This window comes from Pseudofrankia sp. EUN1h, from assembly GCF_001854645.1.
Lineage (GTDB): Bacteria > Actinomycetota > Actinomycetes > Frankiales > Frankiaceae > Pseudofrankia > Pseudofrankia saprophytica.
The window spans coordinates 115,344-172,664 of sequence record NZ_MBLN01000002.1; the positions used below are offsets into that span (position 1 = coordinate 115,344).

Sequence of the window (57,321 nt, forward strand, 5' to 3'; positions counted from 1 at the left end):
GACGGGAGCCGGACCGATCGAGGTGGCCTGTGTCCACTGCGGCGGTGTCGCCTCGGTCGAAGCCGCGATCGGCGACGTCGTCGGCTGCCCGGGCTGCGGGCGTGGCCTGGTCATCTACCACCACGTTTCCCGCCGATTGGGCCGCTTCCTGGGATTCCAGGCGGATGCCGGGGCGAGCGCCGAATGACCAGCGCGGGTTCTGGATGAACATCGCGGGCCATGGATGAGCAGCGCAGGCGCCGAATGACCGGCGGCCTGGATCTCGAACTGGTCGTCGTCGCCGTCGACGAGCCGGTGCCGGGAGTCCGGAGCATCCGGCTGGCCGCGCCCGACGGGCGCGAGCTGCCGGGCTTCGTCCCCGGCAGCCACCTCCTGCTGGACTGCGGCGGCCGGGTCAACGCCTACAGCCTCACCTCCGCCGGCCTCGGCCCCAGCGAGTACGCCGTCTCGGTGCTGCTGGTGGCGAACGGCCTCGGCGGATCGCGCTGGATACACGAGCGTCTCGCCCCGGGCGACCGGTTGGCCGCCCGCCTGCCGCGCAGCGCGTTTCCGCCGGTCGCGCGCGCCCGTCGGCACCTGCTGGTCGCGGGTGGCATCGGGGTGACGCCGATCGTCGCGCATCTGCGGGCCGCCCGGCGGCGCGGTCACGACGCGCAGGTCCTCTACGTCCACCGCCCCGGGCGCGGCGCCCACGTCGACGACGTCATCGGGCTCTCCGACGGCCGCGCCGAGCTCTTCACCGACCGCCGGGCGTTCTCCACCCGGGTCGAGGAGGCACTCGCCGACCAGCCGCTGGGAACGCATCTGTACGTCTGCGGCCCCGCCGCGTTGACCGACCAGGTCGTCGCCACCGCGGCTGGACTCGGCTGGCCGGCGTCGCGGATCCATACCGAGCGGTTCGGCGCGGCCGTGCTGGAGCCCGGCGCCTCCTTCGACGTCGTCCTCGCGAGGACCGGCGGGACGCTGACGGTCCCCGGCGGCACCAGCCTGCTCGAGGCGCTCGAGTCCGCCGGCCTCGACGTCGCGAGCCGTTGCCGCCACGGCGTGTGCGGTGAGTGCCGGATCCCGGTCACGGCCGGGCGTCCACTGCACCGCGACCTGTTCCTGTCCGAGGAGGAGAGATCCTCCGGCGCCTGGGTCATGCCCTGCGTCTCCCGGGCAGACGGCTCCCACCTGGAGGTCCCGCTCTGATGGCCGTCCCGGAACCGTCGCCGTCGCCGTCGTCGCCGCCGAGCGTCGCGGAATCGTCGCCGCTGCGCCACGGCTTCCCGTTCCCCTTCACCGACGAGCGTTTCCGGTACAGCACCAACGTCGAGCCCGCCCGCATACCGGTCCACACCGCGGCCGGCCGATGGGGCGCGGCGGTCGTCGACATCGACGGCGAATATCACCGTGAGCTGACCGAGCGCGCCCGGATTCTCGCTCAGGACCCGACACGGCACGCGGTCCCCACGCACATGCGAACGGCGGCGTGGGACGCCACGCTGATCCTGCTGCGCGAGCTGGGCGCGAGCTACCCGGCCGACATGTTCCTCACCCGGACAGGCACCGACCGCTGGCACTGGGAGAACCGCCGGCTCGGCGTCGAGGCCGATCTCGTCTACGGAGAGGACGCGACACTGCCCGGCGGGCCGCTGCGCTGGGTCGCGAACCAGGTTCAGGAGGACGTCGTTCTGCTCGACGAGCGGGCGGGCCAGCTCTGGGTCGACGCCGGCGTCGTGACCTTCGCGGCCGCCTGGAGCTTCGGGTTCGACCTGGGCATGAGTTTTCTGGAGATCCACGGCCCGGTTCCGCGTATCCACGCAGAGGGCGTCATCAGTCGGGCCCAGGAGTTCATCAGGCGACTCCAGCCGCATCAGCCATACCGCCGGACCAACTGGGGGATGACCGTCGGCCGGCGCCTAGACGTCTCCCTCGAGCGCTACCCCGACTGGGCGCCGGACCGGGCGCGGCTACAGCGGGCCGACGACGAGGCATTCGGGCGGCTGCTCCACCTGCGGGTCGAGGTTCAGCACCTAATGCGGCTGCCGGACTCCGGCGCGGTCATGTTCCTCATCCGCACCTACCTGCTCTCGTTCGAGCAGCTCGCGGCCGTCGAGCCCTGGCGTCGCCGTACCGCCGACGTTCTGGCGCACCTGCCGGGCGACGTCGCCGACTACAAGGGCCTCGCCGACTTTCGCGACCGGGCCGTCGCCTGGCTGCGCGCCGCAGGCCCGCCGCCCGCCGCCCTGGCACCGAACTGACCCGGGGCCGAACCGGCCGGGCAGGGACCGTCGGCACGGCCCGGCCAGGGGCCGTCAGCACGGCACGGCCAGGGCGACCGGGGCGCGCAAGATCAGGGCTTTCGGGCCACCCCAGCCAACAGCCAGTCGGTCTGGGGGCTGTCGCCGGCGGGGTGCCACTGCCAGGGCCGGACGACGCCCGGCTCGAGGAGCTCCAGCCCGGCGAAGTAGCTCTGGATCGTGGCGCGCGAGCGGAAGATCATGGGTGAGGTGGCCGCCCTCATGACCGCCGCCGTCCTGGCGACGGCGTCGGCCGGCGGGCCGTCCGACGTCATGTGCGAGAGCAGGAGATACGAGCCTGACGGGACGGCTCCCATGATTTTCGCGACGATGCCCGCCGGGTCCTCGTCGTCCTCGACGAAGTGGAGAACGGCGGCCATGAGAACGCCGACGGGCCGCGAGAAGTCCAGGAGGGCGGCGGTGTCCGGGTGAGTGATGATCGACTCGGGGTCTCGCGTGTCGGCGGTGATGATTGCCGTCGACTTGTCGTCCGCGAGCAAGGCTCGACCATATGCAAGCACGATCGGGTCGTAGTCCACGTAGACCACCCGTGCCCTCGGGTTGACCTCCTGGGCCACCTCGTGCACGTTTCCGGCGGTCGGCAGGCCGGTGCCGATGTCGAGGAACTGGTCGATCCCGGTGTTCGCCAGCCAGCGGGTTCCGCGTTGCAGGAACCGCCGGTTCTCCCTGGGGACATCCACCGCCGCTGTCTCGCCGATCGCGGCGGTGATGGTGGCGACCGCCTGACGGTCGACCTCGAAGTTGTCCTTGCCGCCGAGCAGATAGTCGTATATCCGCGCGGGGGTGGGCCTGTCCGTCTGGATGGCGGAGGCTCCGGGGGGTGGCTGCGGTTCGGGAACCGCCGACCTGAAGTTCCAGCCTGACATCCGCGCCGCCAGTTCGGATCGGCGCCGGTGATTCCGGCGGTTTCGCTGGGTAGGTGCTCGTCGCACCTTAGCGGCGCAAGCGTGTGGAATAAAGGCGGTGGTCGACTGGATTCGCTTCTCCCATCACTATGGGTGAAGATTTCACTAACTGATTTCACTATCTGTATGTCTGTGCTGGTGGCCGTGTTATGGCGGACCGGTCGCCGGCTGGGGCCACGCGGTGGTCTCAACTCAACGCAACTCGCCCCCGCCCCGCGGCGCCCCGCCCCGCGGCGCCCCGCCCCGCGGCGCCTCGCGTCGAGCCGAGGGCGGCGGTCGGTGGGCGCGGTGGTCAGGGGCTKGCGAGGAGCTTCTTCTGGACCTTGCCCATGGCGTTGCGCGGGAGGCCTTCGACGACGCGGACCTCGCGGGGGCGCTTGTGGACCGACAACTGCTCGGCGACGAACGCGGACACGGCGTCCGGGTCGACCGGCGCGGTGCCGTCCCCGACGACGTAGGCGACGATGCGCTGGCCCAGGTCGGCGTCCGCGACGCCGACGACTGCGGCCTCGGTGATCGCGGGATGGGCGAGCAGCGCCGCCTCGACCTCGCCAGCGCCGATCCGGTAGCCGCCGCTCTTGATGAGGTCGACGGAGGTCCGGCCGACGATCCGGTGCCAGCCGTCGGGGCCGATGACTGCCGCGTCGCCGGTCCGGAACCAGCCGTCGGACGTCCAGCTGGCCGCGGTCGCCTCCGCGAGGCCMAGGTAGCCGTCGAACAGGGTCGAGCCACGGACCTGCAGCTCACCGACGGACTCGCCGTCGCGCGGCACGTCCGCCACGCGGCCACCGCCGTCCAGGCCGCGCGGCGCGTCGGCGCCGTCGGTGGTGTTGATGGTGTTGGTGGTGTCGGCGTCATGGGTGGCGTCGGGGATCGGCGCGAGCCGGGTGGTCACCGTGGGCAGCGACAGGCCGACCCAGCCGGGCCTGCGCTCGCCGTCGGCGCGAACCGCCACGGTGATCAGGCTTTCGGTCATCCCGTAGCGCTCGACGGGCACGAGCCCGGTCAGCTCGTGCAGCCGCTGGGCCACTGGGACCGGCAGCGGGGCGCTGCCGGAGACCAGCAGTCGGGCCCGGCCGAGCRCCGCCGCGGCCGCCGGGTCGTCGCAGACCCGTGACCAGACCGTCGGCACGCCGAAGTAGAGGCTTCCGCCGTCCCGCTCCGCGGCCGCGGCGTAGTCCGCGGGGCGCGGCCGGCGGGTGTGAACCAGCGGGCTGCCGACTCGCAGCGCGCCCAGCATCCCGAGAACCAGCCCGTGCACGTGGAACAGCGGCAGTCCGTGGACGAGCACGTCGTCGGGCGTCCACGCCCAGGCGTCGGTGAGCGCGTCCAGGCAGGCGGCGATCGCCCGCCTGGACGTCACGACACCCTTGGGTGCTCCGGTCGTCCCGGATGTGTAGAGGACCATCGCGGTCGAGTCCGGGGCCGGCTCCGGAAAGGCGGTGCCGGACCGGCGGGCGGGGTCGACCGGCACCACCGGCAGCCCGGGGCCGCTGTCGCCCGCGCCCGCCGCGCCGTGCTCGGCGGGCGGTTCGCCGAGCCACAGCTCGGCCTGGGAGTCCGTGAGGATGTGCGCCCGTTCCCGCGGGCCCGCGTCGGCTGGCACCGGCACCACGGCCACCCCGGCGAGCAGGCAGCCGACGATCCCGACGACCGTCGGCAGGCTCGCCGATCCGGGTATCGCCACGACCCGCGCTCCGGCGACCTCGTCGGCGACGGCGGCCGCGGCGGCCCAGAGCTCTTCGCGCCGCAGCGCCTCACCCGCGACGCGCACCGCCGTTCGGTCGGCCAGCCCCCCGGTCGCCGCGACGCTGTCCGCGGTGCCGAGCAGCCGGTGCACGTTCACGCGGATACCTCTTCCCATTCCAGACCCAGTCCGGTTCCATTTCTAGCTCAGCTCAGCTAGCGCCGGTCGCGGTGGCGGTAGCCGGGCAGGAGGGCCTTGACGAGGGCGTTCGTCTCGGGCTCGGTCGGACGGTTCTGGGCACGGCGCCCACGCGGCAGGCCGCCTCCGGGCCGGGACGCCGTCGCGGCTGGCAGCGCCCGGTACATCTCGGCGGCGACGGCCTCGAGGGTGTGACGGTCGCCGCGGGCGGCGACCGTGCGCAGCAGGTCGCGCCAGAGGGACTCGGCGGCCGGGACGGCGCGAAGCCCGGTCCGGCACGCGGCCATCGCGGTCGCGGTGTCGCCCGCCTGCAGGCTGCGTTCGGCCAGGCGGTGGGCGACGTCGACGACCGCCGCGCGCAGGCCGGCCTCGAGCCCGGTCGAGCGCAGCCAGCCATACCTGCCGGCCGGGAGGTCCGCCAGGAGCGGGCCGGTGACCAGGCCCAGTGCCGCCGCGAGCTCCGCGTCGGCCTCGTTGCCGACCGTCGCGATGGCGGTGCCACTGGAGGCTGCCCTCGGTGGCTGGCTCGCCCGATGGGCGTGGGCGGCGAACGCCCACCAGTCGCAGTGGACGTCCTGGCCGAGCCGTAGCCGCCCGTCGGCGCCGGCGACCAGCCGGGGATGGCCGGATGGGCCGGTCCCGAGCCAGTCTCTGGCGCGACCGAGGGAGGCCGCCGTGACGTCGTCGGGAGTGGCCCCGCCCGAGCTCGCGCTCCTGGCGCCCTCCTGCCGGAGCGCGGCCGAGAGCGCCCGCGGGTGTGCGCCGTCCGGATGCAGGGCCAGATAGACGATTAGCTCCGTCAACGGCTCGACCTGGTCGCGTGCCACCGGTCCCGGTGCGTGGACGGCGGGCCGGCCGAGCACCTGGATCTCCGCGTCGCCCGGGCCGGCGAACTCGGCGGGTGGCGTGGCGGCCGCGTAGGGAAGGTGGAGCGGCGACACCGGGCCCGCCGGGGCGGGCCGCGGGCCGGAGTTGGGGAGCCCGGCCACCCGGTGCCGCTGCCCGAGGCCGGGTGGGGCCGTGTCGTCCGGGTCCGGCGGAGCGCGGTGACGGGTCGTGGGAACCAGCACCGACAGCGGCCGCCTGGCTGGCGGCCGGCCGGGGAAGTCCGTCGGCGGGGGAGCGGCGGGGCCGCCCCCGCTGGGTAGCGTGCCCGGTGCGCCGGGCGGCGTCGGGCGGGCCTCGGAGTCGGTATCGGTCGGGCCAACGGTCGTGCCCGGATCGGTCGGCGCCGGCGCCGGCGCCGGCGGGCCGGGCGGTGGCGCGGCGGGGCTGGGACGCGTCGGCGGAGCCAGACCGGCGGGTGGCGCGGCGGGAACTCCCAGGTCTGGGGAGGAAGCGTCGGGTCGGGTGGGGTCGACAGGCGCCTGCTGGGTGGGTGGGCTCTCGTCGGGCACCGTCGGCAGGAACGGTTCCGCGGGCAGGAACGTGGCGGCCGCGGTCCGCGGTCCGCCCCCGGGGGCGACGGGCCTGGGAGGCGCGGCGGGGGCGGCGGGCCTGGTCGGGGCGACAGGCTTGGCCGGTGCGCCGGGCCCGGGAGGTGCGACGGGCTCGGCGGGGGCGGCGAGCCTGGCCGGGGCGATGGGCCTCGCCGGGGCGATGGGCCTGGCAGCGACGGCCGGTCTGGCCGGAGGCGTCCGGTCGCCCGATCGGGTAGGGCCGACGCCGTCTTCGGCGACGCGCTCCCGGCCCCCGATCGGTGGGGGAATCGGCCCGGCCTCGTCGGTCGCGGCCGGCGGGCCGCCCGACGGGTCACCCGGTGGGTCACCGCCCACGGAACGGAACAGGTCGACGAGTACCGCGTGCTGCGCGACAGGCAGAAGCTGCGCCGTGACCTCGATGCCGAGCACTCCCAGCGAGAGCCGGCCGTCCCGGGTGGCGGTGAACACCCAGCGGGCCGCCGCCAGCTCGCCGACGACGATCACGCCGACGGCCTGGCCCCGCCCGCGCGCGAACCGCGCCAGCGCAGCCGCGTCGGCCTCGTCCGGTGTACTGGCCAGCACCAGCAGGTCAGGCGTCCAGAGCGCCTGGGTCCTGGCCTCCTGCCGGCCTCGCAGCACGCCCGCCGCGTCGGAGCCATCCCAGGGCGAACCCGTCGCGCGGGCTCGCACCTCCTCGTGCGCCGCGAGCTCGGCCAGCGCGTCGTCGACGGTCGCGGCCGCGCGCAGCCGGTCCGGCGCGACCGCGGGCGGGTCGTCGGGGAATCCGACCAGGTGGATGCGCAGCTGGTCCGACCACCGGTTGGTGGCCAGTTCGACGGCGATCGACATGGCGATCTCGCGGGCGCGTCCCTCATCACCGCCGATCGCGATGATGCCTGGCGCTCCCTCGATGTCGACGAGAATCCTGGCCCGGTTCCCGTCATGCCCGACGGTCGCCAGGCCGGGGAACGGTGCCGGGACCGCGGGCGGGATCGCCGCGACCGCGGCGGCCGGCAGCCCGTCCGGCGCCTCGGGTAGACGTGCGATCCGCCACGTGCCGGGCGCGCCGGCCTTCCACCACGGCGTGGGCGGCGGGTCGAGCGGCGCCGGCGCCAGGTGCAGGATCAACGCGGCGTCGGTGAGCGTCGCCGCGAACACCGGCGGCAGGGGCCTGCCCTGCGCGGCCAGCTCCGCGGACAGCAGCCGGGTGGCGCGGTCGAGGAAATTCGCGGCCTCGACGTCGGCCGCCAGCCGCAGGGACTCGCCGACCGCGCGGTGCCGGGCCGCCAGCGTCGACATGCCGTGCCTGGTCAGCGCGGCCACCAGACCGGCGGCAAGCAGCGACCGGCCACCCGGCCCTCGGCTTGGCGCCGGCTGGCGCGCGACGGGTTCGGCGCCGCCGCCGGTCGACGGCGGGCCCGGATGGCTCGGCGCCGTCCCATCGTCGGGCCACCGGTCTGGGATGCTCGGCCGCGCCGGCCGGGCATGCCGTCCGTTCCTTCGCCTGCCCACGCCCCCGAAGGCCACTCGCGACTCTCCTTCCCGCCGTCTGATCACCGTGTTCGCCGTCTGATCACTGTGCGTCATCGTGGTGTATGCCGACAAGGGTGTTGTAGCCCGACGACCTGGTACCAGGCAGCCAGTCCTCTACCCAGAACCTTCCGCGAGAAGCTCGGATTTCCCGGCGGGCTGGTGTGGCTGCCCGGTGCTATCGGCCGGATGTGCCAACACCTGTCGGGCCCCTGCCCGGCCAGCCGGCGCGAAAGACCCGATTGGTGGGGAGGCTAGCCGGCGCTCTGGATGTCGTCCTGAATCTCGCCAAGCCGGGTGCGCAGCCGGCCGAGCTGTGCGTGCAGGTCGGTGAGCGCCCGCTCATAGGACGGCCAGACGGTCGAACGGAAGTCGGTGGCCGTGCGACCGTCCCAGTTGTCCGGGTCGGTGAGCACGTTCGCGTGCCGACGCAGGTCGTCGAACTTTCTCAGCAGCGGTCCGTTGACGAGGGCACCGAGCCCGGCGACCGCGGTGACGGCCTCCGGCGTGCCGCGGACGGTCCCATCCGAGGCGGACATGGGTATCTCCTTGGGCGTCGAGTCCTTGAACGTGGAGTCCTCGAACGTCGAGCGGGACGGCGTCGAGGGCTGGCCGGCGTAGCTTCAGGCGCCCGCGTCGGCGATCCGGCGGTTGATCTCCGCTATGGATCTCGCGAGCTCGTCGAGGTTGGTCCGCAGGTTCGTCAGGGTGGTCTCCACCTCCGGCCACACCTGCGTGCGGAAGGACTGGGCCTTGGGGCCCTCCCAGTTCTTCGGGTCGGCCAGCACGCCGCCGTGACGGCTCAGGTCGGTCGTGATCGTGGCAAGGCCGGGCAGCTCGTCGCCGAGGCCGCGGGCCGCGGCCTGCGCCGCCGGGGTCGTCACCGTTCTCATGAGGCGGCTCCTTCACCGTTCGCGGGGAAAGGGGATCCAGGCGCCCGCGTCTCGGTAGACGTCGAGGGCGGGTGGCGGGGCGAGCGTAGGTGATCGAGGGCGGTACGTCATTCGGGGGTGAGACCCCCCGATCTGGGCATCCCCGGCTCCGGCCCCGACCGGGACCTGGACCTGGATGGGTGCTGGCAGGCCGCGCCGGAAGTACAGCCCCCGCCCCGGGGGACKGGCGCCTCCGGCCGCGCGGGACAGCCGCCGGCCGAACAACTCGCCGTCCGCCGGTCCGCCGGGCCAGAGCAGCAGTCCGGATCCGGAGCGGCGCAGGTCCACCAGGAATCCGCGGAACTGGCCGAGTAGATCCTCGGTGGTCCCGGCTGCGACCAGCGCGGACCCGGTGTCGCGCGCCCGGCGCAGGAAATCGGCGAGCCAGCCGGCCAGCGGCATGTCGGCGAGCAGCTCCGCGTCGTCGACCATCACCGCCACGGCCCGCGCGTCGTCGCGCCGGCCGGCGGCCGGCAGCAGCCGAGCCACCTCGTCGGCATCGGCGGCGGCGTCGGCCCCCAGCGAGCCGAGCACGCCCGGCGCGCCGGCCAGTCCGCGCAGCGGCGAGGGCCGGGGCGTGATCAGGACCAGCCGGGTTCCGCCGGCGAGCAGGGTCGTCGCCAGGGTGACCAACGCGGTGCTGCGCCCGGAGCGCGCGGGCCCGGCGACCGTGAAGCCAGGGCCGTCCGCGGCCAGGTCCACGATCAGCGGACCCAGCTCGTCGCCACCGACCCCGACCAGACCCAGCAGCGGCACTGGAGGTGGCGGTGGCGTTGCCGGTGCCGTGGCCGTGGCCGCCCACGGTGCCGCCGTTCCAGCCCCTCCGGGCGCCTCCGCGAGACCCCGCCGCGCCGGTGTCGGTGTCTCCGGCGCACCGCCACGTCCCAGCGCCGGCCATGGCGACCCCGGGAGCGCTGCCGCCTCGGCCAGCGTGATCCGGGACGGCAGGGGGTCGATCCGCATCGGCCGGCGCTGGTCGGTGCGCGGACCGGTCGCCGGGCCGGGCGGCACGCCATCCCGCGCGGCCGCCCACCCGCCGAGCCGGGCGAGCGCGGCCACCTGCGCCCTGCCGGCCGGATCGGGGGCGAGCAGCGCGACCTGGGTCTCGACCGCCGGGGCCGCACCAGGTGGCCGAGACCCAGGTGGCCCAGGGTCTCCGCCGGCGCCTCCCAGGGCGTTCTCGACGGCGTCGCCGAGCCGGAACCCGCGTCCCGGCGTCACGCCGTCCGGCACGGCTGAGCTCGCCAGGCCAACCAGGGGATAGTCGCCCCGGTCGGCGAGGCGCAGCACCAGCCGGTTCTCGATCGCGGACGCGACCCGGCCGGTCAGCCCGCGCCGGTCGGCGGTGACCAGCACCCGCAGGCCGACCGCCGGGCCTTCGCGTAACAGTCGCGACAGCTCGTCGACGAGCCGTCCGCCGTCGACGTTCTCGAAGGCGGTCAGGAAGCCCTCGAACCTGTCGAGCAACAGCACCAGATAGGGCAGCGCGGCCGCCGGCTCGGCCGCGCGCTGCTCGCCCAGGTCGGCGTAGCCACGGCTGGCGAACGCCTCCTGCCGGCCGGCGACCTCCGCGCGCAGCCGGGCGAACAGCCGTTCCACCCGCTCGGGCGCGTCCGCGCTGACCACGGCGCCGGTGTGCGGCAGCGCGGTGAGAGCCAGCAGCGCGTTGTTGCCGCAGTCGAGACCGAACAGATGAGCGTCGCGGGACGACACGGTGGCCGCGAGCGCGCCCGCGAACGTCCGCAGCACGGTCGACCGGCCGGATCGCGCTGACCCGACGACCAGCAGGTGACCGTGCCCGTCGAGGTCGACCAGGTAGGGACGCTGGTCCTGGTCGTCCGGCAGGTCCGACAGCCCGACCGGGACCGGTGCCAGCCGCGCGTGCTCACCGCCAGCGGCGCCGCGGACGGCGCTACGGGCGGCGCTCGGGTCGGCCGGTGTGCGTGCCGCGTCGGCGAGTAGGTCGCCCAACGTGACCACCGGCGGCAGCGGCGGCAGCCATGGGCCAGGCTGCCGGGGGACACCGGTCAGCTCGGCCGCGGCGCGCACCGCGTCGACGAGCAGCCGCAGGTCGCTGGCGGCGCCGTCGTCCGCCGCCTCCGTCGGCCGGCGGGGAAGCGGCCCGCCCAGCGCCGCCCATGGCAGCTCGACCACCCACGGCGCCCGCGCGGCCCCGCCCGCGGCGCCGCCCCCGCCGCCACCCGCGCCTCCATCCGTCGCTGGGCCCGGCGACGTCGGCCGGCCGCCGACGCGGCCGGTCTGGAACGCCACCAGCGACGCGTGCCCGAGCCGCGCGAATGCCCGTCCCGGTGTCGACCGGCCGATCCGGGCGGCGTTCGGCGCGTCGAGCACGTCGGCGCTTTCGCCGGCGTCGGTCATCCGCAGGCCGATCCGCAGGTTCGTGTTCGCCCTGATCTCCGGGGAGACCACGCCGGCGGGCCGCTGGGTGGCGAGCAGCAGGTGAATGCCCAGCGACCGGCCGCGCTGCGCGAGGTTCACCAGACCGGCGACGAACTCCGGCAGCTCCCTCGCCAGCGAGGCGAACTCGTCGATCACGATCACCAGCCGCGGTAGCCGTGGCGGCGCGGGTAGCCGTGGTAGCTCGGGTGGCCGTGGTAGCTCGGGTGGCCGTGGTAGATCGGGCAGCCACGGCAACTCGGGGATCCGGCCGGCGGCGCCGGAGATACCTGGACGGGCAGAAGCACTCGGACGGGAAAGACCGGTCAGGCGGTCATAGTCCTCGAGGTCCTTCGCGCCGGCGGCGGCGAGCAGGTGCTCGCGTCGGCGAAGTTCCGCGTTCAGGGAGGTGAGTGCCCGGGCGACCAGGTGGCTGTCCAGGTCGGTGACGAGTCCCACGCAGTGCGGAAGGTCGATGCAGTCGGCGAAAGCGCTTCCGCCTTTGTAATCGACGAGCACGAACGTAAGCGCGTCCGGCCGGTTCGCCACGGCGAGCGACGCGACGATCGACTGCAGCAGCTCCGACTTTCCCGACCCGGTCGTGCCGGCGATCAGCCCGTGCGGCCCATCCCGCCGCAGGTCCAGCGTGAACGGCCCGCCGTGCCCCACCCCGACCGTGAAGGAGGTGTCCCCGCCGGGCGCTGCCGCCCAGCGGGCGGCGACCGCGGCCGGCGTCGGGGGATCGAGGGCGAGGACGTCGAGCAGCCGCGCCGCCGCGGGCAGCGTCGACTCGTCCCGATCGCCGCCGACGTCGCGCAGCGCGGCGAGCCCGCGGGCCAGCCGCTCGCACCAGGCCGCCGCGCCACCCGTGACGACCGACTCATCGAGCGTCTGGCCGGACGGGTCCAGCGTCGCCGCGGTCGCGACCAGGTCCGGCCGGGCGTCGTCGACGACGACCCCACTCGCCTGGCTGACGCGCAGGCCGCTCGGGACCTGCTCCGCCACCGCCTGGCACTCGGCGGGCAGCAGCCGGACGTCGCGGTCCAGGCAGATCGAATACACCCCGACCGCCGGCCCGTCGCGCAGCACCGACACCATGCCGGGCAACCCGCGCAGCGCCCGCGCCCCGTCGAGGATCACGAGCACGTCCGGCTCACCGGGGAGCGCGCCTGACGGCCCCCGCAGTCCAACGGGGGTGCCGCCGTGGGAGCCGGGGGCACCGGGGCGGCCACCCCGATCCGCGGTCCGTGCGGCGACCAGCTGGGCCAGCTCCCCGATCCGGCGCGCCCTGCTGACCTCGTCCAGGCCGACCCGGAGGGCGGCCTCCTGGCCGTCAGTCTCAGCCGACGGGCGGGCATGCGGCAGCCAGCGAGCCCACTCCCAGGCCGACGCGCCGTCCGACCAGGTCAGCAGGTAGACGACCAGGTCCAGCGGGCTGTGCAGGACGGCGGCCTGGGCGAGCAGCCAGCAGCCGACCACCCGCGGCAGCTCGCCACGGCCGGCGACACCGAGCACGCCGTGCTCCGCGAGCGCCACGGTGACCGGGACGTCCGGCACGGTCCGGCTCCACCCCTGTAGCTGGCGCCCGTCATGCCGTCGCTGATCGGCGGGGTCCTCGACCGTCAGGTCGCTCGGCAGGTCGGCGGTGCCGAGCCGCAGCCGCAGGTAGTCCGGATCGCCACGGCGGCGTTCCCACAGCCGTCGCCGCGGCCCGACCGCGGTGAGCAGCACCTGGGCCGGGTCCGGTGCGCCCAGGCGCCGCTCGGCGCACTCGCGCGCCAGCGCCGCGTGGATCTCGCGTTCCGTCTCGGCCAGCCGGCGCCGGTGCTCGGCGAGGTCGCGGCGATGGGCCCGGCGGGCCAGCCGGCCGCCGCTCAGGTGCGAGGCGACCATGCCCAGCGGTGCCAGCAGCGCGAGCAGCAGCAGGTAGTAGATGTGCAGGGCGAACGCCATCGCGCCCGCGCCCACCGCCGGCAGCAGCGCCCCGAGGATCGGCATCGGGCGGCGTTCGGGTCGCGCGGGCGCGGGCGGCAGCCGGAAGCGGACGTCGGGCCGCGGCGGGGACATCCGGGGCGGCCGGTTCACGTCGCGCCGGTGGCCGTCCTCGGCCGGCCGGGTCGCCAGATCCTGCGGCCCGGCGACCGCCACGGTCAACAACACCGCCCCCACCGCCAACATCGGCGCGGGCCGCAACGGCGCGGCATCGTCGCGCTCGGCGACGAGCGGCAGAGGAAGCAGCCGTCCGGCCGCCGGCAACGGCTCCCCGTCGAGGAGCACCTCGTCGAACCCGTCGCCCGCCCCCGCCGGGACGACGGCGCACGAACCATCCGCCCCGACGATGAGCTCCAGCGCGACGTCCGCGACCGTCGGGTCATCGAGCGGCACGGCGCAGTCCGGCCCGGTGCCGATCAGAAACCGGCCCGGCCCGAGCCGGTGCACCACGCCGGCACCCGGTCCGCCGACGACCCGCGCCTCCACCAGCCCGACCGGCTCGCCCACGGCGGGGCACCCCGCCGCCGACCCCAGGCCGACCACGACCCCGTCGACCAGCGGCGACTCCCGCAGATCGAGCCGTCCGTCCACCGTGCGCCCGTCGACGAACACGACGGGCGCACGGTCCGCCCCGGCGCGGAGGCGGCCGGCGAGCGCCCGCCCCACCTCTCGGACAGGTGTCTCCTCGTCCGCCTCCACCATGACGTCCGTGCTGACCCCGCGAACCGGATCGGCAACGCTCAGTACCACTCGCATGCCGCGCAAGGTACGTCCAGGACCACCGCGAACCCCACCAGACCGGACCTCCCGCCCCGACTCGGACGCTTGACAGATCCGCCTCGCGCGACGGCACCCGCCGCCCGGCCGGCCGCCACACCCCTCGGTCGAGCCGCTATGATTGGCGAGCACGCTGGGAGGCTTCGCCTAGTCCGGTCTATGGCGCCGCACTGCTAATGCGGTTTGGGTCTACAACCCATCCGGGGTTCAAATCCCCGAGCCTCCGCCCTTGATCAGGGGTCTGACCTGCTGGTTCACTCGCGAGAGTGGATCTTCGGGTCGGGCCCCTGAGTCGTCTCCAAGATCTAAAACTGGCTGTGGATGGCCCAAGGATGACCCCAACAGGAATGATGTTGATTCGGGCAAGGTCGGCGAGGTCGGCTTCGCCTCCTGAGGGATCCCGGGCGTCCGGTCAGACCTCAGGGTCACGAAACGGTGCTGGCCGTGCCCCTGACGCCTGACACGACGCTCCGCCCTACTCGGCCGAGGTGGTGACATGGGAACGCCGCCATCGGCAGCCCTGTGACGCCGCGGCAGGTTCCGCGCCCGTATCCACCAGTGAGGACATCGTGACCGAGGCAAACGATCGGCTGGTCGAGGGCATCGCGCTGATCACCGCCGCTGCGTCCCATGACTTGACGCAGATGTCCGCGGAGATCCGCCGGGCGATCATCCTCGCCGCCGGCCTGCCGGAGCCGTCCAGCGACGTGGACAATGGCGGTCCGGATGACGGCCAGTCGGCCCTACGACTGTTGCGCGACCTGGCCGCGAGCAATCCCGACGCGCTTGCCGAGGCTACCGGGAAGATCATCGAAGAGTCCGCGATACGTATCGCCGCGGTCGCCTACCTTGCCGCCACGCTGAATGGCGAAKGGCGGCCCAGTCTGGAAAACATCGCGCTGATCCTTGCCGCCCAGGCAGAGGACGACGAGCAGTGACGACCATCCACACCGCAGATCCGGCGACCGCCCGCGGCGTTGCCGCTGCGATGCTGGCCGTGGGGACTGCGCGGAACCGCAAGCTCTCTTCCGTCGCCCTCGACTACGGCTATGCCGAAGACGAGGGCCGCAGGACTGGGAGATCCGGAACGCCGGCAAGGGCCGCAACGGCGACAGCACCTACACGATCCGCCGCGCCGCCGACCCGCTGTTCGTCGGTTTCGACGGTGAGCCGGACGTGTTCGAGCGGGTCCGGCCGCTTCCGGAGCCCCGGGAATGGCGGATCACCGAGGGCCCGCTGCCCGGCACGTTCACCATCGGCGTCGTCGACAACGACCTGACCCTCGGCCTGCACCCGGCGCTCGTCTTCCCGCCGATGGTCGCCCTCTCGCCCATCTTCGACGAGGACCGCGGCTGGGCCCTGCAGCCCGCCCGCTGACCCGACACCCGACCCGATGCGCGCCCCCACCTGGCTCTGACGGCCGGGCGGGGGCGCTGCCATCTGGGGATGGACCGGATGCCATCGGCGGACTCGTCGGCGCCACCAAGTCACCAGGTCACTGGATTCCTGATTCCCGGTGTGACCCGTTCGAAGATGACGACCAGGGCGACGCGGCTTTCGGTCAGTGCCAGTCGCTGATCTGCACGTCGCGGGGCGCCGGTTCGCCGGTTCCCGTTTCCAGGAACGCCTTCAGGCTCATCAGGAACGTCGCCCACTTGGTGCTGCAGTGGTACATGAACTCCACGGGCTCACGCCATCCCTGGTGAGCGAACAGGATGATCGTGAATTCGCCCGCGGTCCGCAGTTCCCAGCTGACCTGGGTGCCGACCCACTCGTCCGGGCCGTCGATGACCTCCCAGAGGACGCGCTCGGCCGGCTGGGTCTCGAGAACCTTCATGTCGAAACCGCCGGCGGCCCCGAAGCGGAATTTGAGAACGCCGCCGGCCTCGCCGTCCCCGTGCGTGTCCTCGGTCCACCAACCCGCCAGGTCCTCCCGCGTCGTCAGCGCACGGAAAACGGCTTCGCGGGATGCTACGACCCCCACGCGGTGCAGAATGTCCGCCATTGTTCTCTCCTCTTCCCGATCCGGTTCTCCGCCCGGCCGCGGTCGCGGCCGGGGCGCGTTCAACTGTTCTTCTGGATGGCTTCGGCGATCTGCTTGATCCGCCGCAGCCGGGCATCCCAGGCGTTGCCGACGGCGTTCAGCTGTGCCACGGCGCGCGCGAGCTGGGCCTCGTCGAYGCGGTAGCGCTTCTCTCGCCCGGCCGGCGTCGCCTGGACCAGGCCGACGCGATCGAGGACGCCGAGGTGTTTGGCCACCGCCTGCCGGGTCACCGGCAGCTGCTCGCTGAGCGAGGTGGCGGTCCCGGCGTCGGTGGTCAACAGCAGGTCGAGCAGACGCCTGCGGGTCGGATCCCCGATCGCCGACCACAGGTCGTCGTTGATCGCGAGCGTCATCGCGCCGAGACCAGGCGTTCGGCGCACGCCCCGATGCGGGGAACGTAGGTGCCCCAGCCGGCGACGTGGTCGTTGTACTGCTGCTCCAGGACCGCGATCTCCCAGCCCTGCTCCCGGAACCCGGTCTCGGTGAGCCGGAGCAGCGTGCCCGAGCCGGATGGAACGAGTTCGAAGGTGACCAGCAGCGAGTTGCCGTCGACCGCCTTTTCTCCCGCCGGATGCGTCCAGCGGAAGGTGAACAACCGTGGCGGCTCGGCGACCAGCACGGTCATGGGGACGACCTGGGCTCGGGGGTTGTCGCCGTCGGCCCACGCCAGTTCCCCCGTTGCGCCGGGGATCGGCTGGACGTCGGATTCGGCGTACCACCAGTCCCGGACGTGCTCGGGCTGGCTGATCACTTCGAACACCACCTCGGGCGGGGCGTCGACGTGGATCTCGCGCTCGATGCTCGCGTACTCCATGGGGTCTCCCGGCTATCGCAACCATTGGTTGCTAGTCAGGCTATCGCCGCTTCCGCGGAAGTGCAACCATCGGTTGCTATAGCTGGGGACCGTCGCCGTCCAGGTTGGGGGGACCTGGGTGATCATGAGGGTGGCTCCGGCCCCGCGAGTTCAACGCGGACCAAGCGCGCGCGGGGCCGCGTCGACGGCGGGACCGGCTGCGGGAGACTCGGCACTGACCGCAACTCCGAGACTTACCCTGATCGGCTTGCCTAAAATCCACCCAAACTGGTGGCGTAGCGGGCGACTCGCCAGGGAACACACCAATCCCCTGGGTCGGAACTTCCGGAGGAGGATCCCCGTCATGGCTCACTACGTTTGCCCCGGCTGCAAGACCAGGTCCGACAAGGTGGCGACACGCGCCGAGGCCGCTCAGCTGTTGGAGATCCACCGCCAGTACTTCTGCACCGTGGCAAAGATGGTGCAGGGGCTCAGGCGCCGCTGATCCCAGGGCGGCGCCCGGCCGCCGGTTCGGACCGCCGCCCGCCGGTCCGCCCGCGGGTCCTCCCCAGCGCTCAGCCCGGGCGGCGGGTGGGCAGCAGTCCCCTGCCGAACGCCTCGGCGACGGCGGCCGCCCGGTCGTTCACGTCCAGCTTGGCGTAGATGTGTAGCAGGTGGGTCTTCACCGTCGCCTCGCTGATGAACAGCTTCCGGGCGACCTCCCGGTTCGTGGCGCCGCGGGCCACGATCGCCAGGATCTCCAGCTCGCGGGTGCTCAGGGGGTCGCGGGTCGGCGCCGGCGCGGCGCGCATCTGGCCGAGCAGCCTGGTCGCGACCGACGGTGAGAGCACCGCCTCGCCTCGGGCGGCCGCGCGCACGGCGCGGATCAGGTCGTCGCGAGGCGCGTCCTTGAGCAGGTAGCCGGTGGCACCCGCCTCGATCGCCGGGACCACGTCGCTGTCGGTGTCATACGTCGTCAGGACCAGCACCCGGGCCTCGCTGCCCGCGTCGCGCAGCGCGGTGATCGCGCTGACCCCGTCGAGCCGCGGCATCCGCAGGTCCATGAGCACCACGTCCGGTCGCAGCGCCCCGRCGAGCCGGACGGCGGCGGCGCCGTCACCGGCCTCGCCGACCACCTCGATCGACGGGGTGTCGGCGAACATGCCGCGCAACCCGTCGCGCACCACGGGGTGGTCGTCGACGAGCAGCACCCGCACCGGGTGGTCGCCCTGCTCCTCGCGGCCGGGAGGAGACGGCTCAGGCATCGACGGCCCACGCGGTTGTCTCGACCATCCCGGCTCCCACGATCTCGGCTCCTACCGTCTCGGCTCCCAGCGTCTCGGCGTCGCCGCGCGGCGCGGGGATCGCCGGAAGTGCCGCGGACACCGCGGTGCCCGCGCCCGGCTCCGACTCGACGCTGAAGCCGCCGGCAAGCCGGGCGACCCGTTGGCGCATCGCAGCCAGCCCGAACCCGCCGCCACGCGTGTCCCCACCGCCCTCGGCCTGGCCGGGGCCGGCCTCGTCGGTGTCGAAGCCGACGCCGTCGTCGCGGATGTCGACGGTCACCACGTCGGACATGTAGGACAGCGTGAGCCCCACCCGGTTGGCGGCCGCGTGCTTGGCGACGTTGGCCAGCGACTCCTGGACTACCCGCAGCACCGTCGCCTCCACCTCCGGGTGCAGCGCGACGACCAGCCCGGTGGCCGACACCTCGACCGGCACCCCGTTCGCCTGCGTCCACCGGGCCGCGACGTCTGCCAGCGCGTCGGGCAGCGCAGCCTCGGCGAGCTCGGCGGGGCGCAGCGCCTGCACCGACCGGCGAGCCTCGGTCAGGCTTTCGCGGGCCAGCCGCAGCGCGGTTGATATGTGTCGCCCGCGTGCCCCGGCCTGCTCGGCGGCCTGCAGCTGGGTGATGATCCCGGTCAGTCCCTGCGCCAGGGTGTCGTGGATCTCCCGGGCAAGCCGGGCCCGTTCGTCCAGGATGCCGGCCTCTCGGGCCTGGACCACGAGCTGAGCGTGCAGGCCGGCGTTCTCGGTCAGCGCGGCCTGCAGCCGTCGGTTGGCGTCGCCGAGCTCCGCGATCGCGCGTCCGCGAGCCTCCCTCTGCTCGTTGGCGACGACGGCGAACCAGGTCATGGTGCCGGCCACGCCGACGTTGAAGATGACGACGACCAGGTAGAGCACGAGGTAGCCCCAGGTCGTCGGCACCCCGCCGACCTGCGACGTCGCCGCGATCAGGGCGGTCACCGCCGCGCCGGCCAGCCGCCACCACCCGACCAGCAACGCGGTCGACTCCAGGTAGCCCGTGAAGGCGAAGAAACCGAACCAGGGCGACCTGACGACCAGAACCGCGATCAACGCCAGCAGGACGACCAGGTAGCCGGTCATCAGCCGTCGCCTGCTGACCCAGGCCGGATGCGCGGTACGGAACCACACCATCCAGGCCGCGGCGACGGCGGACAGGCCGAGATCCACCGCCCGGTGCGACCAGCCTGCCTGGAGCGGCACCAGGCAGGTCAGCAGGGCCGAGACGACCAGCCCGACATACGGGATGATCCGGTAGGCGCGCAGCTCCCGTGACTCCCAGGGCTCGGTGAGGACGCCCAGGCCAGCCGGAGCCTCCCGCGGGACGGGCGCGCCGGGCGGACCGGGCACTGTCGACCCGTCCGACGGGCCGGTCGGGGCGGACGAGCCGGTCGAGCCGGTCGAGCCGGACATGTGACACCTCTTTCCCGATTCCGATCTTCCGGGCTGGCACCCGTCTCCCGAATTCACGCCGATCGGGGACAACAGCCCCGACAGGTTCTCACGTCCAGCGGAACCAGCGGGCCGCGCCGATACCGCACAGCACGATGTAGGCGGCCATCACCCCGACGTGCGCCGCGCTCGGCCACGACCCGGACATCGAGTCCTGCAACGCGCCGACGGCCGCTCCGAGAGGGGTCGCGTCCCCGATGCGCACGAGCAGGTGCGGCATCGCCTCTCGGGGCACCCACAGCCCGGCGAAGAACATCAGCGGGTAGAAAAGCCCGACCCCGATGCCGTTCGCGACCCCGCCGCTCGGCGCCACGGACGCGATCAGCAGGCCGAGCGCGATGAGGGTCGCGATCGTCAGCAGGAGCRCCAGCACGTAGCCGACGGGCTGTTCCGGCGCGGGCACGTGGAACGCGGCCGCGCCGACCACGTGGAGCAGCGCCGCGACGACGACCGCGATGACCGCGATCACGGCACCCTGCGCCGCCAGCAGCAGCGCGGGGCTCGCCGGCGTGGTCGCGAGCCGCTTGAGCACCCCCTTCTCCCGGTACCTCGCCAGGGTCCCCGGCGTCAGGCTCAGCCCCAGCAGCGCGACGACCATGACGATCGTGATCGGGAGGTAGAGGTCGATGACCCGCGCTCCGTCGAGATCGGCGCTGGGCTCGCGGAAGGACGGGACGCAGCCGAGGATCACGACGAGCACGACAGGCAGGCCGACGCCGAACAGCGTCGTGCCGGGGTCGCGCAGCGCCAGTCGTGCCTCGCTGCGCGTCAGCGCTCCGAACGCCATCCGGGACATCAGGACCTCCTCGTTTCGTCGTCGGCGGTGCTTCCCTCGACCTGCGCCTGCGCCTGGGGCGTGGTCTCGCCCGCGCCCGTGGGTTCCGGGGCCGGCGACCTGGTCAGCGACAGGTAGGCGTCGTCCAGCGTGGCCTGCTCGATGCGCAGGTCCTGGGCGACGATCTGGTGGCGGGCGAGCACGGCGACCACGGCGTGCACCAGCTCGCCCTTGCCGGTCACCCGGACGGTCGGCCCGGCGTGGGTCACCGTGGCGACCTCGGGAATGGCGGTGAGGAGGGCGTCGTCGATCGCCGCGGACGGCCGGAACCGGATCGTTGACGTGCCCTCGGCGGCGCGGACCAGCCCGGCCGGGGTGTCGAGGGCGACGACCCGGCCGGCGTCGAGCACCGCGACCCGGTCGCAGAGCCGCTCGGCCTCCTCGAGCAGATGCGTGACGAGCAGGATCGTCACGCCGCGTTCGCGGATCCGCTCGACGAGGTCCCACACGTCGCGCCGGCCGTGCGGGTCGACGCCCGTGGTCAGCTCGTCGAGCACCGCTATCCGCGGGTCGCCGACCAGCGCGAGCGCGAGCGAGAGGCGTTGGCGCTGCCCGCCGGACAGCTTGCCGAACCGGGTCCGGCGCACCTCGGTGAGGCCGAGCTCGTCGCGCAGCGCGGCGGTGTCGACCGGGGCGTCGTAGAACGCGGCCTGCAGCGCCAGCGCCTCGTCGACGGTCATCCGCGCGGGCAGTTCGCTCTCCTGCAGCTGGACGCCGAGCTGGGGCGTGAGCGTCCGCCGGTCCGCCCACGGGTCCAGCCCGAGGACGCGGACCGTGCCCCCGTCCTGCCTGCGCAGCCCTTCGATGATCTCTACCGTCGTCGTCTTGCCGGCGCCGTTGGGCCCGAGGACGCCGAAGATCTCACCCTGCCGCACGCTGAACGACACTCCGCGCAGCACCTCGCGGTCGCCGTAACGCTTCTCGAGGCCGTCTACCTCGATCGTGGTGGAGCCTGAACCAGCCATGGCTCAAACCCTGCCGCCATCGGCCCCCGTTGTGGATCAACCGTCCGGCCGTCATCGGCCGCGGGCCGGTTGATAGGCCCATCAACCAATCAGTCGATGGCACGTCGCGTTCCAGCGCCAGCCTCCCGGGCGCCGGGCGCCGGGCGCCGGCGCTCGCGCTGCGTGAGAGGTGCCGGGGGTCGGGTGCTGGGTGCGGCGCTAGGACAGCTGGGTCAGATTGATCGTCACCGGGAACGGGGTGGTGACGTGCACCAGCCCGCTCTGGATGGCGTGCTCCTGGTAGACCTGCGACGCGGGGTCGAGGTCGTAGGCGCAGGCGACGGGAACCCCGGTGGCCGACCACTCGATCCGCCAGTAGTGGCCGATGCCGGCCTGGGCGTAACGGTGCACGCCGACGATCCGGCCGGTCGCCAGGGAGTTGCTAGAGACCAGCTCGACGACGCACAGCACCTGGTCCGCGTGCATTGGGGCGGCGTCGAGCGCGTCGGCGCGGTAGACGACGACATCCGGGCGGCGGACCGTCAGCGGCGCCTCGGTCAGCCGTATCTCGACGGCGACGTCCGCGTTCCACTCGGACCCGCCGGCGGCGTCCAGGGCGTTCGCGATGAGCCGCGCCGCTCTTCGGCGCCGGGCTGACGGGACGGCGGTCGCGACGGCTCGGCCGTCAGCGATCTCGACGTCGGCACGGTGGTCCTCCGGCCAGCGGTCGTACTGGCGCGGCGTGACCTTCTCGGCGGCGATGGTTCCGTCCTCCCTGGTCAGCAGCCAGCCTAACGCGACGAAAAGGCAACCGCAGCCAGACGATTCATCGGCCGGGTGCGCGCCGAACGACTCGGCGGCCTGGCCCACCAGGGCCAGGCCGCCGAGGGACAAGCGGGTACGGGTTCGTTCGGGCGAAGGCCCGCGGGCTCGGGTGTCAGGCCGAAGGGCGCGGGCTGGGGTCGGGCTGGGGTCGGGCTCGGGTGTCAGCTGACGAGGTCGACGAGCTTGCGGCCGTCTATCCAGTTCCCGGTGAGGTCGGTGAAGCCGTTGCCGTTCCAGGTGAGCAGGCGCACGGCGGAGTTGCAGATCGACGGCAGGATCACGATCTGCTTGCCGTCGCAGGTGAACGGGTGCGCCATGACGTTCGGGTACTCCGTGGTCGCCCGCAGCGTGGTGGTCAGCGCCGCCGGCGTCGGGTCCGGCAGGGTCTCGAGCAGGTTGCGGACCACCAGCACCGCCGAGAACGAGCCCTCCGAACCGGACGTCCGCTGCTCGGCCGGCACCCGCTTGGCGAACGCAGCCGCGGCGGCGTCCTTGTCCCCGTCGGTCGCCGGCACGTAGCCGGAGGCGAACACCAGGTTGTCGGTGTGCCCGCCGGCCGCCCTGGCGACGGCGGGGCTCGCGCAGGAACCGATCAGGTACATCGGTGTCTTGATGTTGAGCGCGCTCGCCGCCTGGACGATGCGGGCGCAGGCCTGCGCCTGGAACACGACGACGATCGCGTCGGGGTTGCCCTTGGCCGCGTTGCTGAGCGCCGGGGCGAAGTCGGCGGCGTCAGCCTTCTCCGACGTGAGTGTGACGTCCGTCACACCCTTTTTGTTCAGAATCCGCTTCGAGTAGTCGATCGCGATGGAGAGCAGCCCGGACAGGTCGACGTACAGCGCGTGCACGCTGTGGACCTTCTTCACCGACGTGAGGTAGTCGGTGATGCCGAGCAGCTCGGCCGCGGTGCCGCCGGTCAGCGAGAACGAGTTCGTCGAGTTGAGCTCCCCGTTGAGCTGCGGTGAGCCGCTCACGTACGGGATGCCGGCGTTCTTGTAGACGTCCATCGCCGCCTCGGCGCCGACGTCGATCCCGCCTACGACGGCGACCGGGTGCTGCGAGACGAGCTTGTTCGCGCAGTCCTGCGACGACTCGGGCGAGCCGTTCGTCGCGCAGGTCACCAGCTTGATCGGCCGGCCCTTGACCCCGTTCAGGTCCGAGTTCGCGTACGCGGCGGCCGCCTGCGCGGCGATCCGGGTCTCCGGGAACGAGCCGACCGCGCTGTTCTCCTGGGTCACGTAGCCGAGCAGCAGGGGTGCCCCGGTCGGCTGGGCCGCGGGCGTGCCGTTCGTCCCGCCGTCCGACGAACCCCCTCCGCGTTCGCTCGTACACCCGGCGAGAACCATCACCAGCGCTACGCAGCCAGCCGCGAGAACACGCGCAAAACGGATCACGCCCAGGAAGCTACACTCCCGTCGGCAGCCGGGCGCGGTCGAGTCGAGCTTGGGGACTGGTGTGTCCACGTATCTAGCCGCGTTGGTTCTCGGGCTTGGCACCGGGGCCGTGTACGCAGCACTCGGGCTCGGTCTTGTGCTGACCTATCGGGCATCTGGCGTGGTCAACGTCGCGCATGGTGCCTTCGCCATGTACGCGACGTACCAGTACGCCGAGCTGCGTGAGGTCGGCGACATCGTCTTTCCCATCGTCGGCGTGCCACCACGAATTCATCTGACCGACCACCCGTCATTCACCCTCGCGTTCACCGTCTCGCTGGCGCTCGCCGGGCTGTTCGGGCTCATCGCTTATCTGCTGGTGTTCCGGCCATTGCGCTCCGCGCCGCCGATGACCGCCGTCGTGGCCGCCGTCGGGCTGATGATCGCGCTGCAGGCGGTGGCCGTGATCCAGTTCGTCTCCGGGTCGTCGGGTACGGACAGCCGGTTCCTCGATCCGGTGCTGACCCAGAAGCCCGTCAAGGTGTTCGGCACGACGGTCCCCAGCGACCGGCTGCTGCTCGCCGCGCTCGCGGTCGCCGCCGGGCTGGTGCTGTGGGCGGTCTCCCGCTGGACCCGGTTCGGGCTCGCCACCCGGGCCGTAGCCGCCGACGCGGACACGGTGGCGCTGTGGGGCTACCGCACCGAGCTGATCGCCGCCGCGAACTGGGTGGTGGCCGCGGTGCTGGCGGCGGCGGCCGGCATCCTGATCGCGCCGGTCTCGGCCCTCAACCCGACGACGTACTCGCTGTTCGTCGTGCCCGCGCTCGCGGCGGCGCTGCTCGGTGGCCTGTCGTCGTTCGGCGCGACCGTGGCGGGCGCGCTCGCGCTCGGCATGGCCCAGTCGGCGCTGCTGCAGGTCCAGCGGGACGTGAGCTGGCTCGACCAGCCGGGCCTGCGCGCGCTGCTGCCGCTGCTGCTGCTCATCGGGGTCGCCGTCTCGCGCGGGCAGCTGGTGCCGGGCCGGGTCTCGGCCGCCGCGGCCACCGCCCGGCTGCCACCGGTCAGCCCGCCGATCGGCGCGCGCCGATCGGCGCGCGCCGGTCGGCGCTCACGCTGCTCGTCGGCGTCGCCGTCGGGGTCGGCGCGCTGTTCCTCCTGCAGGGCACCTACCGGCTCGGCCTGGAGCGCAGCCTCGCCGGCGCGGTCGTCTGCCTGTCGTTCGTCGTCCTGGTCGGCTACGTCGGCCAGCTCTCGCTCGCGCAGATGTCGATCGCCGGCGTCGCCGGCTTCCTGCTCGCCCGCCTGCAGCGCAGCCTGCACATCCCGTTCCCGGTCGCGCCGCTGCTCGCCACGGCGGTGGCCGCCGCCGTCGGCCTGCTGCTGGGATTCGTCGCCCGCCGGGTACGCGGCATCGACCTCGCGGTGATCACGCTTGCCGCCGGCGTCGCGATCCAGGAGGCGGTGTTCGCCAACCCACTCATCACGGGTGGGCTCGCCGGTTCCAAGGTGCCGGCGCCGAAGGTGTTCGGCCTTGACTTCGGTGTCGCCGGTCGGGGCTTCCCCCGCGTGCAGTACGGGCTGCTGTCGCTGGTCGTGCTGGCCGCCTGCTGCTACGGCGTCGTCCGGCTGCGCGGCTCCCGGTTCGGGCGGCAGATGCTCGCCGTCCGGGCCAACGAGCGCGCCGCGTCGGCGGCCGGCGTCGACGTCCGGCGCACCAAGGTCCTCGCCTTCGGGATCTCGGCCGGGATCGCCGGCCTGGGGGGCTGCCTCATCGGCTACGGCCAGGGCACACTCTCCTTTGACTCGTTCGGCGTCACCGCGTCGCTGTTCTTCCTGGCCGTCGTCGCGGTCGGCGGGGTGACGACGGTGTCCGGCGCGCTGGCCGCCGGGCTGCTGGTGCCGGGCGGGCTGCTGTTCACCGCGCTCGACGACGTGGCCGGCCTGGGCACCTACCAGTCGCTGATCTGCGGGCTCGCCGTCGTGGTGTTCGCGGTGCTGCGGCCCGCGGGGCTCGCCTACCGGCGCCCGGCGACGCCCGCTGTCGCCGGTGCGCACCGGGCCGGCCGCGGCGGCGCCCGGTCGGGCGGGGCGCGCGGCGGCCCCGCCCCGCGGAGACCGGGCAGCTGGACGGGTCCATTGAGACGACCGGACCCGCCGGCCGGCGCGGTCCCCGCGGTCCCCGCGGGGGAGCCGAGTGCGCCGGGCGATCGGCGGCCCGGGACCGGTGTGACCGGTGGGGCGACGCCGGAGGGAGACGCCCGATGAGCGGATCGCTGCCGAACATGGGCGCGCTGGTGGCACCCGAGCGCGGGCTCGCCGTCGATGGCCTGACCGTCCGGTACGGGCGTGTGACCGTCGTCGACGACGTGTCGTTCGTCGTGCCGGCCGGCACGATCATCGGCCTGATCGGCCCGAACGGCGCCGGCAAGACCACCCTGATCGATGCGATCACCGGCTTCGTGCCTGGATCCGACACCGACGGGTCGATACTGCTCGACGGCGCCCGGATCGAGTCGCTGCCGCCGCACGAGCGGTTCCGGCGCGGCCTGGCCCGCACGTTCCAGTCGTTGGAGCTGTTCGAGGACCTGTCCGTCTCCGAGAACCTGGCCGTCGCCGGCGGTGCCGCCGCGGGCGGACCGACCTCCTCGGCCGCGTCCTCACAGCTGGCGTCCGCGGTCTCCGCCACCGTCGGCCCGGCCACGACCGGGCCGATCACCATCGGCCCGGCCACCGGGCCGCTGGCCATCGGCGCGGCGATCACCGACGGGATCGCCCGGGCGGGGCGCGGCGGGGTCGAGCTCGCCGCCGTGGCCAACCGCCTGCCGGACACGTTGACCCACGACGAGCGCGCGGCGCTCGCGTTCGGCCGGGCACTCGCCGGCAGGCCGCGAGCGGTGCTGCTCGACGAGCCGGCCGCCGGCCTCGACGCGCCGGGACGAGCGACCCTGTCCACCCGCCTGCGCGCGCTCGCCGCCGCCGGCATAGGTGTGCTACTCATCGACCACGACGTCGAGCTCGTCTTCTCCGTCTGCGACGAGGTGGTCGTGCTCGACGGCGGGCGGGTGGTCGCCCAGGGCCCGCCCGAGCGGGTCCGGGTGCACCCCGCCGTGCGGACCGCCTACCTCGGCACCGGGTCGGACGGCGCGGACACGCCCGCCCCGCCGCGGCCCCGCCAGCCGGCGGCCAGCGGTGACACCACGCCCGCCAGGCCAGGCTCGGCCGCGGCGCGGGCGCTGCCGCCCGTGCTGCTGGACGTCGACCGGGTCGTCGGGCGCTACGGCGGGCGGCGACGCGGCGTGCTCGCGATCGCGGGCGGCGCTGCCCCTGCCGGGGCACCAGTGGTGCGCGACGTCTCGCTCACCGTCAGCCCCGGGGAGATCGTCGCGCTGCTCGGCCCGAACGGGGCCGGCAAGACGACGCTCATCCGCATGATCTCCGGGTTGCTGCCCCCGGTCGCCGGCACGGTGACCCTGCTTGGCGCGCCCACCCGGCGCGCGGCTCCCGACAAACTCGCCAGGCGAGGCCTCGCCGTCGTGCCGCAGGGACACGGCTCGGTCCCGACCCTGACCGTCCGGGAGAACCTGCGGCTGGCCGTCCGCCATCCCGCGCCGCGCGGCGCCGCCGGGGCGGGCTGGCCCGTCCCCGACGCCGCGGCCGGCCCCGCCAAGGGCACTGGCGCTTCGGCCGGCGTCGGCCCCTCCGACGGCGAGCGCACCCGCTCCGCCGATGCCACCCCGTCTATCGGCGCCCAGCGGGCCGGGGATCGGATCGCGGCCGTTCTCGACCTGTTCCCGGCGTTGCGCGCGCTGCTCGGCCGGCCGGCCGGCGCGCTCTCGGGCGGCGAGCGCCAGCAGCTCGCGCTCGCCCTCGCGCTGGTCCGCCGGCCCGCGCTGCTGCTGGTCGACGAGTTCTCCTTCGGCCTGGCGCCCGGCATCGTGCCGCCGCTGCTCGCGGCGCTGCGCCGGGTCGCGGACGAGACGGGCCTGGGGGTGCTGCTCGTCGAGCAGCACGTCTCGCTCGCGCTGCGGGTCGCCGACCGGGCCTACGTCCTGGACCGCGGCCGCATCGCCCTCCATGAGGACGCCGCTCACCTGGCCGCCCACCCCGAGCTCATCGAGGAGAGCTACTTCGGCGGCACCGCCCAACCGACCGGCTGAGGGCTGACCGGCCGCCGGCTGGCCCGTTCCCGCTCCGGACGTGCGATGAGTTCAGTCGTGGCGAACAGTCTCATGGAGGCGGGTGCGCCGGCGGGCCGCGCCGACATCCGGTGCGAAGCGGTTGTCGACAACGCCCTTGGCGCCGATGTCGGCTTTCTACCGCCCCAGCGAGTTCCCCGGGTTGCGGTCCGGGCCGCTGTTGGGCGCCTGGCCAGGTCCACCGCCGGCTCCGTTGCGGGATCCATCGTCGGAGGGTCCCCCCACGCTGGCGGGCTGGCTGGGTTTGCCCTGATCCGGTCCGCCGTCCGGCCTGCCGGGTGCGCCGGCGTTGGGGCTGCCCGGAGACTGCGCAGGTCCGCCGCCCGGCTGGCTGGGTTTGCCTGGGGCGGCGTTTTCGGGTGCCTGGCTGGGTTTGCCTGGGGCGGCGTTTTCGGGTGCCTGGCTGGGTTTGCCTGGGGCGGCGTTTTCGGGTGCCTGGCTGGGTTTGCCTGGGGCGGCGTTTTCGGGTGCCTGGCTGGGTTTGCCCGGGGCGGGGTTTTCGGGTGCCCGACTGGGCTTACCCCCGCCAGAATTCTCGGGCGCGTGGCCAGGCTTACCCGCATCGGGCTTCTCCGGTGACTTGCCGGGGGTGCCAGGCAGCTCGCTGGGCTTGCCGGCCGGGTGGCCTGGGCTGTCGCTGTCGCTGTCGCTGCCGTGCTTGCGTGGCGTCGCGGATGGGGCCGGGGGCGATGTGGGTTCCGGCTGCTGGCCGGCCAGCCCGGCGCAGGAGGTGCTCACGTACTGCGGGCCACCGGCGGCGGCGATCGGGGAGGGACCACCCCTGGCGGTGCCGTCATACGCGCTGCAGACCGGGCCCCCCAGGGGGGTGGCTGGTGTGCCAGCGCCTGGACCGTACCCGGGAGGCATTCCCGGTCCGCCGGTGGCGGCTAAGGCGTTCGGTTCCGGCGACCGGACGGGCGGGGTGCTGGTCGCATGGGTTCCGTCGCCGCCGAACGGGGCCGGTACGGCGCCGGTCGCCGCCGCGACACCGCCAATGGCGGCGAGCGAGATGGCGGCCGCGGTCTTGACCGCGACCAGCCTGCGCACGACGGATGTGCGCGATGGCACGGCCGCGCGGGACAGCGGCACGACCGCGCGGCGGGATCCCCGGAAGGCGAGCACCGCGGCGCTCTCGCCGGCAAGCTCGCCGGGCGGAGCCGGGGCGGCCAGGCCACCGAGCGCGTCCGCCCGGAACGTGTCCAGGGACCCGATGATCCGTGGCCACATCCTGGCCGCCGCCGCCGTTATCTCGGCGTCGTCGGCGTCATCGGCGGAGAGGGCTCGCAGGTCACGCAACAACCTGGGGTGGACGTTCCGATAAAAATTCCTGAACGCATCCTCGTCCCCCTCCCTCGCCGCGGACAAAATGCGCCGTAGGTGAAACGGGTCACCATGTGCGATCTTCCGCTTCCGACTCCGGATCTCAAGTCACCGCCTTCGGACGCCGCGTCATTTTGGTGCTGTCGAACTGAGGTCGGCACCGGCAGGCACCGGTTTCGCCGCTTGCCGGTGCCGACCGCCCGCCAACAAAGGCGCCGCCGCGCGCCGCCATCTCTGGGTGGCCAACGTCCGGTGTTCGGCGAACGCGTTGTCCAGCTCCCGCAGCTTCGCGGTGATGCGGGCCGAGGAGAGGCCAGACGCCAGCGTGACGGCGTGGTAGGCGGCCTCCAGCGCGCCCTCCAGGTCCGGCGCCGGCCGTTGCAGGAATGCCAGCGCCAGATCGGCCTCACCATAGGCACGGCTACGGACACGCGCCGGGTCCTGTAACGCCCTGGATTCCACGAGCGACCGCTCGGCCTGCGCCGGTCGTCCGAGCAGCCTGAGACAATGGCCCTGGCATTCGGCCACGTCACCGGCGTTGTAGTGGCTGGCCCACACCGGCCCGTCGCCGGGCGTCGCACGGCTGACAGCCTTTTCCAGCTCCCGCAGGGCGGCCATGCAGCCACCTTCGTCACCCGTCCGGGCCAACGCCCAAGCGTGCTTGTCGTGCAACATAGCCGCCACCAGCGGCGTGGCCGCCGGCCCGGCGCGATCGAGCGCGGTGATCGCCAAGGCGAGGCTCTGCCGCGGGTGCCCGAGCCAGGCGGTCTGGTCGCTCATCGCCGCCAGCACCCGTCCGGCCAGYATCGCGTCGCCCGCATGTTCGGCGAGGCCGAGCGCCTGGATGTAGTAGCGCTGCGCCAGCGCTTGGTGCTCACACTCCTGGGACAACCATCCGCTGAACTGGGCGAGGTCACCGAAGGCGCCGCACAGATCGGCGCTCGTCGGCCCGTTCTTCACGGCCCGGAGACGGTCGTGCAGGAAGGTCACAGCGTGGGAACGGATTTCCCGGCTGCCCAGCCGGGCGTCCAGCTTTCGGAAGGACGCGGTCACCTCTCTGATCATGGCCGCGCTGGTCGTGGGATCGCCGGAATCTCGAGCCCGGTCCTGGCCTCGGTCCAAGGGATCCTGGCCTCGGTCAGGAGAGGAGGGCGACGCCTGCTCGACGCGGGCGACGATCCCGGTGAGACTCGACAGCGCTGGCTGCGCGAACGCGGTGGCCGTGAACGCCGGGATCTCGGGTAACAGGCCGCCCCGATGGACGTCCCGGCCAGACAGCCCGGCGAGGATACCGAGGGTCTCCTGTGGCGAGCCGGCGATGCTCAGCTCGAGATCGTGACGTGTGCGCTGTTCGCCTCGCCAGCCGAAATCTGCGGGTGTGATCGGGTAGCCCATCGCCGCGGAAATCTCGGCGGCCGCCAGCTCGGCGACCATGGGATTGCGGGGGCGCATTCCGCGCCGCCAGTGCCCGACCGTCGAACGCGACAGCCCGAGCTCCACCCGTCGCTGGCGACGGGCACGGAGATTGACCTGGCGGGCGAAACGGGTGTCCGACAGGCCCGCCTCCGACAGCAGCCGGGCGAACAGCGTCGGGCTGACATCGTCCTCAGATGACGCCGAGGTGGACATGAATCCTCTCGTGTCGCGCCGCCGCCCTGGACGAGTGGGGCGCAAAGGTGAGTTCTCATATGTCTGCGGGGGCGCAGAGTAGTGGGCCTCTCACAGGCCCCGAAAGGGGTGGTGCACAACTATCCCCGACTGCACGGCCCGAGCGGGACCGCGCGGAGAAGAAAGAACCAAGGCGACGACGATGAGATATACGGCGAATTCAGAGTTCCGCGGTGCCGTAGCCTTCGATACTGGAGGCGGCGGCGTCCGGTTGGGCCGGATTCTGTCGGCAAAGCGGTTGTCGACGGAGGTGGATCATGGCGAAGGTGCTGTACTCGGCCACGATGTCGCTGGACGGTTTCATCGCGGGGCCTGGTGGCGACATGTCGTGGCTGGCGGAGTTCCTCGTCGAGGATCCGTTCATCGACGACCTGGTCAGCAGGATCAAGGTGATCCTCGCCGGCCGGCGCACGTTCGACGGCGACGACCCGAACCGCGGCACCGACAAGGAAGGCGCCTTCCAGGGCGCCTGGCAGGGGCCGCAGGTCGTGCTCACTCACCGCCCCCCGGCCACCCCGGTCCCGGGTGTCACCTTCGTCGACGATCTCGGTCGCGCCGTGGCCGCGGCCAAGGAGGCGGCCGGCGACGGCTACGTCAACGTCCTGGGCGCCGACGTCGCCCGTCAGTGTCTCGAGGCCGGCCACGTCGACGAGATCCTCGTCTTCGTCGCCCCGATCCTCCTCGGCGATGGCACCCGGCTGTTCGCCCACCCCGGCGGTGCCACCGTCAAGCTCGAGCCCATCCAGGCCGCTTCCCTGCCAACCGCCTCCTGGCTCTGGCTGCGAGTCGTCGGCTGACGGACCAAAGATCCACACAGGCCCGCCAGGACGGCCCGTTCGGGCTGCTTAGGTGCGCCTATCTGGGGAAATCCGCGCACTGACGCCCGGGACTCGGCGGTCCTCCGTCGACCGCGCGGTCTCGGGAGGCCTGGACCGGCCGCCCCGGACGGTGCCCGGAACAGCCGCCCGGCCCGCCGCCCGGAACGGCCGACTTGTCGGACCCGTGGAGCATGCTGGGGGACCGAGCCGCCCACGAGGGGCCCAACCGCGTACCACTGTCTCGCCAGAATCGCAGGTATCACGATGCGCAAGTGGCTGCCACTGCTGACCGTCTGCCTGGGCACGTTCATGCTGCTGATCGACGTCACCATCGTGAACGTCGCGCTGCCGAGCATGGTCGACGATCTGCACGCATCCTTCGGAGCGCTGCAATGGGTCATCGACGCCTACGCGCTCGCACTGGCCGCGCTGGTGCTTGGCGCCGGCTCGGTCGCGGACATCGTCGGGCACCGCCGCGCCTACGTCGTCGGGCTCGTGTTGTTCGCCCTGTCGTCGTTGATGTGCGGCCTCGCCCCGAACGACGGGCTGCTGGTCGCGGCCCGCGCGGTCCAGGGAATCGGCGCCGCCGCCATGTTCGCGACCAACTTCCCGCTGCTCAACGCCTCCTACACAGGCCGGGACCGGGGCGCCGCCTACGGGATCTGGGGAGCGGTCGCCGGCGCTTCGTCGGCCATCGGCCCGATCGTCGGCGGGGTGCTCACCGAGTACATCTCGTGGCGGTGGATCTTCTTCGTCAACCTGCCCGTCAGCGCCATCGCGGTCGTGCTCGCGCTGACGGTCCTCACGGACGCGCGGGCGCAGCAGCGCGTGCGCGTGGACGTCCCGGGCATCGCCAGCTTCACCGCCGCGGCCGCCGCCGCCACGTACGCGCTGATCAGGGCGAACGACGACGGCTGGTCGGACGCGGGCGTCTGGCTGCTGCTCGGCGCGACGGTGGTGCTGCTGGCGGCGTTCGTCGCTCTCGAGGCGCACTCGTCACACCCGATGTTCGACCTGGCGCTGCTGCGCAACCGTTCCTTCGTCGCCGTGCTGCTCGCCGGCCTGCTGATGACGTTCGCGGCCTTCTCCGCCTTCACCTACACGTCGATCTGGCTGCAGTCGGTGCTGCGGATGAGCCCACTGGAGGCCGGCCTCACCGGCCTGCCGCTCTCGATCACCGCGTTCCTCGTCTCCGCGCTGCTCGGCCGGCTGCTGCACGAGCGCCGGCCGGACCTGGTGATCGGCAGCGGACTCGCGTTCATCGGCGTCGGCGCCCTCGTGGTCGCCCTGCTCGTGCACGGGTCGGCCAGCTGGCCGGCACTGATTCCCGGCTTCGCGATCATCGGTATCGGCGTCGGCATGACGACCCCGATGCTCGGATCGGTGTCCATGTCGCTGGTCCCGTTCGAGCGCACCGGGATGGCCGCGGGAGCGGTGAACACCATGCGCCAGCTGGGCTACGCCTTCGGCATCGCGGCGCTCGGCAGCGTCTTCGTCGCCCGCGCGCAGGACAGCCTGGCGGGCAAGGCCATCCCCGCGGCCGGCGGCCGGGTGGCCCACGCCATCGCCGGCGGCCAGACCCCCGGCCTGCTGAACGCCGCGCCGGCGCAGGCCAGGCCGGCACTGGACACGGCGGCGCACACCGCGGCCGTCAGCGGCGTCCAGGCGACCTTCCTCGTAGCTGGCGCCGTCGGCGTCCTCGCCGCGATCCTCGTCCTGATCCTCATGCGCCCGGCCCGGCCGGAGGCGGCGGCGGCCGTAGGCACCGGCCGGACGGATGAACTCGAGACCGTCTCGTCGTCGACCTGAGCCGCCCGCCGCCGGGTGGCGCCGGGTGGGCCGGTGGATCGCCGGCGCCACCCGGCGAGGAGTGTCAGGGGGTGTGGTCGGCGGGGACGGGCTCGTCGGCGACCGGTGCGTCCGCCGCCGCGCTGGCGGCCCCGGAGTCATCGGGCTCGGCGGAGCCTTCCAGGGACTCGGGAAGGATCGCCGGGACGACGCTGCGGCGCAGGTAGGCGCGCAGTTTGGTGTCGCTGGACGTGCGGTCGCTGTCGAAGATGAGCAGCGAGAGCAGCCAGCGGATCAGCGTCTCGGTGATCTCGTCCAGCCGGGACTCCAGCGACGGGTCGTAGCTGGTGATCGGCTCGAGGATGGTCCTGGCGATCTCCAGGGAGTTCTCGGACAGCGCCTCGTTCGCGGCCCACGGGTCCGCCGGGGCCTGGCTGATCGGGTGCAGCGCCGGCTCGGCGCGGAACTCCCGGCGGGCGGCGATCAACGCCTCCACCGCGAAGTCGCCGGCCGTCCTCGACCGGCGCCGGGCCGCGGCGACGACCCGTTCGGCGATCGACGCGCCCGCCTGCTCGAGCGCGACGGAGACCAGCGCCTCGCGGGTGTCGAAGTACGCGTAGACGGTCGGCCGGGAGACGCCGGCGATCGTCGCGATCGCGCTGATCGAGGTGCGTTCCAGGCCGTGCCGCCGGATGCAGGCCAACGTGGCGTCGATGATCTTTTCTCGGGCCGACTCGGCGGCGGCGGCGGGGGAGCGGCCCGACCAGGGCGCGCGGCGGACCGGCCGCGGCTGCGCGTCGGCCGCGCGCTCGCGGATCGGTTCCACCATGCTCCTCTTGTATCGGACGTGTATCGGGTGTGGCAGCGTGCGAGGTGTCGTGCCTGTTAGGCAACGCGACAGGCTATTGCCGAGGAAATCTACAGCCTATCCGCCCCGCCAAGGCGGTAGTGGCTTGCGTGACTTTAGGTATGTGGAATGGGCGGAATTTGTCGTCGGAACGCGGCCGGCGGCCCGCGCCGCGCGCGTGACCAGCTCCGTTGCCGGGCGCCCGGCTCGGGCCTGCCTGGTCGCGCCGCAACTCTTTGGTGCCTGCTCGCGCGCTGCCTGCTTCCGCCGCCGTCAGCTCCGCCGCTCGTCGCGCGCGGAGGGCCCTAGCCGGTCCAGGATGGTGGTGCCAAGGTCGGGACGGCGCATCAGCTCGCGGAATGCGATGCCCTCGACCTGCCGAGCTCGCTCGATGCCCGCCCGTTCGGCATCCCGGATCAGCCGGGTGGTCGCGAGCACGGAGGCGAGCGGCTTGTCAGCGATCGTCGCGGCGAGCGCCAACGTCTCGGCCAGCAGCGTGCCCGCCGGGCAGGCTCGCAGCGCCAGACCCGTCTCCACCGCCTCGGCCGCCGAGATCCATTCCGCCGCCAGCAGGGCCCGCGCCGCCCGCTGCCGGCCCATCCGGCGAGGGAGCAGGTAGCTGCTCCCGGCCTCCGGAGCGACGCCCATCGTGGTGAACGGCGCCAGGAGGCGGGCCTCCTCGGAGATGAACACGATGTCGCAGTGGGCGAGCATGGTCAGGCCGAGCCCGACGCCCGCGCCGTTGACTGCCGCGAGCAGCGGTTTCGGGAATGTCGTCAGCGCGTCCAGGAAGGCGTTGAAGGGGCCGCCGCCGGTCGTGCCCGCCGTCTGCGCCGTCTGCGCCGTGTCCGCCGTGTCCGTGTCCGTGGCCGCGGTCTCCGTGGCTCTGCCATTCGCGGCGGTCGCGGCGTTCCCGGCCGCGACCGCGGAGGCCTGGGCGGCCATCTCGACGAGGTCGGTACCCGCGGAGAAGTACTTGCCGGCGCCGGTCAGGACGACGGCGCCGATCCCGTCGTCGGCGGCCGCCGCGCGCAGCGCCTCGGCGGCGGCCAGGTAGAGCGCGGAGCTGAAGGCGTTGGCCTGCCGGGGCCGGTTCAGGGTGAGCAGCCGTACTCGACCGGTCGTGGACGTCAGCAGCACGTCGCCCGGCGTCGTGGGCGCCGCCGCTTCGGAAGCCGCCGCTGACACGGGCTCGGCTAACTCAGGCTCGGCTAACGCGGACTCGGTCGGCTCGGACTCGGCGGCCCTGAATTCGGCGGCCCCGGATTCGGCGGCCCTGGACTCCGGTTCGTCGGCGGCGCGGGGCGCCGCGGTTGTCTCAGGCACGTCCCGCAGTGTCGACCCGAGGCGCCATCCCGGTCGAGAGCTCCCGCTCTCGGCGGCGCCTGCCCGCGGCGCCGCCACCGACGCCGCGCGTCCGTACCCCGTCGGTCACAGCGTCGCGCCTACCGGCTTCGTCGGGGTGAAGGTGACCTTGAGCGACTCGTATCCGCTGACGAAGTTCGCCGGGCGCAGCGCCGGCTCGTCGGGGGTGACGAGCTCGAGATCGGGCAGCCGGTCGAGCAGGGTGTCGAAGATGATGCTCAGCTCGAGGCGCGCGAGCGAGTTGCCCAGGCAGAAATGCGTGCCCAGGCCGAAGGCGAGGTGCTCGTTCGGGGTGCGCTCGATATCGAACCGGAACGGGTCCGCGAACACGTCCTCGTCGCGGTTGGCCGACGGGTAGAGCAGCAGCAGTTTCTGGCCCTCGCGAAGCTGCCTGCCGCGCAGCGTCGCGTCCTGGGTCAGCGTGCGGGCCATGTTCCGGATCGGGCTGACCCAGCGGAGCATCTCCTCGACGGCCCTCGGCAGCAGTGCGCGGTTCGCGCGCAGCCGCTCCCAGTTCGCCCGGTCCGCCAGCAGCTGGTAGAGCCCGCCGGTGATGACGTGGCGGGTGGTCTCGTCGCCGCCGATCAGCAGGAGCAGCGACTCGTAGAACATCGACTCGTCGTCGAGCCGGTCGCCGTCGGCCTCGGCGTGCGCGAGGACGCCGAGCAGGTCGTCGCGCGGGTGCGCCCGCCGGTCGGCCAGCACCCCGGTGAAGTACGTGGAGTACTCGGCGGCGGCGGTCATCATCTTTCCGGCGGCCTCGGCGTTGTCGGACTGGCCCTGGCCTCGCATCATGTCGTCGGACCAGCGCAGCAGGTCCGGGTACATCTCGGGAACCGCGCCGAGCAGGTCGCCGATGACGATGAGCGGCAGCCAGGCGGCGACGTCCCAGACGAAGTCGCATTCGCCGCGCTCGCAGACCTGGTCGACCAGCGCGTGCGCGACTGTCTGGATACGGGCCCGCTGGTCCTGGACGCGCCGGGGCGTGAAGCCCTTGTTCAGCAGTTTGCGACGGTGCCAGTGCGCCGGATCGTCCATCTCGATCATCATCGGGAAGCCGCTGACATCGGGCCGGAAGCCGCTTGCGCTCGAATAGATCTCCGGGTGCTTGGAGACCTCGCGGACGTCCAGGTACTTGGTGACGCCCCAGATCTCGCCGTCCGGGTCCCAGTGGACCGGGTCGTTCGCCCGGAGCCAGGCCAGCCCGCGATGCGGGTCGTCCCCCCAGAAATCGCCGCTGATCAGACGAGTGTCGGGCTTGTCCTCGGGGAGTACGTCCGACGTGGAACCGCCGGTCGTCGTGCTGTCCGTCGCCATCAATCCCCCAGGGGCCGGCGGTACCAGGCGTCGTCAGTTTACATACAACACAGGAACTGACAACTACGTCGATGACGCCGACTGGCAAGCATGTCATGGGTGGCGCGCGAAAACCGCTGCGTACAGCCCTCACGAGGCCGCGGTTCCCCGGTCGTCCGACGTCGTTCGACGGCGTTGCCGGGTGAGGGAACAGGTGATGGGGCAGAGCGCGGGGGCATGTGGAGAACCCGTCGAGCCCATGACGGCCGCCTGGGGACCGGCACATGACGGCGCGGGGAACCTGGCGGCCATCCGCTTTACGTCTGGTTCGGTCCGCTCTCATCCGGGTCGACGCTGGTGAGGGAGCGGTCGCGATAGGCGGAAGGGGTCTCTCCCGTCCAAGCCCGGAAGGCGCGGGCCAACGCGCTCGCGCTCCCAAAACCCACCGCGGCGGCGATCTGGCTGACCGACATCGTCGACGTGCTGAGCAGCGCCATGGCCCGGACCAGCCGAGCCTGCCGCAGGTGCTCCTGCCAGGTCTGGCCCAGGACGGTCGCGAACCGTCTGCGCAGTACGCGTTCGGAGATGCCGACGGCACGGCAGACCGCGGCGGACCTGGCATCGGCCAGGTGCGCGGCGGTATAGGCGATCACGTCGCGGACGACGGGATCGTCCGAGACCGGCAGTGACAGCGGCGCCTCGTAGGCGAGCTGGCGACGGACGACGCCGGCAAGCGCCGTGAAGAAGCCGCTGGCCTCCGCGTTGGCCGCCGCGTCCTCGTGGGTCCGACCGATGGGCCACCGGGCGGCGTATCTCATCATCTCGCGCATCACCGGCGGCACCGGAATGATGGCGGCCCCCACGCGTGGAAAGTCGAAGACGGCGGGGTCGAAGAACACCGCGATGGTGGTCACGTCCCTGAGCAGCGGGGCGTGTTCGACTCCGGCGGGCACCCACGCCGCATGGGACGGCGGCAGCAGGTAGTGCGTCGTCGGGGTGCGAATCTCGGCGCAGCCGGATACGGCGTACTCGATCTCGTGCAGGTCGTGGCGGTGCCAGTACGAGATCACCTCGGTCGCGCGGTGCTCCACCGTGCCCGCGACCACCGTGGCGCACCGGCGCATGGCGATGAGCGGCGCGGCGGTCACGACGCGATCGTAGGCCGCCCCGCCACGGCCCGGAGCGCGGTCGAAGCGCGGCCGGATCGGGGCCGGAGCGCGGCCGGATCGGTGCCGAGGAAGGCCGTCCGGGTCGTACACCCGCGGCGGCCCCTGCCTACAGTCGGTCGGGTCCGACGCCACATGTCCGAGGTCTCGAGGTAAAGGCCCGGCGTCCCGTCCTGGACTCAACCTGGCCGACCGGCGCGGAGCCGGCGACCGTCGACGCACCTGTTTGGAGGATCGAGATGCCGTACGGGGTGTCACACGTGGGTCTTACGGTGACGGATCTGAATCGAAGCTGCGCCTGGTACACCGAGGTCCTGGGCTGGAAGGAGCTGGCCCGAGGCCGCGGCGACACGACGTCCTTCGCTCATGGCGTGCTGCCCGGCGGACTGAGCCTCGTCCTGCGCGAACACGACCAGCGCATCGCGGAGCCGTTCGATGAGACACGCCCCGGCCTCGATCATCTTTCGTTCTCCGTGGAGACGGAGGCCGATCTCGACGAGCTCGAGAAAAACCTCACCAATGCGGGCGCCACGTTCACGCCGAAGCGAGAGCTGCCCTATGGCTGGCTGCTCGCGTTCCGCGACCCCGACAACATCGCGCTCGAGGCCATGCTCGGCCGGTAGCCGGGCAGGCACGGCCGCGCGGTGCTCGACCGCGGGTGGCGGCTCGACCGCGGGTGGCGGCTCGACCGCGGGTGGCGGCTTGCGCTTGCCATGGCCGCTATCCGTGCCGCTGCGAGGCGGCGGCCTCAGGTCGGAGATCCTTCAGTGAGAGCTGGTGCGCAGGCCCGTCGGAAAGCGCGATCTGGCGGGTGACACGGAGGTCGGGCCCTGCGTGTAGGAGCTCGCCGGGCTCCATCAGGCGCCAGGCGGGGCTGTCGTCCATGCGTTCGCTGGCGACCACGAGCGCGGGAACGTCGGCCAGGTCGCGGGAGCGGACGCGCATGTGGCCGCCGGTGCCGCTGTGGTCGAGATGCCGRTCGCCATGGTGTCCGCCGGCCGGGCGTTCGAGGACGTACAGCGGGTGGGTGTCGGGATAGCGCAACGCCCACAGCCCCTGTGGGGTCGTGAGGATCACGTTGAGGGCGTACACGGGCACCTGCTGGGCGACCCAGCGGGCGGCGCGGGTGATGCCGGCGGCCACGTCGCCGTCGGCCGATCTGATCTCGCGGGTGACGAGGGCGAAGAACCTTTCGGAATCGGTGTCACCTTTCACCGCCGACAGGTCGGGGCCGAGCTCGGCGTCCAGCTCGGCCAGGCCTTCGACCACCCCGTTGTGCGCGAACAGGCGACCGTCCTGGTCGAAGGGGTGAGTGTTGCGTTTTTCCACGCCTCCCGTGGAAGCGAAACGGATATGGGCAAGGAACGTCGCCGACTCGACCTGTCTGGCCGCCTCGGCGAAACTTCGGTCCTCATAGGCGGCGATGGGTTCTTTGTGTAGCCGCGGAGTGCCGTCCGCGTCGAAAAAGCCGAGCCCGGTGCCGTCTGGCTCACGCCGGCTCTGGTCGCTGAGGCTGTCGGGGGCGTCGAGCAGCCAGAAGGTGGCGTGAGTACGCCGCGGAGCGCTGCTCATTCCGAACAGGCGACACATGCGGCATCGCACTCCTCGTCAGCATCTGCGCCACTCCACCCGCGGGGCGGCGGCCCTGGCATCGGCATCGGCACTCTGACACCGTGCGCGCCGGCCGGCCCGCATCTGCTCGGCGCGGTTGAGGGCGGCGTCGTCCGCCCGTGCCGGTCCGCGGGCGTCGCTGGGGCGTTTTAGCTGCCTTGGTGGTGGTACGTCACGGACGTGCGCCGCCTAGGGTTCATGAATCAGACATCGGTGGAACGCCCGGAGTTCATGTCTGCGCCAGGCGCGCGGACCGGGCGCGCGGCCATGGCCGGCGGGGCTCGCCACATGGGGCCTGGTACGAAATGCGCCGGCCGCGCGGGCGGGAGAGCGGGAGGAGTGCGATGAGCGCGGCGGCGGTGGGTGCTGGCGGACGGGAGACGGCGGACGTGGGCTCGTCGCCGCCCGCCGAGGAGCCGCCGAGGCGGGTGCGGACGCTCGGTCGGTGGCTTGGATACGCCCTCGGCCAGGCGCTGCTGATGGCCGGACTGTTCATGGTCTACCGGCTCGGGCGGCGACTGGCGGCCGGGCACGAGAGCGTCGCGCTGGGACACGCCCGGGAGGTCTGGCAGCTGGAACGGGCGCTTGGCCTGCCGAGCGAGGAGACCGTGCAGCGCTGGGCCCTCCACTCGACCACGCTGGTGGAACTGGCAAACCGGTTCTACATGTACGTCCATTTCCCGGCATCGATTGTCTTTCTGGCCTGGGTACTGCTCCGCCACCGCGACCACTGGGCTCGGGTGCGTAACGCGCTGATCGCGCTGACCGGCGCCGCGCTGGCGATCCACCTGGCTTACCCGCTCGCGCCCCCGCGTTTCCTGTCCGGAGTGCTGCCGGACGTCGGCATCGTCGACACCGGCCAGCTCATCGGCCCGTCGCCATACCCGTCGTCGACGGGCGGTTCGGCGAACCAGTACGCGGCAATGCCGAGCATGCACGTCGGCTGGGCGATCCTGGAGGCATGGGGGGTCGTCACGATCCTGCGGTCCCGGGCGCGGTGGGCCGCGCTCGCCCACCCGGTCGTGACCACGCTCGTCGTCGTGCTGACCGGTAACCACTACTGGCTGGACGGCATCGTGGGCGGCCTGCTGGTGGCCGGCGCGGTATGGATCACCGCGCCCGGCCGGACCGGCCAGCTCGCGGCCCGACTGTCCGCGACGCCGTCGGCGCCCGTCCCGGTGGCCACCGCGACCAGTTCCGTTTCGGCGGCACCTCACCACACAAATTGATCTTCTTCGTATGGTGATGGCGGCCCTGTAGGTTGGCCGCGGGGTCGGTGGGTGGCGAGAGCTCGGGTTGTCGACGCAAGAGGAATCGGGTCATGGCGAGGCGTCACGGCTGGGCGGGCTCGCCGCCCGCGGATGAGCACGAGGCGCGCGCGCGGATCATCGAGGCGGCGATGCGGTGCGTCGACCGCAACGGCGCGGCGGCGTTCACGCTGCACGACGTGGCGATGGAGCTCGGCGTCATCCGTCAGACCGTGTACCGGTACTACGCCAGCACGGACGAGCTGTTCATCGCCGTCGGGCAGGCGGCCGTCGGTTCCTTCGTCGATGAGCTCACGCGGCACCTGCGCCGGGTCACCCGTCCCGCGGACTGGGTCGTCGAGGCGCTCGCGACGGCGATCGAATGGCTCCCCACGAGGGCGCACCTCACCCTGCTGCTCGCCGCCGGCCGCCCCGGTCCGTTCACGCGCGGCGTCACCTCGACCGTGGCGATGGAGTTCGGGAAGGACCTGTTCCACCGTTCGGAGATCGACTGGGTGGCTGCCGGCTACGACGATCGCCGGCTCGACGAGCTGATCGAGCTGATGCTGCGGATCCTCCAGTCGATGACGATCGACCCACCCGATCCGCCGCGCACGGGGCCCGACCTACGCGGCTATCTGGAACGCTGGATAGCGCCGGCCGTCGCCCCCGGGTCCGTATGACGCGGGCCGAGGACTGCGGGCCGCGGGCTACGGTTCGACCAAGATCATCGTGTCAGGCGGGCGACTTCTCCGGCAATGGTTCCCGCGGCGCCGACCGTGACGGCCGGCGGCTGACGAGGACTGGTGACGCCGTCGCGAGGCCGGCCAGTACGACGGCCGCGGCCAGGAAGCATCCGACGGCGTAGGGCAGGCTGCCGGTGGGGGTGGCGTCGGTGGTGACGCCGTCGGTGGCCGAGAGGTAGTCGGGGAGCGCGGTGGCCCACAGAACGACGAAGGCCGCCAGGAAGACGCCGCCATACCCGAGGGCGAACCACGGACGTTCGGCCGCCGGCGGGACCGGGGCCGCGCGGGTGGACCGCCACTGCTGGTAGAGGACCGGCACGGCGACGACGGCGAAGGCCGCGACGCACAGCCACATGACGACCGCCTGGGCCTCGTTGTTGTCGTCGCCGACCACCGAGGACGGCAGGCTGCCGACGGCGATCAGCGGCGGTACGAGCACCCCCGCCGCGATCGTGCGGCCGGCGAGGCCCCAGCCGCGCGGGGGTTCGCCCCGGTCGGCCCTGCGCCCCACGAACAGCCGGACCAGCAGGGTGAGCGCGGCCGGGCCGAGCGCGGCGAAGATGAAGACGCTGGTCATCGGTACCGACGCCAGCTGTGGCTGGTTGATGGCCAGGTCGTCGTTCCAGATCCACCAGCGCAGCTGGGGTCCGAGCTGGTCGAAGATCTCGTAGAAGAGGTGGTGGACGAACCCGACGCAGATCGCGCCGAGGAAGACGTTGCGGCGGAAGCCGCCGAGCGACCGGACGATCTCGTAGGCCAGCGAGGTGAGGGCCGTGTACAGGGCGACGATGTAGAGCGGGATGCGGTCGTACACCAGCTGGATCGTGAAGACGTTGTGGGCGAACACCTCGTGCATGTTGTCGGGCAGCCCCAGGTTCCGGGAGAAGAACAGGGGCGGCTCGGTGACGGCGAGGTAGACGATCGCCCCGAGCCAGATCGCCAGGTTCGACGGGTCGCCGTGCCGGCGCCAGCGCCGTATGGCATGGACCAGGGCGAGTATCGCGCCGGCGATCAGGAGCGTTTCGACGACGGGAAGCGTCCCGTTGCTCAGGTCGAACGGATCGCGCAGGTGGATGACGGGTTCGACCGAGTCACAGGAGAAGCTTCCGATCTTCCCGGCGAGCCGTTCGAAGGCGGGGTCGCAGCTACTGGACATGGGGCGTCCTCAGCCGGCCTTGGTGGCGGAGTACCAGGTGGCGACGGGCGCGCCGTCGTCGTAGCGGCCCAGCCAGGTGCCGACGAACTCCGGCAGCGGCTGGTGTTCGGGGTCGTGCCCCGGGAGCTGGGCGCGCAGGACGCGGCGAGCCGCGGCGCGGCGTTCGCTCTTCGGCACGAAGTCGAGACCCCCCGAGCCCTGGGCGCCGGCGCCGCGGCGCCGGAACGCCAGCTTCTGGTGCAGCCCCTGCCGCAGCCCGACAGCGGGGATCATGGAGCGTGCGTCGACCTTCCGGTCCTCGAACGGGACATGCTCGTTGAAGCCCTCCGCGATGACCTTGATCAGGCGGTTGATGTGCCACAGCACCGCGGGCAGCGCGCGGAGGCGGTAGGCCTCGCCGCCGAACTCCCGGTAGATCCGTAGGCCGGAGCTGCGGTGCTCGACCTCCTCGGTGAAATGCCACAGGAACAGCGACGCGACGCGGTCGTCGCCGGGGGCGAACAGCCGGTCCTCATGATCGAGGAAGAGCTTGAACGTCGGGGTGAAGGCCGACTCGAGATCGGCGATGTAGGCCAGATGGAACTTCAACGGCTTCGATTCCAGCAGCTCGTCGTACAGCGCCATCGCGGCGTTGGCCGTCCCCTGGAGCCCGGGGTAGGTCCGGGCCAGCGCCCTCAGGTGCTGGCGGTGGGCCCTGGCGTGCTGTGCCTCCTGGCGGAGGAACGCGTCCGCCTCCGCGGCGACGTCGGGGTCGGTGAGCTGGGGAATCGCCTCCTTCACCGCGGCCACGATGTACTTCTCGAACGCGATCGCGATGATGCCCGTCGCATTGGCCTGCAGCGAGAACTCGGGGTTGTCGGGGTTCCACAGGAAGGGGATGTCGCCGTCGAAGTCGAAGGGCACGCGCCGCACCTGCAAGGTCGTCATGCGGTCTCCTAGGGGGCTGACGCATGAACCATACAAGATCATGTATCTTGTATGCATTTGACCAGACGTACGATGCTCGACGGCTCCGGCCGGGTCAAGAGATCGGGCGAGCCGCTGGCAAGGGCCTGGACGCCAGCGGTGGCGATCGTCAGGCGCGGGACTTATGCGCGTAGGAAGCGGAGGACCGCGAGTACGCGTCGGTGTTCGCGGTCGCCTGGTGCCAGATCCAGTTTCGTGAAGATGGAGGTCACGTAGGCCTCGACGGTCTTCACCGCGAGGTAGAGGTCGGCGGCGATGGCGGCGTTGGAGTGCCCGCGTGCCATCAGGCCCAGTACTGCCCGTTCCCGGTCCGTGAGCCTGGCCAGTGGGTCGTCCTCGCGGCGGCGGGTGACGAGGCGGACCACCAGGTCGGGGTCGATCACCGTGCCTCCGGAAGCGATGTTGCGCAGTTCGGCGCCGAGGACGCGCAGGTCGGAGACGCGGTCCTTGAGCAGGTAGCCGACTCCGCCGTCGAACTCGGTCATCAGCCGGAGGGCGTGGTGCACCTCGACGTACTGCGACAGGAGCATCAGCCCGACCGTCGGTGCCGCGGCCCGGATCGCCATGGCCGCCTCGATGCCCTCGTTGGCGAAGCCGGGTGGCATGCGCAGGTCCAGTACCGCGACCTCGGGTGGGTCGTCGCGCACCCCGGCGACCAGAGTGTCTCCGTCGGCGTACTGGCCGGTGACGTCGAAGCCCATCTCGGTCAGGATGCGGGCGAGCCCTTCGCGGAACAGAACGGCGTCGTCCGCCAGCATCACCCGCATGGGATCACCGTCCGCAGCCGAGTTCCGCCGAGTCCGGTCTCGACGACCAGCCTGGCGTCGAGGGCGGCGAGGCGGTCGGTGAGTCCTTCCAGGCCGGATCCCGGGCGCGCCTGCGCCCCGCCTCGGCCGTCGTCGCGGACCTCCAGCAGCAGCCCCTGCGCGGTCAGCTCGGCGGTGACGGTCGTGATCCGGGCGCCGGCGTGCCTGGCCGCGTTCGTGAGTCCCTCGCTGACGACGAAGTACGCCGTGGCCTCCACGGCGGGTGCCAGCCGGCGGTCCACGGTGACGTGCAGCCGCACCGGAAGGGCGGAGCGGTCGGCGAGGTAGCCGAGCGCGGCCTCCAGCCCGTCCTGGGTGAGCACGGCCGGGTGCAGTCCGCGCGCGGTCTCCCGCAGCTCGGCGGTCGCCTGCAGCAGTTGCTGGCGGGCCGCCTCGGCCCGTCCGGCGAACGCGGTGGCGCCGTCGGCGGCCCCCGCGAGCGCGCCCAGCTCCATCGCGACGGTGACCAGCCGCTGTTGGGCGCCGTCGTGCAGGTCGCGCTCCAGCCGGCGCCGGGCCTCGTCGCCCGCGGCGACCAGCCGCTGGGCGCTCGCGCGCAGCTCCAGGACGAGGCCCGCCTGGGCGGCGAGGTCGGCGAGCAGACCGCGTTCCTGGGAGGTCAACGAGCCGCGCGCCCCCGTCGTCACGGCGAGCGCGCCGACGGTCCGGCCACCGTGTGCCACCGGCACCGCGCGCCCGCCGAGCGTCAGCTCGTCGAGGGTCCGTACCTCGTCCGGACGCCCCGCCGGCCACGCCGACACCGCGCGCAGCTCGTCCGCGGATCCCGTCCACAGCACGACCTGCCGCGCGCCCGTGCCTTCGGCCACCGTGGCACACAGCCCGTCGAGCAGTCCGCTGGACGGGCCCGTCAGCTGGGCGGACAGCCGTGACAGGGCTTCGTACGGGGTGGCGCGGCGGCCGTAGACGATCCGGTCCGCCACCCGCTGCGCGCGGCGGCGCAGCGGGTCGAACGCCACGGCCACCAGCGCGGTGGCCAGCAGCGCGAGCAGCGTGCCCGAACCGCCGATCAGGTTGCCGACGGCGACGACCACGACGGCGTACCCGAGGGTGACCACCGCCGCCATCGCGCCCCAGACGAGCGTCGCGTTGATCACCGGGTCGACGTCGTAGAGGCGGTACTTGAGGATGGCCGCTCCCGCTGCCAGCGGCACCAGCGGCACGGCCAGCAGCCCGGGCACGGGGGTGCGCCACCCGATCAGCCCCGCGGCCATCACCGCCCCCGTCGCCGCCACGGCGAACACGAACCAGCGCAACTGCCGGGACTCGTCGCCCTGCGCGCGTGCCAGCCGCCTGATCGCGCACACCACCCAGACGAGTTGGAACGCCGGGTAGCCGATAGCTATCGCGATGGGATGGATGTCGGCCGCGGCCGCGGCGCCCGGGAGGTGCAGCGGATGTGGCGCGGCCAGCGGCACCCGGGCGTACTCGACCGGCCACAGCGCCGACATCGCCGCGAGCGCGACGCCCAGCACGGCCAGCGCCCCGATGACCCTGCGCCACGTCGGCGAGGGCAGGCGCCCGGTCGGGAAGCTCATGAGCGTGACCGCCGTCAGCACGAACACCAGCGGGAGCGTCCACACCCCGAGCCAGCCGACCCAGGAGGAGGCGGGCAGCGCGGGGCTGCGCAGGCCGTACTGGCGGGCCGCGAACATCACCGCCTGCGCCACCCCGGTGGCGACGAACAGCCAGGCCTCGCGGTTGGCCGGGCGCTGCCACACGACGTAGAGCCCCACGGCGGTGAAGGCGACGGCGAGCAGGCCGTTGTGCAGGTTGTCGAGCCAGGCTCCGAGGGCGAACCCACCCGCCACCAGCGCCGTGACGGCGGCACCGCACGCCGGCCCCGCCACACGCGGCGAGATCCGAAGCACAGCGACATGGTGCAACAGCGCACTCTGCGCGCGGTACCGGGACAACCCTTGCCATTCCGCCGGGTCTGCCCGGATGTGCCGGTGCGGTCGCGCCGCGACCCTGATCGGGACCGATCCGCTCCGACCGCAAGGAGCTTCCCGTGAACGCCGTCCCCGGCTCACCCGCCGATCGGCTCCTGAACGCGTCCCTCGTGGTCGCGCCCGTCCTCTACCTGATCTCCAACGTCCTCTACGCCCTGCGCGGCTGGGAGTCCGACTCGGCCGGCGGGATCTTCCACGTGCTCGGCGCCGTCGCCTACACGCTCGTGCTGATCCGGATCGCGACCTGGACGTCCGGCACGTTCGCCGCCGTGCTGTTGGTCGTGGGCTCGATCGGGATCGCCGGCAACGTCGCCTACGGCTTCGACGCGATCCACGTCGCGCTCGGCGACGTCTCCCTCGTCGATCGGGACGGTGCGGCCGTCCTGATCAAACCACTCGGGCTGGGCTTCCCGCTGATGCTCCTGCTGTGCGCGATCGCGCTGCGACGCGTCGCGCCACGGTGGGTGGCGATCCTGATCGGGCTCGCGGCGGTGGCGTTCCCGATCGCGAACATCGGCAACATCCCCGCCCTCGGCATCGCGGACAGCGTCGCCACCGTCATCGGTTTCGGCGCGTTGGCCGTGCGGCGAGTGCCCGTACCGCCGGCGGATGGCGATCCCATCGTCGACGGGAGCACGACAGCGTCGGCGATGTCATGAGAAGGCGGTCCCGGATCGCCAAGACCAATAGCGGTGCGGTTTCCGGGCGCGGTTCTGGGCCGTGGTGTCGGCTGGCCGACAGATTGTCAGGCGGAACCCTGTCTCGCCTCGTCGTCTGGCCTCCAACTGGGCTTCTTCCGAGATGTCCCGGCGATCGTAGGGCCCTGTTCCTATCCCACTCCGGGCAGGTCGGGAATGCGCTCCCTTCCGGCCGGAGCTCGGCCTTTGCGAATATCGACCACATCGCCGGCCGGTGCTCGGCGAGGAGACCCGGGGTGCTCCCCGTAACCGTAAAGCGCTGCCGAAAGACGCAGCGCGGCCGACAGGAGAAGTAAACGTGAACCGCATTCTCGCTCCGTTTTCCCGCCGGGTCGGCGCCGCGCTGGCGGTCAGTGCCCTGGCACTGGGCCTGGCTACCGCCGCGTGCAGCTCGGAGAGCACCAGCGACGCGGCGCCGCCCCCGGCCGCGGCGTCGGCCGCGGTGTCGGCGCCGCCGTCTGGTCCGACGGCGCCGGAGGTCACGGCGCCGGGGACGCCGGTGCCGGTCGAGCAGGCCGTCTCGACGGGCGGCCCGGCGTTCGCGGGCGGCGCGTCGACGAACTGCGACAACGGCTACGCCGGCGTCTGGGTGGCGAACAACTCGAAGGCGTTCATCGCCAGCATCACGATCTCGCAGACCGACTGCGACCGCCTCAACACCGCCAAGTTCCGGATCGTCTCCCGCCCCTGGATGGGCCTCGGGACCAAGTACACCGACTGGGGCTACGCCAAGAACATCAGCTGGGGCTACCTGGGCACGTCGGTCACCCTGACCTACTACTTCCAGAGCGGCCTGGTCGAGAAGGTCTACATCCTTCCCGCGGCCAACGGCTCCACCCTCAGGGCCAAGAACACCGAGTACTACACCAACGGGACCAGCTCGACCTCCGGCACTGAGAGCTACAGCCGCTACGGCCGCTGACCGCCGCGACTCGGCCCGGCCCGGCGCGTCCAGGGGGGCGCCGGGCCGGGCCGCTCACGGCGCCGTGGCGCCCCGCCGCGCCGACACGACCTCACACCTCAACCGTCAGGAGGGTCCCATGCCCGGGAAGCCTGTCCGTCTGTCCGTCGCGATCGCCAGCGCCGCGGTGCTGCTCGGTGCCATCGCGTGTATGCCCGAGGACGCGGGAACGACCGCGCCCACGTCCACCACCGCGGCCACAGCCGCCGCGGCGCCGACGGACACAGCCACCGACACAGCCACCGGCGGCGGCGCGGGCGCCGGTGGCTCCGCGACAGGCGACCCAACCGCCAACTCGGCGGACACTGTGCTCGACGTGCTCGTCACCAGCGACGACGGAGTCGGCGCCGAAGGCATCGAGGCGATCGTCCAGGGCGTGGGCAGACTGTCGGCCACCATCGGGGACGTCACCATAGAGATCGTCGCGCCGGCGGCGAACCAAAGCGGCACCGGCGGGAAGACCACCGACGGCCCGGTCAACTACACCAAGAGCGACGCGTCCAACGGCACCCCCGTCACCGAGGTGAACGGCTTCCCCGCCGACGCGGTCAACGTCGCCCTCGACGACCTGGGCATGCACCCCGACCTCGTCATCGCCGGCATCCACGAAGGCCAAGCCCTCGGCCCCGACGTCGACGAGTCCGGCACCATCGGCGCCGCCCGCGCCGCCGCCCAACGCGGCATCCCCGCCCTCGCCGTCAGCCTCGGCCTCGGCGACACCTACGACTACACCCCCGCCGTCACACTGGTCCAGAACTGGATCACCAAGAACCGCGCCAGCCTGCTCTCCGACACCAAACCCCGCCAGACCATGGTCACCAACCTCAACGTCCCCAACTGCTTCGCCGGCGGCACAGTCCGCGGACTCCTCGAAACCGACACCGAACCACAGATCCCCGACCCAGCCCTCGCACGACAGAACCAGGACTGCACCTCCACGAACAAACCCAGCGACGAAGTCGGCGCCTTCAACGCCGGATACGCGACCCTCACCCGCCTCTACCCCCGCCCATAACTGACCAACCGTAGACCCATCCTGGCCTGGCCTGGGAGCCCAAGGCGGCCTTCGCCACCCTCGCCAAGTGCTACGCCAGCTAGCCATGCGCCGCCTAGAAGGGCCACCGTGACCGCTAGGCTGCCGAAAAGGGGAAATCGGGCGATGGGGAGCGGGCTGTGGTGGTGGACAGCGAGCCGGAGGGGTTCTCCTCGTTGCAAGAGTCGTTGGTCGAAGGTCCCCGGGCAACGGTCGACCTGAGAACCGATGTCGCGCACTCCGCGCGCATCTACGACTACTTCCTCGGCGGGAAGGACAACTTCCCCGCGGACCGTCAGGCGGCGGCGCAGATCCAGGCGGCGTTCCCGCACACCCCGGCCGCGGCCGTGCAGAACCGCGCCTTCCTCGTGCGCACCACCCGGTACCTGGCGGGCGAGGCCGGCATCCGCCAGTTTCTCGACATCGGTACCGGCATCCCCACCAGTCCGAACCTGCACGAGGTCGTCCAGGCGGTCGCGCCGCAGTCCCGGGTCGTCTACGCCGACAACGACCCGATCGTGCTCGCCCACGCCCGCGCCCTGCTCACCAGCGACCCGCGAGGCCGCACCGCCTACCTGGACGCCGACCTGCGCGACCCCGGCCGCATCCTGAACGCCCCGGAACTCCGGGACACCCTCGACCTGACCCAGCCCGTCGCCCTGTCCGTCATCGCCGTGCTGCATTTCGTCCCCGTCGAGCACGACCAGTACGGCATCATCCGCACGCTGGTCGACGTGCTTCCGTCCGGCAGCTACCTGACGATGTCGTACCTGACCGCCGACCGCAATCCTGACCAGGTCGCCAAACTCGTCAGCGCCTACCGGGCCCAGGGCATCGACGTCACTGCCCGGACCCGGGCGGAGGTCGCCCGGTTCTTCCAGGGTCTTGACCTCGTCCCTCCGGGGCTGGTCCCCGTGCACCTGTGGCGCCCTGACGACACCGCGGCCGCTGGTGACTTCGTCACCGAGGCCGGCGGCAACATCGTCTGGTCCGCCGTGGCACAGAAGCCCTAGATCCCCTGAAGAGGGCCAGGGCGACGGTGTCGAAGCCGGGGCTCTACTCCGGCGGGCGCGGCCAGGCGCGGACGGCCAGTTTCCCGGTGGTGCCGAGGTCGAGGTGGATCGCAGAGTCACCGGCTCGGCGCCCCCGCCCCGAGCCGTAGTGCCGGGCGCTGAAGGTTAATAGGCCTGYGACCGGAGCGCTTGTTCGCTTGAAATCGGCGAGCGGCACAACGTGCAGGCCAAGTGATGAAAGTGCCCCGGGCAGGTTCGTACAGCATCCACGCGGCTTTCGGCGTGGGGTCCGGGGCTCGGCCCGGAGCAACATGGCGCGGGAGTCCGGGAGCGGACCCGAAGGCTTCGCGAACAGGAAGATCCCGATCGCGTGCCCCCGGCGGGGCGCCTCGTAGAAGGGGGAGGCGCTGCCCTGGGTGTTTCCGTCGGGCAGCTGGTCGTGGAGGCCAGTTTCGAGGTCCGGCAGGGCAGGCGATGAGCGCATCATCGCCGGTTCCGGCGTCGGAAGCACGTGGGCGTGGTGTGGCGTTCACAGCCGTGACTGTGATCATGGCCATGGTGGTGGGTCTGACGTTCTTGTTCGGTTCGGCAATGTGTGGCTGCTSGGGTTGCGGTTGGGGGTGCCGGGCTATGTGGCGCCGTTGGTGGCGCCGGCGGTGGATCTGTCGGTTCTTGGCTTGTTGGTCGCGATCCGCGAGCTTGCGATGMGGGGTGCGTCTCGCGCGGAGATCCGGCCGGCGCGTCGGCTGCTGGTGTTCGCGAGCCTCGTGACCTTGGCGCTCAACATCGCTGAGCCGGTTATCGCTGGGAATCTGGGCAAGGCGGCGTGCGACGCCGTCGGCCCTCTTCTGCCGGTCGGTCTCGCGGAGAAAAAGGGCGTCGACAAGGTGACCCTTGTGGTCATCGACGTGCCCGCCGCGCTGGACGTCCCGCAGAACCTCGCGCCCAAAGCGTTCAAAGACGCGGGCATCGAGTACGAGCTCGTCCGGGTGCCGCCGGGCACCGCCGACATGACGCCGCAGATGCAGAGCGCTGTCGCCGGCCATCCCGGGATCGTGTTCGTCGTGGGCAACGACTCGTTCTGCATCAGCGCGTTCAACGGGTTGCGGGCGGTCGGGTACGACGGCCAGATCAGCGCGATCTCGCAATGCATCACGGACGCCACCCGTAAGGCCGTGTCGTCGGACATCCTGAGCGGAATGGTCGTCGCGACACTCGCGCCGGCCGGCGGCACCGATCCCTCGGCCGTTCTCTACCAGACGGCGATGGAGACCTACGGCGACGACATCGACATCAGCTCCACGACCGGCCGTACGTGTTCGTGACACTCGGGGGCCTGCAGACCGCGCTCGAGGGCATCTCGGGTGACATCACGCCGGCGACGGTCACGGCGACCATCAAGGCCATGCCGGAGAGCGAACTGCCGGGCGCGGCCGGGATGAAGTTCCGCTGCAACGGCAAGGCCAGCGCACAAGCCCCCGCGGTGTGCGTACGCGGCGGGCTGTCCACGACCCTTGATGACAAGGGCCAACCCACCGAGTTCCAGGTGCTTGGGAGCTCGCCGATTCCCGACTGACCGACGGCACGGTACCGGCCGGGCCAACCCGGCCGGTACTCGCTCCGGCCGGCTCGATGATGTTGGGGCGATGGGGCGATGGGGCGAGGCGCTGTGGGCGCGGCAGGGTCTGGGCGCTGACGGGTCCTGGTGCGAGGTGGTGGTCGGCGAGGAACAGGGTCGAGTAGCCGGGGTCCTCGATCCGGGGCGCGAGATCGCGCTATTTGGTGGCCGAGGTCGCGGTTGTGGTCTGGACCGCGAAACGGAAGGGCCGGACGTCAGCCAATGACATAGCCGCCGTCGACGGGAAGGGCGACACCGGTGACGAACGACGAGTCGTCGCTCGCGAGGAACAGGGCGGCGGTCGCGAGTTCGCGTGGCAGGCCCCACCGGCGCATCGGCTGGGGAGGCGCCGGCACGCCGGCGGGGGGGTCCAGGAGGTCGTCTGATCCTGGGACCATTCCGGTCCAGGTCATGCCCGGGCAGATGGCGTTGACCCGGACGCCCTGGTCCGCGAAATCGAGCGCGACCGCCTTGGTCATCTGGATGACGCCGCCCTTGGACGCGCCGTAGACGGCGTTCTTCCGCCACCCGACCAACCCGGCCGCCGACGCGGTGTTGATCACGGAGCCGTCGCCGCTACGAAGCATCGCCTGGATGCCGTGCTTCATCCCGAGGAACACACCCTTCAGGTTGACCGCGACGACGCGGTCGAAGTCCTCCTCCTTCTGCTCGGTGATCAGCGCCTTTGGTCCGGCGATACCGGCGTTGTTGAAGAGGATGTCGAGCTTTCCGAACCGGTCTTCCGCGGTGGCGACCATCCGCTCGACGTCGGCCTCCACCGCGACATCGACGTGAACTGCCACGCCGACGGCCCCGATCTCGTCGGCCGTCCGCTCCTCCTGGCCGCTGAAGTCCGCACAGATGACCTTCGCGCCTTCCGTGGCGAAGAGGTGGGCGCTCGCCCGCCCGATGCCGGAGCCGGCTCCGGTGATGATCGCGACCTTGCCGTCGAGCTTTCCCGCCATGCCTTGAGGTCCCTTCGGATCGATGGAGCGTGTCCGGTATCGCTGGCTGGCCGCGGCCTATCCGAACTTCGGCTCCGGCAGCCCTCGAACGCCGAGCCCGCGAAGGGCGAGGACTCGGCCGTTGTCGCCTCCAGCGGTGGTGCCGCCACGGGAGGTCACCACGAGGACGTCGAGTTGCGGTCCGGCGAACGCGACGCTCGTCGGGCTGGCCACCGGCACGGGTACGCGCCGGTCGAGGGTGCCGTCCGGCGCATATCTGCGGATCTCGCCGCCGCGGTAGGCGGCCACCCAAAGACAGCCCTGCTCGTCGACGGTGGTGCCGTCCGGGACGACGGCGCCGTCCTCGAACTGGGCGACGACCCGGCGGTCGGTGGCCTCGCCGGACGCGGGGTCGTAGTCCCAGGCATAGATGCGCCGGAACGCGCTGTCGTTGCAGTAGAAGGTCGTGCCCGTTTCGTCGAAGCAGGGGCCATTGGTGACGCCGATGGGGTCTGCGGTGACGTGCACGCTCAGGTCTGTGTCGACGCGGTACAGGCTGCCTGACGGTGTGAGGTCGCCCTGCCCGGACTCGATCGCTCTCACGAGCGCCATGTCGGCCATGCCGGTGACGAAACGGCCCTGGCGGTCGACGGTTCCGTCGTTGAACCCGAAACCCGGGCCTCCATCGGCGTCGAAGATCAGCTCGGTCTCGCCTGAGTCGAGGTCGAACAGGTGGATCTCGCTGCCGGAGGTCACGACGGCTCCGCCGCCCTTGCGTAAGGACAGCGAGGCGATGACGCGTCCGGGGAACTTCGTGCTCCGCGCGTCGCCGCCGTCAAGATTGCATTGGTGCACTGTCGCCTGGAAGACGTCGATCCAGGAGAGCCGGTCCCGGTCGACGTCCCAGACCGGTCCTTCGCCCATCGTCATGCGTGCGTCGGTGACGAGGCGCACGTCTACCATGACCTTCCTGCTTTCCTGCTTTCGCGCGCTGTCATCGGGTGGTGACGAGTTCCTGGCCGACGAGCGTGGTGCGGTGCATCAGCCGGCGTGAGGTCGGTTCGAAGGGCAGGGCGCGGTGGAGCATGCCGGTGTTGTCCCAGATCACCAGGTCGCCGCGGCGCCACCGGTGCCGGAGGGTGAACCGCGGGCTGGTGGACCATGCGAGCAGGCGGTCGAGCAGTGCCCTGCCGCGGTCTTCTGGCCAGCCGACGACCGTGCCCGCGGTCGCTCCGATCAGCAGGGACTTTCGCCCGTTCGCGCGGGTCCACACGAGCGGGTGCACCCTTGTCGGCACCTTCTCCCAGCTGGCCCGCTGCTTGTCCGTGGCGTCGGGATAGGCGATCCGCTGGGCGGTCGCGAAGCTGTGAGCCACCCGCAGGTCGGCGATCTCGGCCTTCTCCTCGTCGGACAGGGCGTCGTAGGCGGCGTAGGTGTTGGCGAACTGCGTGTCGCCGCCGGCGGGGTCGACCTCGTGGGCGGTCAGCAGCGTCGCCTTCTGGGGAAGCTCGTCGGTCGCGCCGTCGATGTGCCAGAGGAAGTTCCCCTGCCGGTAGCCGGCCAGCACGCTCTTGTCGGGGTCGAGCGTGATCCGGGCGATCTCAGGGTGCTCGCCGGGGTCGTTGACCTTGGGCACGACGACCTCGCCCAGCAGCCGGCTGAACCGGACCAGGTCGCCGTCCTCGATGTGAACCTCGCGGTACACCAGCACGCCGTACTGGTCCAGAGCGGCCTTGCAGTCGGCAGCTACCGCCTCATTGACGAGATCACTTCCCCTCCAGCCGCTGATCTCGGCACCGATCTCGGGCGCCAGCCTGGTGACCGTGATGGACATGACTTCCTCCGACTAGCTGAGAGAGGGACTCGGCGCCGCGGGTGACGCACCTGGAGGCGGCTGGGCTCGCGCGCCGCGACTGCCCCGACGGCCACCTCGCGACGGTTCGCGCGATCTGGGGCCATGCGTTCGTACCACCGGCCGACCCAGCAGCGCAAGAATCTACTGGCATTAGAAAGGATCTTCTGGCACTATTCTGGCTGCCGGAGGGGGTGAAGGTGTCTTGGTCGGTGCGAGCGCAGGCCCGGCCGCATCCGCGGCCGGGCGCTCCGGGCGTCACCTCGCACCCGAAGATCCGCTAAGGACCGCCCATAGGATGAGACATGGCCCGGGATACCCGCGAGCGCCTGCTGGACGCGGGACTCGCCCTGTTCGCAGGCAAGGGCCTCGCCGGCACCACGGTCTCCGATCTAGAGGCCCGTGCCGGGCTCCGGGCCGGAGCTGGCTCGTTCTATCGCCACTTCACCTCGAAAGAGGCTCTCTTCGAGGCCGTCGTCCGGCAGGAACTCGACCGGTTCCGCGCCTCGATCGGCGACGCGACGCCCGGYGAGTCGGCCGTGGCCGATGTGAAGATCACACTGGCGTTGGAGTTCCACCAGACCCTCACGACGCTCGGTCAGCTCGGCAGACTCGAGGCGATCATCCACCGGGACGCCGCCGCGATGGGCGACCTTTTCGACGAGGTGGAGGGCCTGTACAACGCCGCCCTCGACGCCAGCGCCGCCCGGCTGGGCCAGCTCATGGAAGCCGGGCAGCTTCCCCGACGCGACCCACAGGCCCTCGCCGTGACGATCAGAAGCACGCTCATCGGCTATCACCTGAACACCCAGTCGTTTAGAAGGTCCGCCCGGCGGGTGCCACCGGCAGATCTGATCGCCACGCTGATCGACCTGATCTCCTCCAAATAACCTCCGGCGCTCGACGTCAACGCAGACGTCGATCTCGCGCGAACCGCACGCACAGGCTGCCGCGGCCCGCTCGGCATCGATCGGGACCCCCAGGTTTGCGGCAACGACCATAGACAATGTTGGACGGTCGTATGGYGATGCTGTATGGATGTATGGCGGCCCTGTGCGACACCTTATTGCCGATCATGACTTTCGACGCTGAGGATATTGTCACGTGAGAATTGGTCTGACAGGTCGGCCGTCGACGACGGAGAAGCTCGTCGCGCAGGCGAAGGAGGCCGAGAAGGACGGTTTCAGCTCCCTCTGGTTGGACAGCACGGTCCTCGGCGACCCGCTGGCGGCGATGGCGGTCGCGGGCCGGGAGACATCCGCGATCGAGCTGGGCACGGCGGTCCTCCAGACGTACCCGTGCCATCCGGTTCTCCAGGCGAACCGGGYCGCCGGCGTCGCGGAGGCGATGGGACGGCCCGGCTTCACGCTGGGCATCGGGCCGTCGCACGCGTCCCGCGTCACCGGTCTGTACGGCCTGCCCTACGACCACCCAGGCCGCAACACCGAGGAGTACCTCCGCATTCTGACGGGCCTGCTGCGCGGCGAGACCGTGACGTTCGAGGGAACGGACTGGACGGCGAAGGACGCGACAGTGCCGACGGCGCAGCCGGTGCCGGTGCTTCTCGCCGCGCTCGGCCCGCGGCTGCTGCGGGTGGCCGGTGAACTCGCCGACGGCGTCGTGCTGTTCATGGCCTCGGCCCGGGCGATCGAGACGCATGTCGTGCCCCGGCTTCATGCCGCCGCCGTGGCGGCGGGGCGGCCGGAGCCGAGGGTCGTCGCCGGGCTGCCGGTCGCGGTGCATGACGACCTCGCCGAGGCCCGGGCGGCGGTGGCGGCGACCTCGGCCGTCTACGAGAGCCAGCCGAACTACCGCCGCATCATGGAGATCGGCGGCGCCGAGGGCCCGGCGGACGTCGCTGTCCTCGGCGACGAGGCGAGCGTGACCCGCCAGCTCCAGGGCCTGCTCGACGCCGGGGCGACGGACATCCAGGTGTTCGTCGTGCCGGTCGGGGCGGACCGCCGGGCCTCCCGGCAGCGCACCATGAACCTGTTGGCCTCTCTCACGGGCTGACCGCCGCGCAGGTCGTCAGTCGGCGTGCTTCGTCTGCGACGTGGACGGAGACGAAGCAGGAGATGTGTGCTGGGGCTCAACCTGGTCCAGGTAGTGCTCGAGGAATTCGGCCGCTTCCGCGTGGGATGTCGACATGCCCACGGCGTCTTCGATGTGAATCATCCGGGGAGTGCTTGTCATGAGAAAGACGAGCACCTCCGCGGGAACCGAACCCAAGGGGCGTGAATAGTCGTTCGAGGACCTGGCCAGAGCCTCCATGGTCAGTTCGCGTACCTTCTCGCCGACCGCCGCGATCTCGGCTCTGATTGCTTTGTGGTGATTCGCGAGTGCCGTAAGCTCCGCTATGAGCACCGCGGCGTACCGGTTGTTGGAGAACTCCCAGAGCGCCCGCAGGGGCTGGTCGGTCCGGAGCGCTCCTACGAGCGCGCCGACGGTCTGGTCGGTCCGGTGCCGGACCAGTGCGATGAACAGGTCGTCCAGGGTCGGGAAATAATACTGGACCAGCCCTGG

The 57,321-nt window shown here is 72.2% G+C and carries 48 protein-coding genes, 1 tRNA gene and 3 pseudogenes (2 of these 52 running past the window's edge); 22 read left to right on the plus strand and 30 right to left on the minus strand.

What is annotated here, in order from left to right:
- The 3 genes and pseudogenes from BCD49_RS01090 to BCD49_RS01100 all read left to right on the plus strand — a co-directional run.
- Nucleotides 1–187 carry the final stretch of a dimethylamine monooxygenase subunit DmmA family protein gene (locus tag BCD49_RS01090; RefSeq protein ID WP_007516753.1) on the plus strand. Its footprint begins 485 nt before the window's first position, so 187 of the gene's 672 nt are visible here — the last part of the coding sequence; its start codon lies off the left edge, out of view; the stop codon is at nt 185–187.
- A 32-nt stretch (nt 188–219) separates the two neighbouring features.
- Nucleotides 220–1,191: a PDR/VanB family oxidoreductase gene (locus tag BCD49_RS01095; protein ID WP_035924257.1), complete on the plus strand. Its 972-nt coding sequence runs from the start codon at nt 220–222 to the stop codon at nt 1,189–1,191.
- Nucleotides 1,191–2,237, plus strand: a pseudogene (locus BCD49_RS01100) (heme-dependent oxidative N-demethylase family protein); the annotation flags it as partial. The gene BCD49_RS01095 and the pseudogene BCD49_RS01100, both read left to right, overlap by 1 nt.
- A gap of 98 nt (nt 2,238–2,335) precedes the next feature.
- Here BCD49_RS01100 and BCD49_RS01105 read toward each other — a convergent pair.
- The 6 genes from BCD49_RS01105 to BCD49_RS01130 form a co-directional block, all read right to left on the minus strand.
- Nucleotides 2,336–3,169, minus strand: coding sequence for an SAM-dependent methyltransferase (locus BCD49_RS01105; RefSeq protein WP_007516757.1), 834 nt, complete (start codon nt 3,167–3,169; stop codon nt 2,336–2,338).
- A gap of 331 nt (nt 3,170–3,500) precedes the next feature.
- Nucleotides 3,501–5,054 carry an acyl-CoA synthetase gene (locus tag BCD49_RS01110; protein ID WP_071041016.1) on the minus strand — a complete coding sequence of 518 codons (1,554 nt, stop codon included), beginning with the start codon at nt 5,052–5,054 and terminating at the stop codon, nt 3,501–3,503.
- 56 nt (nt 5,055–5,110) lie between these two features.
- On the minus strand, nt 5,111–8,041 hold the full coding sequence (locus BCD49_RS01115; protein ID WP_007516760.1) for a bacterial transcriptional activator domain-containing protein: 2,931 nt from the start codon (nt 8,039–8,041) through the stop codon (nt 5,111–5,113).
- Nucleotides 8,042–8,298: 257 nt separating this feature from the next.
- The gene (locus tag BCD49_RS01120; protein WP_007516762.1) at nt 8,299–8,583 is read right to left on the minus strand and encodes a hypothetical protein; all 285 of its coding nucleotides are present in this window, start codon (nt 8,581–8,583) and stop codon (nt 8,299–8,301) included.
- 84 nt (nt 8,584–8,667) lie between these two features.
- Nucleotides 8,668–8,937: a hypothetical protein gene (locus tag BCD49_RS01125; protein WP_007516764.1), complete on the minus strand. Its 270-nt coding sequence runs from the start codon at nt 8,935–8,937 to the stop codon at nt 8,668–8,670.
- Between the two features lie 12 nt (nt 8,938–8,949).
- A complete protein-coding gene (locus BCD49_RS01130; RefSeq protein WP_083401181.1) occupies nt 8,950–14,121 on the minus strand; it encodes an FtsK/SpoIIIE domain-containing protein in 5,172 nt (1,723 codons plus the stop codon).
- Between the two features lie 157 nt (nt 14,122–14,278).
- On the opposite strand from BCD49_RS01130, the gene BCD49_RS01135 reads away from it, so the two are divergent.
- From BCD49_RS01135 to BCD49_RS01145, 3 genes are all read left to right on the plus strand, one after another.
- A tRNA-Ser gene (locus BCD49_RS01135) sits at nt 14,279–14,368 on the plus strand.
- Between the two features lie 343 nt (nt 14,369–14,711).
- Entirely contained in the window at nt 14,712–15,080 is a 369-nt protein-coding gene (locus tag BCD49_RS01140; RefSeq protein ID WP_071041019.1) for a hypothetical protein, read from the plus strand.
- 238 nt (nt 15,081–15,318) lie between these two features.
- Entirely contained in the window at nt 15,319–15,519 is a 201-nt protein-coding gene (locus tag BCD49_RS01145) for a hypothetical protein (protein ID WP_007516770.1), read from the plus strand.
- Between the two features lie 184 nt (nt 15,520–15,703).
- Here the strand turns inward: BCD49_RS01145 and BCD49_RS01150 are convergent, their stop codons facing one another.
- Genes BCD49_RS01150 through BCD49_RS01160 form a run of 3 tightly spaced genes read right to left on the minus strand, consistent with a single transcriptional unit; the run spans nt 15,704 to nt 17,000 of the window.
- On the minus strand, nt 15,704–16,147 hold the full coding sequence (locus BCD49_RS01150) for an SRPBCC family protein (RefSeq protein WP_007516772.1): 444 nt from the start codon (nt 16,145–16,147) through the stop codon (nt 15,704–15,706).
- Between the two features lie 59 nt (nt 16,148–16,206).
- Entirely contained in the window at nt 16,207–16,539 is a 333-nt protein-coding gene (locus BCD49_RS01155; protein WP_071041020.1) for an ArsR/SmtB family transcription factor, read from the minus strand.
- Nucleotides 16,536–17,000 (minus strand): SRPBCC domain-containing protein, encoded by a 465-nt coding sequence (locus tag BCD49_RS01160; protein WP_007516774.1) that lies wholly within the window; start codon nt 16,998–17,000, stop codon nt 16,536–16,538. Before BCD49_RS01160 ends, BCD49_RS01155 begins: the two co-directional genes overlap by 4 nt.
- A 343-nt stretch (nt 17,001–17,343) precedes the next feature.
- Here BCD49_RS01160 and BCD49_RS43935 point away from each other — a divergent pair, with 343 nt between their 5' ends.
- Entirely contained in the window at nt 17,344–17,484 is a 141-nt protein-coding gene (locus BCD49_RS43935; protein ID WP_007516777.1) for a hypothetical protein, read from the plus strand.
- 70 nt (nt 17,485–17,554) lie between these two features.
- Here BCD49_RS43935 and BCD49_RS01165 read toward each other — a convergent pair whose 3' ends face one another.
- The 6 genes from BCD49_RS01165 to BCD49_RS01190 form a co-directional block, all read right to left on the minus strand.
- Nucleotides 17,555–18,244 carry a response regulator gene (locus BCD49_RS01165; RefSeq protein ID WP_071041022.1) on the minus strand — a complete coding sequence of 230 codons (690 nt, stop codon included), beginning with the start codon at nt 18,242–18,244 and terminating at the stop codon, nt 17,555–17,557.
- On the minus strand, nt 18,237–19,697 hold the full coding sequence (locus tag BCD49_RS01170; protein WP_007516780.1) for a sensor histidine kinase: 1,461 nt from the start codon (nt 19,695–19,697) through the stop codon (nt 18,237–18,239). The genes BCD49_RS01165 and BCD49_RS01170 overlap by 8 nt, the downstream gene beginning before the upstream one ends.
- 88 nt (nt 19,698–19,785) lie before the next feature.
- The gene (locus tag BCD49_RS01175) at nt 19,786–20,532 is read right to left on the minus strand and encodes an ABC transporter permease (protein WP_071041024.1); all 747 of its coding nucleotides are present in this window, start codon (nt 20,530–20,532) and stop codon (nt 19,786–19,788) included.
- A complete protein-coding gene (locus BCD49_RS01180; protein ID WP_007516783.1) occupies nt 20,532–21,536 on the minus strand; it encodes an ABC transporter ATP-binding protein in 1,005 nt (334 codons plus the stop codon). The genes BCD49_RS01175 and BCD49_RS01180 overlap by 1 nt, the downstream gene beginning before the upstream one ends.
- Nucleotides 21,537–21,734: 198 nt before the next feature.
- The gene (locus BCD49_RS01185) at nt 21,735–22,409 is read right to left on the minus strand and encodes a Uma2 family endonuclease (RefSeq protein ID WP_232793897.1); all 675 of its coding nucleotides are present in this window, start codon (nt 22,407–22,409) and stop codon (nt 21,735–21,737) included.
- A 92-nt stretch (nt 22,410–22,501) separates the two neighbouring features.
- Nucleotides 22,502–23,734: an ABC transporter substrate-binding protein gene (locus BCD49_RS01190; RefSeq protein ID WP_035924255.1), complete on the minus strand. Its 1,233-nt coding sequence runs from the start codon at nt 23,732–23,734 to the stop codon at nt 22,502–22,504.
- A 136-nt stretch (nt 23,735–23,870) separates the two neighbouring features.
- On the opposite strand from BCD49_RS01190, the pseudogene BCD49_RS44680 reads away from it, so the two are divergent.
- The 3 genes and pseudogenes from BCD49_RS44680 to BCD49_RS01200 all read left to right on the plus strand — a co-directional run.
- Nucleotides 23,871–24,644: pseudogene (locus tag BCD49_RS44680) on the plus strand (ABC transporter permease subunit); the annotation flags it as partial.
- A 296-nt stretch (nt 24,645–24,940) separates the two neighbouring features.
- Nucleotides 24,941–25,978: a branched-chain amino acid ABC transporter permease gene (locus tag BCD49_RS44685; RefSeq protein ID WP_241832238.1), complete on the plus strand. Its 1,038-nt coding sequence runs from the start codon at nt 24,941–24,943 to the stop codon at nt 25,976–25,978.
- Nucleotides 25,975–27,870, plus strand: a complete 1,896-nt coding sequence (locus BCD49_RS01200) for an ATP-binding cassette domain-containing protein (protein WP_007514459.1) — start codon at nt 25,975–25,977, stop codon at nt 27,868–27,870. Before BCD49_RS44685 ends, BCD49_RS01200 begins: the two co-directional genes overlap by 4 nt.
- Nucleotides 27,871–28,026: 156 nt before the next feature.
- On the opposite strand, the gene BCD49_RS43050 is transcribed toward BCD49_RS01200, so the two are convergent.
- Both BCD49_RS43050 and BCD49_RS01210 read right to left on the minus strand, forming a co-directional pair.
- Complete coding sequence (locus BCD49_RS43050) at nt 28,027–29,205, minus strand: hypothetical protein (protein ID WP_131803352.1); 1,179 nt, start codon at nt 29,203–29,205, stop codon at nt 28,027–28,029.
- A gap of 153 nt (nt 29,206–29,358) precedes the next feature.
- Complete coding sequence (locus BCD49_RS01210) at nt 29,359–30,663, minus strand: transcriptional regulator (RefSeq protein ID WP_335341667.1); 1,305 nt, start codon at nt 30,661–30,663, stop codon at nt 29,359–29,361.
- A 491-nt stretch (nt 30,664–31,154) separates the two neighbouring features.
- Between BCD49_RS01210 and BCD49_RS01215 the strand changes: the two genes are divergently transcribed.
- Entirely contained in the window at nt 31,155–31,694 is a 540-nt protein-coding gene (locus BCD49_RS01215) for a dihydrofolate reductase family protein (protein WP_007514453.1), read from the plus strand.
- A 285-nt stretch (nt 31,695–31,979) separates the two neighbouring features.
- The gene (locus BCD49_RS01220; RefSeq protein ID WP_007514451.1) at nt 31,980–33,524 is read left to right on the plus strand and encodes an MFS transporter; all 1,545 of its coding nucleotides are present in this window, start codon (nt 31,980–31,982) and stop codon (nt 33,522–33,524) included.
- Between the two features lie 64 nt (nt 33,525–33,588).
- Here BCD49_RS01220 and BCD49_RS01225 read toward each other — a convergent pair whose 3' ends face one another.
- The 4 genes from BCD49_RS01225 to BCD49_RS01240 form a co-directional block, all read right to left on the minus strand.
- Nucleotides 33,589–34,332 carry a TetR/AcrR family transcriptional regulator gene (locus BCD49_RS01225; protein WP_063630130.1) on the minus strand — a complete coding sequence of 248 codons (744 nt, stop codon included), beginning with the start codon at nt 34,330–34,332 and terminating at the stop codon, nt 33,589–33,591.
- 291 nt (nt 34,333–34,623) lie between these two features.
- Complete coding sequence (locus tag BCD49_RS01230; protein WP_063630129.1) at nt 34,624–35,676, minus strand: enoyl-CoA hydratase/isomerase family protein; 1,053 nt, start codon at nt 35,674–35,676, stop codon at nt 34,624–34,626.
- A 105-nt stretch (nt 35,677–35,781) separates the two neighbouring features.
- The gene (locus tag BCD49_RS01235; protein WP_007514446.1) at nt 35,782–37,032 is read right to left on the minus strand and encodes a cytochrome P450; all 1,251 of its coding nucleotides are present in this window, start codon (nt 37,030–37,032) and stop codon (nt 35,782–35,784) included.
- 296 nt (nt 37,033–37,328) lie between these two features.
- Entirely contained in the window at nt 37,329–38,159 is an 831-nt protein-coding gene (locus tag BCD49_RS01240) for a helix-turn-helix transcriptional regulator (protein ID WP_232793896.1), read from the minus strand.
- A gap of 257 nt (nt 38,160–38,416) precedes the next feature.
- On the opposite strand from BCD49_RS01240, the gene BCD49_RS01245 reads away from it, so the two are divergent.
- Nucleotides 38,417–38,800 carry a VOC family protein gene (locus BCD49_RS01245; RefSeq protein WP_007514441.1) on the plus strand — a complete coding sequence of 128 codons (384 nt, stop codon included), beginning with the start codon at nt 38,417–38,419 and terminating at the stop codon, nt 38,798–38,800.
- Nucleotides 38,801–38,897: 97 nt separating this feature from the next.
- On the opposite strand, the gene BCD49_RS01250 is transcribed toward BCD49_RS01245, so the two are convergent.
- A complete protein-coding gene (locus BCD49_RS01250; RefSeq protein WP_007514439.1) occupies nt 38,898–39,767 on the minus strand; it encodes a class II glutamine amidotransferase in 870 nt (289 codons plus the stop codon).
- A gap of 365 nt (nt 39,768–40,132) precedes the next feature.
- Here BCD49_RS01250 and BCD49_RS01255 point away from each other — a divergent pair, with 365 nt between their 5' ends.
- Nucleotides 40,133–41,017 carry a phosphatase PAP2 family protein gene (locus tag BCD49_RS01255; RefSeq protein WP_007514438.1) on the plus strand — a complete coding sequence of 295 codons (885 nt, stop codon included), beginning with the start codon at nt 40,133–40,135 and terminating at the stop codon, nt 41,015–41,017.
- 92 nt (nt 41,018–41,109) lie between these two features.
- Entirely contained in the window at nt 41,110–41,718 is a 609-nt protein-coding gene (locus BCD49_RS01260) for a TetR/AcrR family transcriptional regulator (protein ID WP_007514436.1), read from the plus strand.
- A 52-nt stretch (nt 41,719–41,770) separates the two neighbouring features.
- On the opposite strand, the gene BCD49_RS01265 is transcribed toward BCD49_RS01260, so the two are convergent.
- The 4 genes from BCD49_RS01265 to BCD49_RS01280 all read right to left on the minus strand — a co-directional run bounded on the left by BCD49_RS01265 (nt 41,771) and on the right by BCD49_RS01280 (nt 46,577).
- A complete protein-coding gene (locus BCD49_RS01265; RefSeq protein ID WP_007514434.1) occupies nt 41,771–42,937 on the minus strand; it encodes a DUF7802 domain-containing protein in 1,167 nt (388 codons plus the stop codon).
- A gap of 9 nt (nt 42,938–42,946) precedes the next feature.
- Nucleotides 42,947–43,864, minus strand: a complete 918-nt coding sequence (locus tag BCD49_RS01270) for a metal-dependent hydrolase (protein ID WP_007514432.1) — start codon at nt 43,862–43,864, stop codon at nt 42,947–42,949.
- A gap of 161 nt (nt 43,865–44,025) precedes the next feature.
- Nucleotides 44,026–44,670, minus strand: coding sequence for a response regulator transcription factor (locus tag BCD49_RS01275; RefSeq protein ID WP_007514430.1), 645 nt, complete (start codon nt 44,668–44,670; stop codon nt 44,026–44,028).
- Entirely contained in the window at nt 44,661–46,577 is a 1,917-nt protein-coding gene (locus tag BCD49_RS01280; protein WP_007514428.1) for a histidine kinase, read from the minus strand. The genes BCD49_RS01275 and BCD49_RS01280 overlap by 10 nt, the downstream gene beginning before the upstream one ends.
- Before the next feature lie 161 nt (nt 46,578–46,738).
- On the opposite strand from BCD49_RS01280, the gene BCD49_RS01285 reads away from it, so the two are divergent.
- The 5 genes and pseudogenes from BCD49_RS01285 to BCD49_RS01305 form a co-directional block, all read left to right on the plus strand.
- On the plus strand, nt 46,739–47,338 hold the full coding sequence (locus BCD49_RS01285) for a hypothetical protein (protein WP_007514426.1): 600 nt from the start codon (nt 46,739–46,741) through the stop codon (nt 47,336–47,338).
- 337 nt (nt 47,339–47,675) lie between these two features.
- Complete coding sequence (locus BCD49_RS01290) at nt 47,676–48,299, plus strand: hypothetical protein (protein ID WP_007514424.1); 624 nt, start codon at nt 47,676–47,678, stop codon at nt 48,297–48,299.
- A 118-nt stretch (nt 48,300–48,417) separates the two neighbouring features.
- The gene (locus BCD49_RS01295) at nt 48,418–49,353 is read left to right on the plus strand and encodes a 5'/3'-nucleotidase SurE (protein ID WP_007514422.1); all 936 of its coding nucleotides are present in this window, start codon (nt 48,418–48,420) and stop codon (nt 49,351–49,353) included.
- A gap of 158 nt (nt 49,354–49,511) precedes the next feature.
- Nucleotides 49,512–50,384 (plus strand): SAM-dependent methyltransferase, encoded by an 873-nt coding sequence (locus BCD49_RS01300; RefSeq protein ID WP_007514419.1) that lies wholly within the window; start codon nt 49,512–49,514, stop codon nt 50,382–50,384.
- Nucleotides 50,385–51,232: 848 nt separating this feature from the next.
- Nucleotides 51,233–51,960: pseudogene (locus tag BCD49_RS01305) on the plus strand (ABC transporter substrate-binding protein); the annotation flags it as partial.
- Nucleotides 51,961–52,217: 257 nt separating this feature from the next.
- Here the strand turns inward: BCD49_RS01305 and BCD49_RS01315 are convergent.
- Genes BCD49_RS01315 through BCD49_RS01325 form a run of 3 tightly spaced genes read right to left on the minus strand, consistent with a single transcriptional unit; the run spans nt 52,218 to nt 54,780 of the window.
- Nucleotides 52,218–52,967, minus strand: coding sequence for an SDR family NAD(P)-dependent oxidoreductase (locus tag BCD49_RS01315; RefSeq protein ID WP_007514410.1), 750 nt, complete (start codon nt 52,965–52,967; stop codon nt 52,218–52,220).
- Between the two features lie 57 nt (nt 52,968–53,024).
- Complete coding sequence (locus tag BCD49_RS01320) at nt 53,025–53,909, minus strand: SMP-30/gluconolactonase/LRE family protein (RefSeq protein ID WP_007514409.1); 885 nt, start codon at nt 53,907–53,909, stop codon at nt 53,025–53,027.
- 31 nt (nt 53,910–53,940) lie between these two features.
- Entirely contained in the window at nt 53,941–54,780 is an 840-nt protein-coding gene (locus BCD49_RS01325) for a TauD/TfdA dioxygenase family protein (protein WP_007514407.1), read from the minus strand.
- A 323-nt stretch (nt 54,781–55,103) separates the two neighbouring features.
- Here BCD49_RS01325 and BCD49_RS01330 point away from each other — a divergent pair, with 323 nt between their 5' ends.
- Complete coding sequence (locus tag BCD49_RS01330) at nt 55,104–55,688, plus strand: TetR/AcrR family transcriptional regulator (RefSeq protein WP_007514405.1); 585 nt, start codon at nt 55,104–55,106, stop codon at nt 55,686–55,688.
- Between the two features lie 214 nt (nt 55,689–55,902).
- Nucleotides 55,903–56,811, plus strand: coding sequence for a TIGR03564 family F420-dependent LLM class oxidoreductase (locus BCD49_RS01335; RefSeq protein WP_071041027.1), 909 nt, complete (start codon nt 55,903–55,905; stop codon nt 56,809–56,811).
- 15 nt (nt 56,812–56,826) lie between these two features.
- Here BCD49_RS01335 and BCD49_RS01340 read toward each other — a convergent pair whose 3' ends face one another.
- On the minus strand, nt 56,827–57,321 hold the 3' portion of the coding sequence (locus tag BCD49_RS01340) for a TetR/AcrR family transcriptional regulator (RefSeq protein WP_007514401.1). It continues 138 nt past the right edge of the window; the window shows 495 of its 633 coding nt (coding positions 139–633); its start codon lies off the right edge, out of view; the stop codon is at nt 56,827–56,829.

Bases quoted from the DNA above. Each gene is read 5' to 3' on its own strand.
- BCD49_RS01095 (WP_035924257.1), top strand. From the start codon at position 220: ATGGATGAGCAGCGCAGGCGCCGAATGACCGGCGGCCTGGATCTCGAA.
- BCD49_RS01105 (WP_007516757.1), bottom strand. From the start codon at position 3,169: ATGTCAGGCTGGAACTTCAGGTCGGCGGTTCCCGAACCGCAGCCACCC.
- BCD49_RS01120 (WP_007516762.1), bottom strand. From the start codon at position 8,583: ATGTCCGCCTCGGATGGGACCGTCCGCGGCACGCCGGAGGCCGTCACC.
- BCD49_RS01125 (WP_007516764.1), bottom strand. From the start codon at position 8,937: ATGAGAACGGTGACGACCCCGGCGGCGCAGGCCGCGGCCCGCGGCCTC.
- BCD49_RS01150 (WP_007516772.1), bottom strand. From the start codon at position 16,147: ATGGCGGACATTCTGCACCGCGTGGGGGTCGTAGCATCCCGCGAAGCC.
- BCD49_RS01160 (WP_007516774.1), bottom strand. From the start codon at position 17,000: ATGGAGTACGCGAGCATCGAGCGCGAGATCCACGTCGACGCCCCGCCC.
- BCD49_RS43935 (WP_007516777.1), top strand. From the start codon at position 17,344: ATGGCTCACTACGTTTGCCCCGGCTGCAAGACCAGGTCCGACAAGGTG.
- BCD49_RS01170 (WP_007516780.1), bottom strand. From the start codon at position 19,697: ATGTCCGGCTCGACCGGCTCGACCGGCTCGTCCGCCCCGACCGGCCCG.
- BCD49_RS01180 (WP_007516783.1), bottom strand. From the start codon at position 21,536: ATGGCTGGTTCAGGCTCCACCACGATCGAGGTAGACGGCCTCGAGAAG.
- BCD49_RS01200 (WP_007514459.1), top strand. From the start codon at position 25,975: ATGAGCGGATCGCTGCCGAACATGGGCGCGCTGGTGGCACCCGAGCGC.
- BCD49_RS01215 (WP_007514453.1), top strand. From the start codon at position 31,155: ATGGCGAAGGTGCTGTACTCGGCCACGATGTCGCTGGACGGTTTCATC.
- BCD49_RS01220 (WP_007514451.1), top strand. From the start codon at position 31,980: ATGCGCAAGTGGCTGCCACTGCTGACCGTCTGCCTGGGCACGTTCATG.
- BCD49_RS01225 (WP_063630130.1), bottom strand. From the start codon at position 34,332: ATGGTGGAACCGATCCGCGAGCGCGCGGCCGACGCGCAGCCGCGGCCG.
- BCD49_RS01235 (WP_007514446.1), bottom strand. From the start codon at position 37,032: ATGGCGACGGACAGCACGACGACCGGCGGTTCCACGTCGGACGTACTC.
- BCD49_RS01245 (WP_007514441.1), top strand. From the start codon at position 38,417: ATGCCGTACGGGGTGTCACACGTGGGTCTTACGGTGACGGATCTGAAT.
- BCD49_RS01255 (WP_007514438.1), top strand. From the start codon at position 40,133: ATGAGCGCGGCGGCGGTGGGTGCTGGCGGACGGGAGACGGCGGACGTG.
- BCD49_RS01260 (WP_007514436.1), top strand. From the start codon at position 41,110: ATGGCGAGGCGTCACGGCTGGGCGGGCTCGCCGCCCGCGGATGAGCAC.
- BCD49_RS01265 (WP_007514434.1), bottom strand. From the start codon at position 42,937: ATGTCCAGTAGCTGCGACCCCGCCTTCGAACGGCTCGCCGGGAAGATC.
- BCD49_RS01270 (WP_007514432.1), bottom strand. From the start codon at position 43,864: ATGACGACCTTGCAGGTGCGGCGCGTGCCCTTCGACTTCGACGGCGAC.
- BCD49_RS01275 (WP_007514430.1), bottom strand. From the start codon at position 44,670: ATGCGGGTGATGCTGGCGGACGACGCCGTTCTGTTCCGCGAAGGGCTC.
- BCD49_RS01295 (WP_007514422.1), top strand. From the start codon at position 48,418: ATGCCCGGGAAGCCTGTCCGTCTGTCCGTCGCGATCGCCAGCGCCGCG.
- BCD49_RS01315 (WP_007514410.1), bottom strand. From the start codon at position 52,967: ATGGCGGGAAAGCTCGACGGCAAGGTCGCGATCATCACCGGAGCCGGC.
- BCD49_RS01320 (WP_007514409.1), bottom strand. From the start codon at position 53,909: ATGGTAGACGTGCGCCTCGTCACCGACGCACGCATGACGATGGGCGAA.
- BCD49_RS01325 (WP_007514407.1), bottom strand. From the start codon at position 54,780: ATGTCCATCACGGTCACCAGGCTGGCGCCCGAGATCGGTGCCGAGATC.